At 71.9% G+C, this 57671-nt stretch carries 49 protein-coding genes and 1 pseudogene (2 of these 50 cut by a window edge); 40 read left to right on the top strand and 10 right to left on the bottom strand.

Going from position 1 to position 57671, the window contains the following annotated elements; translation table 11 throughout:
- On the bottom strand, nt 1–400 hold the 5' portion of the coding sequence (locus ACZ434_RS07130) for a rhomboid family intramembrane serine protease (RefSeq protein ID WP_468452656.1). 221 nt of this gene lie to the left of the window's left edge; the window shows 400 of its 621 coding nt (coding positions 1–400); the start codon lies at nt 398–400; its stop codon lies beyond the left edge, outside the window.
- 89 nt (nt 401–489) lie between these two features.
- Here ACZ434_RS07130 and ACZ434_RS07125 point away from each other — a divergent pair, with 89 nt between their 5' ends.
- The 10 genes from ACZ434_RS07125 (at nt 490) to ACZ434_RS07080 (ending at nt 10277) form a co-directional block, all read left to right on the top strand.
- Entirely contained in the window at nt 490–1173 is a 684-nt protein-coding gene (locus ACZ434_RS07125; protein ID WP_468452654.1) for a UbiX family flavin prenyltransferase, read from the top strand.
- Nucleotides 1174–1305: 132 nt separating this feature from the next.
- On the top strand, nt 1306–1764 hold the full coding sequence (locus ACZ434_RS07120; protein WP_468452652.1) for an Lrp/AsnC family transcriptional regulator: 459 nt from the start codon (nt 1306–1308) through the stop codon (nt 1762–1764).
- 93 nt (nt 1765–1857) lie between these two features.
- On the top strand, nt 1858–3021 hold the full coding sequence (mqnE, locus tag ACZ434_RS07115) for an aminofutalosine synthase MqnE (protein WP_468452650.1): 1164 nt from the start codon (nt 1858–1860) through the stop codon (nt 3019–3021).
- A 132-nt stretch (nt 3022–3153) separates the two neighbouring features.
- Nucleotides 3154–3792: a UdgX family uracil-DNA binding protein gene (locus ACZ434_RS07110; RefSeq protein ID WP_468452648.1), complete on the top strand. Its 639-nt coding sequence runs from the start codon at nt 3154–3156 to the stop codon at nt 3790–3792.
- Between the two features lie 16 nt (nt 3793–3808).
- Nucleotides 3809–4333: a GNAT family N-acetyltransferase gene (locus ACZ434_RS07105; protein ID WP_468452646.1), complete on the top strand. Its 525-nt coding sequence runs from the start codon at nt 3809–3811 to the stop codon at nt 4331–4333.
- Nucleotides 4334–4439: 106 nt separating this feature from the next.
- On the top strand, nt 4440–4751 hold the full coding sequence (locus ACZ434_RS07100; RefSeq protein WP_468452940.1) for a DUF4229 domain-containing protein: 312 nt from the start codon (nt 4440–4442) through the stop codon (nt 4749–4751).
- 308 nt (nt 4752–5059) lie between these two features.
- Nucleotides 5060–6391, top strand: a complete 1332-nt coding sequence (locus tag ACZ434_RS07095) for a dicarboxylate/amino acid:cation symporter (protein ID WP_468452644.1) — start codon at nt 5060–5062, stop codon at nt 6389–6391.
- A gap of 177 nt (nt 6392–6568) precedes the next feature.
- A complete protein-coding gene (locus tag ACZ434_RS07090; RefSeq protein ID WP_468452642.1) occupies nt 6569–8275 on the top strand; it encodes an SPFH domain-containing protein in 1707 nt (568 codons plus the stop codon).
- Nucleotides 8272–9597 carry an SPFH domain-containing protein gene (locus tag ACZ434_RS07085; protein WP_468452640.1) on the top strand — a complete coding sequence of 442 codons (1326 nt, stop codon included), beginning with the start codon at nt 8272–8274 and terminating at the stop codon, nt 9595–9597. The genes ACZ434_RS07090 and ACZ434_RS07085 overlap by 4 nt, the downstream gene beginning before the upstream one ends.
- A 23-nt stretch (nt 9598–9620) precedes the next feature.
- Nucleotides 9621–10277 carry a TetR/AcrR family transcriptional regulator gene (locus ACZ434_RS07080; protein WP_468452638.1) on the top strand — a complete coding sequence of 219 codons (657 nt, stop codon included), beginning with the start codon at nt 9621–9623 and terminating at the stop codon, nt 10275–10277.
- A gap of 5 nt (nt 10278–10282) precedes the next feature.
- Here the strand turns inward: ACZ434_RS07080 and ACZ434_RS07075 are convergent, their stop codons facing one another.
- Nucleotides 10283–11167, bottom strand: a complete 885-nt coding sequence (locus tag ACZ434_RS07075; protein ID WP_468452636.1) for a MaoC family dehydratase — start codon at nt 11165–11167, stop codon at nt 10283–10285.
- Between the two features lie 4 nt (nt 11168–11171).
- Nucleotides 11172–12479: a 3-oxoacyl-ACP reductase gene (locus tag ACZ434_RS07070; RefSeq protein WP_468452634.1), complete on the bottom strand. Its 1308-nt coding sequence runs from the start codon at nt 12477–12479 to the stop codon at nt 11172–11174.
- A gap of 87 nt (nt 12480–12566) precedes the next feature.
- Here ACZ434_RS07070 and ACZ434_RS07065 point away from each other — a divergent pair, with 87 nt between their 5' ends.
- The gene (locus ACZ434_RS07065) at nt 12567–13853 is read left to right on the top strand and encodes an acetyl-CoA C-acetyltransferase (RefSeq protein ID WP_468452632.1); all 1287 of its coding nucleotides are present in this window, start codon (nt 12567–12569) and stop codon (nt 13851–13853) included.
- Between the two features lie 207 nt (nt 13854–14060).
- A complete protein-coding gene (locus ACZ434_RS07060; RefSeq protein WP_468452630.1) occupies nt 14061–15983 on the top strand; it encodes an AMP-dependent synthetase/ligase in 1923 nt (640 codons plus the stop codon).
- Nucleotides 15984–16043: 60 nt separating this feature from the next.
- Here ACZ434_RS07060 and ACZ434_RS07055 read toward each other — a convergent pair.
- Together ACZ434_RS07055 and ACZ434_RS07050 are read right to left on the bottom strand one after the other, a co-directional pair.
- A pseudogene (locus ACZ434_RS07055) lies at nt 16044–16723 on the bottom strand (class I SAM-dependent DNA methyltransferase).
- 281 nt (nt 16724–17004) lie between these two features.
- Nucleotides 17005–17208, bottom strand: coding sequence for a cold-shock protein (locus ACZ434_RS07050; RefSeq protein ID WP_004984723.1), 204 nt, complete (start codon nt 17206–17208; stop codon nt 17005–17007).
- A 308-nt stretch (nt 17209–17516) separates the two neighbouring features.
- Between ACZ434_RS07050 and ACZ434_RS07045 the strand changes: the two genes are divergently transcribed.
- The 6 genes from ACZ434_RS07045 (at nt 17517) to ACZ434_RS07020 (ending at nt 23909) form a co-directional block, all read left to right on the top strand.
- Nucleotides 17517–18365 (top strand): menaquinone biosynthetic enzyme MqnA/MqnD family protein, encoded by an 849-nt coding sequence (locus tag ACZ434_RS07045; protein WP_468452628.1) that lies wholly within the window; start codon nt 17517–17519, stop codon nt 18363–18365.
- 72 nt (nt 18366–18437) lie between these two features.
- Nucleotides 18438–20213 (top strand): serine/threonine-protein kinase, encoded by a 1776-nt coding sequence (locus ACZ434_RS07040; protein WP_468452626.1) that lies wholly within the window; start codon nt 18438–18440, stop codon nt 20211–20213.
- Between the two features lie 342 nt (nt 20214–20555).
- A complete protein-coding gene (locus ACZ434_RS07035; RefSeq protein ID WP_468452625.1) occupies nt 20556–21290 on the top strand; it encodes a prepilin peptidase in 735 nt (244 codons plus the stop codon).
- Between the two features lie 68 nt (nt 21291–21358).
- Complete coding sequence (mqnC, locus tag ACZ434_RS07030; protein WP_468452624.1) at nt 21359–22558, top strand: cyclic dehypoxanthinyl futalosine synthase; 1200 nt, start codon at nt 21359–21361, stop codon at nt 22556–22558.
- 7 nt (nt 22559–22565) lie between these two features.
- Entirely contained in the window at nt 22566–23165 is a 600-nt protein-coding gene (locus tag ACZ434_RS07025; RefSeq protein ID WP_468452622.1) for an imidazolonepropionase-like domain-containing protein, read from the top strand.
- Nucleotides 23166–23213: 48 nt separating this feature from the next.
- The gene (locus tag ACZ434_RS07020) at nt 23214–23909 is read left to right on the top strand and encodes a demethylmenaquinone methyltransferase (protein ID WP_468452620.1); all 696 of its coding nucleotides are present in this window, start codon (nt 23214–23216) and stop codon (nt 23907–23909) included.
- A gap of 13 nt (nt 23910–23922) precedes the next feature.
- Here ACZ434_RS07020 and ACZ434_RS07015 read toward each other — a convergent pair whose 3' ends face one another.
- Together ACZ434_RS07015 and ACZ434_RS07010 are read right to left on the bottom strand one after the other, a co-directional pair.
- Nucleotides 23923–24276 (bottom strand): PASTA domain-containing protein, encoded by a 354-nt coding sequence (locus ACZ434_RS07015; protein WP_468452618.1) that lies wholly within the window; start codon nt 24274–24276, stop codon nt 23923–23925.
- A 112-nt stretch (nt 24277–24388) separates the two neighbouring features.
- Nucleotides 24389–24895 (bottom strand): GNAT family N-acetyltransferase, encoded by a 507-nt coding sequence (locus ACZ434_RS07010; RefSeq protein WP_468452616.1) that lies wholly within the window; start codon nt 24893–24895, stop codon nt 24389–24391.
- A 97-nt stretch (nt 24896–24992) separates the two neighbouring features.
- On the opposite strand from ACZ434_RS07010, the gene ACZ434_RS07005 reads away from it, so the two are divergent.
- Nucleotides 24993–26276, top strand: a complete 1284-nt coding sequence (locus ACZ434_RS07005) for a geranylgeranyl reductase family protein (protein ID WP_468452614.1) — start codon at nt 24993–24995, stop codon at nt 26274–26276.
- Nucleotides 26277–26448: 172 nt separating this feature from the next.
- Nucleotides 26449–28161 (top strand): hypothetical protein, encoded by a 1713-nt coding sequence (locus tag ACZ434_RS07000; RefSeq protein WP_468452613.1) that lies wholly within the window; start codon nt 26449–26451, stop codon nt 28159–28161.
- A 262-nt stretch (nt 28162–28423) separates the two neighbouring features.
- Here ACZ434_RS07000 and ACZ434_RS06995 read toward each other — a convergent pair whose 3' ends face one another.
- Entirely contained in the window at nt 28424–29257 is an 834-nt protein-coding gene (locus ACZ434_RS06995; protein WP_468452611.1) for a C40 family peptidase, read from the bottom strand.
- A 799-nt stretch (nt 29258–30056) separates the two neighbouring features.
- Between ACZ434_RS06995 and ACZ434_RS06990 the strand changes: the two genes are divergently transcribed.
- The 15 genes from ACZ434_RS06990 to recQ all read left to right on the top strand — a co-directional run bounded on the left by ACZ434_RS06990 (nt 30057) and on the right by recQ (nt 48230).
- Entirely contained in the window at nt 30057–30416 is a 360-nt protein-coding gene (locus tag ACZ434_RS06990; protein ID WP_468452609.1) for an NADH-quinone oxidoreductase subunit A, read from the top strand.
- A 13-nt stretch (nt 30417–30429) separates the two neighbouring features.
- Nucleotides 30430–30984 (top strand): NuoB/complex I 20 kDa subunit family protein, encoded by a 555-nt coding sequence (locus ACZ434_RS06985; RefSeq protein WP_468452607.1) that lies wholly within the window; start codon nt 30430–30432, stop codon nt 30982–30984.
- A complete protein-coding gene (locus ACZ434_RS06980; protein WP_468452605.1) occupies nt 30981–31730 on the top strand; it encodes an NADH-quinone oxidoreductase subunit C in 750 nt (249 codons plus the stop codon). The genes ACZ434_RS06985 and ACZ434_RS06980 overlap by 4 nt, the downstream gene beginning before the upstream one ends.
- Nucleotides 31727–33049, top strand: coding sequence for an NADH-quinone oxidoreductase subunit D (locus ACZ434_RS06975; RefSeq protein WP_468452603.1), 1323 nt, complete (start codon nt 31727–31729; stop codon nt 33047–33049). Before ACZ434_RS06980 ends, ACZ434_RS06975 begins: the two co-directional genes overlap by 4 nt.
- Nucleotides 33046–33915, top strand: coding sequence for an NADH-quinone oxidoreductase subunit NuoE (gene nuoE / locus ACZ434_RS06970; protein ID WP_468452601.1), 870 nt, complete (start codon nt 33046–33048; stop codon nt 33913–33915). Before ACZ434_RS06975 ends, nuoE begins: the two co-directional genes overlap by 4 nt.
- On the top strand, nt 33915–35261 hold the full coding sequence (nuoF, locus tag ACZ434_RS06965; RefSeq protein ID WP_468452598.1) for an NADH-quinone oxidoreductase subunit NuoF: 1347 nt from the start codon (nt 33915–33917) through the stop codon (nt 35259–35261). The genes nuoE and nuoF overlap by 1 nt, the downstream gene beginning before the upstream one ends.
- The gene (locus tag ACZ434_RS06960) at nt 35258–37762 is read left to right on the top strand and encodes an NADH-quinone oxidoreductase subunit G (RefSeq protein ID WP_468452596.1); all 2505 of its coding nucleotides are present in this window, start codon (nt 35258–35260) and stop codon (nt 37760–37762) included. Before nuoF ends, ACZ434_RS06960 begins: the two co-directional genes overlap by 4 nt.
- Nucleotides 37759–39132: an NADH-quinone oxidoreductase subunit NuoH gene (gene nuoH, locus ACZ434_RS06955; protein WP_468452594.1), complete on the top strand. Its 1374-nt coding sequence runs from the start codon at nt 37759–37761 to the stop codon at nt 39130–39132. The genes ACZ434_RS06960 and nuoH overlap by 4 nt, the downstream gene beginning before the upstream one ends.
- Nucleotides 39125–39766: an NADH-quinone oxidoreductase subunit NuoI gene (gene nuoI / locus ACZ434_RS06950; protein ID WP_468452592.1), complete on the top strand. Its 642-nt coding sequence runs from the start codon at nt 39125–39127 to the stop codon at nt 39764–39766. Before nuoH ends, nuoI begins: the two co-directional genes overlap by 8 nt.
- Nucleotides 39763–40605, top strand: coding sequence for an NADH-quinone oxidoreductase subunit J (locus ACZ434_RS06945; protein ID WP_468452590.1), 843 nt, complete (start codon nt 39763–39765; stop codon nt 40603–40605). The genes nuoI and ACZ434_RS06945 overlap by 4 nt, the downstream gene beginning before the upstream one ends.
- Nucleotides 40602–40901 carry an NADH-quinone oxidoreductase subunit NuoK gene (gene nuoK, locus ACZ434_RS06940; RefSeq protein WP_037929353.1) on the top strand — a complete coding sequence of 100 codons (300 nt, stop codon included), beginning with the start codon at nt 40602–40604 and terminating at the stop codon, nt 40899–40901. Before ACZ434_RS06945 ends, nuoK begins: the two co-directional genes overlap by 4 nt.
- Before the next feature lie 14 nt (nt 40902–40915).
- On the top strand, nt 40916–42880 hold the full coding sequence (gene nuoL / locus ACZ434_RS06935) for an NADH-quinone oxidoreductase subunit L (protein ID WP_468452588.1): 1965 nt from the start codon (nt 40916–40918) through the stop codon (nt 42878–42880).
- Between the two features lie 5 nt (nt 42881–42885).
- On the top strand, nt 42886–44457 hold the full coding sequence (locus tag ACZ434_RS06930; RefSeq protein ID WP_468452586.1) for an NADH-quinone oxidoreductase subunit M: 1572 nt from the start codon (nt 42886–42888) through the stop codon (nt 44455–44457).
- Nucleotides 44454–46115, top strand: a complete 1662-nt coding sequence (gene nuoN, locus ACZ434_RS06925) for an NADH-quinone oxidoreductase subunit NuoN (protein ID WP_468452584.1) — start codon at nt 44454–44456, stop codon at nt 46113–46115. Before ACZ434_RS06930 ends, nuoN begins: the two co-directional genes overlap by 4 nt.
- Nucleotides 46116–46271: 156 nt before the next feature.
- A complete protein-coding gene (gene recQ / locus ACZ434_RS06920; RefSeq protein WP_468452938.1) occupies nt 46272–48230 on the top strand; it encodes a DNA helicase RecQ in 1959 nt (652 codons plus the stop codon).
- Between the two features lie 120 nt (nt 48231–48350).
- On the opposite strand, the gene ACZ434_RS06915 is transcribed toward recQ, so the two are convergent.
- Both ACZ434_RS06915 and fahA read right to left on the bottom strand, forming a co-directional pair.
- Nucleotides 48351–49289: a M56 family metallopeptidase gene (locus ACZ434_RS06915; RefSeq protein WP_468452582.1), complete on the bottom strand. Its 939-nt coding sequence runs from the start codon at nt 49287–49289 to the stop codon at nt 48351–48353.
- A gap of 157 nt (nt 49290–49446) precedes the next feature.
- On the bottom strand, nt 49447–50661 hold the full coding sequence (gene fahA / locus ACZ434_RS06910) for a fumarylacetoacetase (RefSeq protein ID WP_468452580.1): 1215 nt from the start codon (nt 50659–50661) through the stop codon (nt 49447–49449).
- 372 nt (nt 50662–51033) lie between these two features.
- Here fahA and ACZ434_RS06905 point away from each other — a divergent pair, with 372 nt between their 5' ends.
- The 5 genes from ACZ434_RS06905 to ACZ434_RS06885 all read left to right on the top strand — a co-directional run.
- Nucleotides 51034–52224, top strand: a complete 1191-nt coding sequence (locus tag ACZ434_RS06905) for a DegT/DnrJ/EryC1/StrS family aminotransferase (protein ID WP_468452936.1) — start codon at nt 51034–51036, stop codon at nt 52222–52224.
- Nucleotides 52217–54862, top strand: coding sequence for a lipopolysaccharide biosynthesis protein (locus ACZ434_RS06900; protein WP_468452578.1), 2646 nt, complete (start codon nt 52217–52219; stop codon nt 54860–54862). Before ACZ434_RS06905 ends, ACZ434_RS06900 begins: the two co-directional genes overlap by 8 nt.
- Before the next feature lie 37 nt (nt 54863–54899).
- Complete coding sequence (locus ACZ434_RS06895; protein WP_468452576.1) at nt 54900–56864, top strand: glycosyltransferase; 1965 nt, start codon at nt 54900–54902, stop codon at nt 56862–56864.
- Nucleotides 56861–57301 (top strand): hypothetical protein, encoded by a 441-nt coding sequence (locus tag ACZ434_RS06890; RefSeq protein WP_468452574.1) that lies wholly within the window; start codon nt 56861–56863, stop codon nt 57299–57301. Before ACZ434_RS06895 ends, ACZ434_RS06890 begins: the two co-directional genes overlap by 4 nt.
- 89 nt (nt 57302–57390) lie before the next feature.
- Nucleotides 57391–57671: the 5' portion of a glycosyl hydrolase gene (locus ACZ434_RS06885; protein WP_468452572.1), read on the top strand. It continues 769 nt past the right edge of the window; the window shows 281 of its 1050 coding nt (coding positions 1–281); it begins with the start codon at nt 57391–57393; the stop codon falls past the right edge of the window.

Below are 57671 nucleotides of genomic sequence, written 5' to 3'. Positions count from 1 at the left end.
AGAGGCCGAAGATCAGGCCGGAGGCGCCCGCGGTGTTGGTGTGCGCCGGGGATATGAGCCACACCCCCAGACCGTCGGCCACGACGATCACGGCGCAGACGGCGAGGAACCGGCGTATCCCCCCGAGCGCCGCCAGGAAGCCCAGCACCAGCAGCGGCACGGTGTTGGCGGCCACATGGGCGAAGCCGAAGTGGAGGAAGGCGGCCGGGACGATGTCGACCAGCTCGGACGGGGTGCGCGGCACGATGCCGTAGTCGTCCAGGGCGTTCCCGGCGGCCGTGTCGATCACTTCGAGCAGCCACAGCAGCGCCACCCAGCCCACCATCAGCTTGGCCGCGGTCCTGACCCGGTCTCCCTGCGACCACTGCGAACCCGAACCCGAACCTGAACCCGACATCATCCACCCCCCGCCGTCGACCCGTTCTCTCTGAAGAACGCCCGGCCCCCTTGCCCGGTTCCCACCCTGTGACTCCCGATAGGCTCGGTGTCGTGAACCCAGTCAAGCCAGGAGAGACGCGGCGTACGCCTTGGATCGTAGGGGTCTCCGGTGCTTCCGGCACCCCGTATGCCGCCTCGGTGCTGCGCGCGCTGCTCGCCGCCGGTGAGAGCGTCGACCTCGTCGTCAGCCGGGCCTCGCGGCTCACCCTGCTCGACGAGACCGGCATCTCCTTCCGTGACGCCCACTGGCGCGACGACCTGCGGGAGTGGCTGTCGCGGGGCGCGGACGGAAAGCCGGAGGCGTTCACCGTCGACCTCGACGGCGTACGGCACTGGACCGCCGGTGACCTCGCGGCCGGGCCGTCCTCGGGGTCGTATCCGAGCAAGGGCATGCTGATCGTGCCCGCCTCCACGGCCTGTGTGGCCGGGGTGGCGCTCGGCCTGTCCAAGGACCTGTTGCAGCGGGCGGCGAGCGTGACCCTGAAAGAGGGACGCAAGCTGGTCGTGGCCGTGCGGGAGACCCCGCTGAACGGCCAGACCCTGCGGCACCTGGTGACGCTGGACGACGCGGGCGCCGCCGTGGTGCCCGCCTCGCCGGCCTTCTACGCGGGCGCGACGCACATCCAGGACCTGGTGGACTTCGTCGCCGGACGCGTACTGGACGCGGCGGGAGTGGAGCACCGGCTCTACCGCCGCTGGAAGGGCGAACTCGGCGGCGGATCCCGCACCGACTGAGCACGTCACCACGGCACAGCACGAGCACGACACGGCACGTGCCGCGAGCAGCACCCTTCTCAAGTACCACGCTTCTCAAGTACCACCCTTTTCAAGAACTTTCGTACCTCTTCAGTGGAAGGCTCGATTCGAATGGACGCGGTGGACAGGCAGCTCATCCAGGCCCTGAGGGAGAACGGCCGGGCCTCGTACGCGGAACTGGGGCGCCTCGTCGGCCTGTCGGGACCCAGCGTCACCGACCGCATCAACCGGCTGGAGGCGGCCGGTGTCATCACCGGCTACCGCGCCACCGTGGACGCCGCCTCGCTCGGCCTCGGCGTCGCCGCCCTGATCGGTGTCTCGCTCTCCGACGCCGCCGACCACGAGGACGTGGCCCAGCGGCTGAAGGAGCTGAGCGAGATCGAGGACTGCTGGTTCATCGCCGGTGACGACTCCTTCATGCTCAAGGTGCGCGCGAGCGACGTGGACGGCCTGGAGAAGATCATCCGTAGGCTGTCCGGCACCAAGGGCGTCTCCCGGACCCGTACGACGATCGTGCTCTCCACCAAGTGGGAGAACCGCGTCGGTGAGCTGCCGGAAGAGGTGCAGTAGGCGGGGCGCGGAGCGCCGTTCGGGGGTCCCCGCGCCCGGAAGGCGGGGGAGTACGGTTGACCGGGTCTGCCTGAAGAGAAAAGAGGGATCGGCATGGACGTCGGGCTCAAGCGCGAGCTGGAGCAGAAGGTCAGGGCGGGCGAACGCCTGACCCGTGAGGACGGCATCGCGCTGTACGAGTCGGACGACCTGGCCTGGCTGGGCGGGCTGGCCCACGAGGTGCGCACGCGGCTGAACGGCGACGTCGTGCACTTCAACGTCAACCGTCACCTCAACATGACCAATGTGTGCACCGCCTCCTGCGCCTACTGCTCCTTCCAGCGCAAGCCGGGGGAGAAGGACGCGTACACGATGCGCATCGAGGAGGCGGTGAAGCTCGCCAAGGAGATGGAGTCGGAGAACCTCACCGAGCTCCACATCGTCAACGGGCTGCACCCCAACCTGCCGTGGCGCTACTACCCGCGCTCGCTGCGGGAGCTGAAGGCCGCGCTGCCGGACGTCTCGCTCAAGGCGTTCACCGCCACCGAGATCCACCACTTCGAGACCATCTCCGGCATGTCCGCCTCCGAGATCCTCGACGAGCTGATCGACGCGGGTCTGGAGTCCCTCACCGGCGGCGGCGCGGAGATCTTCGACTGGGAGGTGCGGCAGCACATCGTCGACCACCGCACCCACTGGGAGGACTGGTCGCGCATCCACCGGCTGGCGCACGAGAAGGGGCTCAAGACCCCCTGCACCATGCTGTACGGGCACATCGAGGAGCCCCGCCACCGGGTGGACCACGTGCTGCGGCTGCGCGAGCTGCAGGACGAGACGGGCGGCTTCCAGGTCTTCATCCCGCTGCGCTACCAGCACGACTTCGTGGACATGAAGGACGGCAAGGTACGCAACCGGCTCCAGGCGCGGACGCAGATGGCGACCGGGGCGGAGGCGCTGAAGACGTTCGCGGTGTCGCGGCTGCTGTTCGACAACGTGCCGCACGTCAAGGTGTTCTGGGTGATGCACGGTGTGCAGACGGCGCAGCTCGCGCTGCAGCACGGTGCGGACGACATGGACGGGTCGGTCGTCGAGTACAAGATCACGCACGACGCGGACGATTTCGGTACGCCGAACAAGCTCACGCGTGAGGATCTGCTGGACCTGATCCGGGACGCCGGGTTCCGGCCGGTCGAGCGGAACACGCGGTACGAGGTGATCCGGGAGTACGACGGTGCCGACCCGGCGCGCCGGGAGTCGCCGCAGCCGATGCGGGTGTGAGGCGAAGGGGCGCCGCCCCTCCGACCGGGGTGCCTGGTCCCGCCTGTGAGGGGCGCGGGGAACTGCGCGACCGGCCCCCGCTCGGCCGCAGTGGACCTGGGTCCGAGGCTCGACGGCGGGTACCCGCCCCCCATGGCTTCCGAAGACGCCTACACGGCGGGACCCTTCGTTCCCGCGCGGGGCGGCCTCCCCGCCCTGCGCAAGGCGGCCGCCGGCTGCCGCGGCTGCCCCCTGCACCGCGACGCCACGCAGACCGTGTTCGGCGCCGGGGACGGCCACGCCCGCCTCATGCTCGTCGGGGAGCAGCCCGGTGACCAGGAGGACCGGCAGGGGAAGCCGTTCGTCGGGCCCGCGGGCAGGCTGCTGGACCGGGCGCTCGCCGAGGCCGGCATCGACCCGGCGGACGCCTATGTCACCAACGCGGTCAAGCACTTCAAGTTCACGCAGTCCGAACCCCGTAAGCGCCGTATCCACAAGGCGCCCACCCTGCGGGAGGCGGCCGCGTGCGGGCCGTGGCTCGCCGCCGAGCTCGCGGCCGTCGAGCCGGAGCTGATCGTCGTCCTCGGCGCGACCGCGGGGAAGGCGCTGCTCGGCTCCTCGTTCCGGGTCACGCAGGTGCGGGGCACGGTGCTGGAGGAGGAGGTCCACGGGCGCCTGGAGCGGCTGGTGCCCACGGTCCATCCGTCGGCGGTGCTGCGCGCGGAGGACCGTGACGCCGCGTACCGGGGGCTGCTGGCCGATCTCGAAGTGGCTGCGCACGCGCTGGGGTAATAGCTAGTATCCCCCCATGCCCCTTACCTTCACCTTCGATCCCGTCACCACCCCCGAGCTCCGCGACGGCATCCTCGACCTGTGGGCCGACGTCACCAACGCGGGCGGGGCGGTCGGCTTCGTACCGCCGGTGACGAAGGACGAGATCCGGCCCGGTCTGGTCCGGCAGCTCGTGTCCATGACCGAGGAGCGGTCCCGGCTGCTCGTCGGTCACGACGAGGACGGACGGGTGGCCGCCACGGCGTTCCTCACCTTCAACACCCACCGCCTGATGACCCACTGGATCTGGCTCTACACGGTGATGGTCCACCCCCGTCACCAGGGCCGGGGCTACGGCCGCGACCTGCTCGCCGCCGCCGAGCGGGCCGCCCGCACCCTCGACGGCGTCGAGGCGATACGGCTCGCCTGCCGCGGCGGCCTCGGACTGGAGCGCTTCTACGCCTCCTGCGGCTACAAGGAGGTCGGCCGGATCCCCGGCGCCATCCGCGTGGCCCCCGGCGACGACCGCGACGACATCGTCATGCTGCTGCCGCTCACCTGAGACGCGCCCCGGTCCGCACCCCGCTGAAAGATCCCCGGCCGCCCGTGCTTCACTGGACTCTGTCCCTTTGGGACGTTCTGACCGTACGCAGGGAAGAGTGGATGAGATGCTCCGCTACACGCTGATGCGCCTCGGGATCTTCGTGGGCTGCCTCGTGGTCGTCTGGGGCCTCGTCTACTCCGGCCTCGCCCCGCGCGGCCTCGGCGACTCCAACGGCCTGTGGATCATCCTGCTCGCGATGCTGATCTCCGCCCCCATCAGTCTCGTCGTTCTCCGCAAGGAGCGGGACCGGGCCTCGGAGCGCATCGTGCAGCGGGTGGACCGGGCCAAGGGCCGGCTGGAGGCCAACCGCAACATGGAGGACGCGGCCGACGACACCGCCCGCGCGCAGGGCCGGGCGCAGGAGCAGACCTCGTAACGTCCGTCACAGCCGCGCACCGCACCTCGGCACCCCGGGTTCCGGAATTCCCTGGAACCCGGGGTGCTTCGCGTTGTGCGGGTGCCTTCCCGGACCGCACCTGTCAAAGCAAGGCTTTGAGGATCTCAAAGCTCAGGTGTTACGGTCTTGGGGTGAAGTCAGCAGCCGTGTCCCCCTCGCCCCGGAGTGTTCCGCTCGTGGCGCGCCTGCACGTGGATCTCTGCCGGATCACTGCCGCGAACTGTCGCCCCTGACGTTCCGCCGCACCGCGTTCACGTCCCGTCCCTCACGCGTCCCCTCACCGGAGCATGTCCGTGTCCACGAACACGCAGTCCAAGCTGCCCATACGTATGCCCTTCTGGGCCCAGATACTCGCCGGTCTCGTCCTCGGCGTCCTGCTCGGCTGGCTCGCCCGCAGCCAGGACGTCTCCTGGCTGGTCACCACCCTGGAGAAGGTCGGCGGCACCTTCATCGGCCTGCTGAAGCTCGCCGTCGCCCCGCTGGTCTTCTTCGCGATCCTCGTCTCCATCACCAACCTGCGGAAGGTCAACAACGCGGCCCGGCTGGCTTCGCGGACCCTCCTGTGGTTCATGGTGACGTCGCTGATCGCGGTGGCGATCGGCCTGACCATCGGCCTGGTCACCAACCCGGGCGCCGGCACCGGCCTCACCCCGGCGGACGGCGCCGCGCCGGAGAAGGCCGGCTCCTGGATCGACTTCCTCACCGGCATCGTGCCGACCGACGTCATCACGCCGTTCACCGAGCTGAACGTCCTCCAGATCGTCTTCATGGCCGTCGTCGCCGGCATCGCCGCCCTCCAGCTCGGCGAGAAGGCCCAGCCGATCCTCACGCTGAGCGCGTCCGTCCTGGAACTCCTCCAGAAGGCCCTGTGGTGGGTCATCCGCCTCGCCCCGCTCGGCACCGTCGGCCTCATCGGCAACGCCATCGCCACCTACGGCTGGGACCTGATCGGCAAGTACGCCACCTTCACCGCCGACATCTACGTCGGCTGCCTCATCGTCCTCTTCGGCGTCTACCCGGCGCTGCTGGCGACCGTCGCCAAGGCCAGCCCCGTGCAGTTCTTCAAGGGCGCCTGGCCCGCGATCCAGCTGGCGTTCGTCTCCCGCTCCTCCGTCGGCACCATGCCGCTGACCCAGAAGGTCACCGAGCGCCTCGGCGTGCCGAAGGAGTACGCGAGCTTCGCCGTCCCGTTCGGCGCGACGACCAAGATGGACGGCTGCGCCGCGATCTACCCGGCCATCGCCGCGATCTTCGTCGCGCAGATCTTCGACATCCCGCTCGGCGTCGGCGACTACCTGCTGATCGCGTTCGTCTCGGTCGTGGGTTCCGCCGCCACCGCCGGCCTCACCGGCGCCACGGTCATGCTCACCCTCACCCTCTCCACCCTGGGCCTGCCCCTGGAGGGCGTGGGCCTGCTCCTGGCCATCGACCCGATCCTGGACATGATCCGCACCGCGACCAACGTCGCCGGCCAGGCACTCGTCCCGGTGATCGTCTCCGCCCGCGAGGGGCTGCTCGACCGCAAGGCGTACGACTCCGTGCACGCCTCCCCGGTCGACGAGACCCCCGCCGACGAGACCCCCGCCGACGAGCCGCAGCGGGTGCCCGCGGTGGCCTGACCGGTCCCCGACCCGGTGGAAAGGGGGCGCATTCCGGCAACGACCGACAGGTGACCGTTGCTGGGGCGCCCCCTTACCCCTGTTCTCCCCGTGGTGTGGAATCACACGGACCACGTGCAGCACCTGAACCTCAGGTTGATCCGGCAGGGATCAGCACCACACGCGAAGGGGGACCCCGTGGCACGTACGCGGGCGCAGAGCCTACGCAATGTCGCCGGAGCGGTCGCGTCCGGCACCGATCCGCGCGCGGCGGCCCAGGACGAACTCCGCCGCCGCGTCGGAGGCGGTGGCGGTACGGCGTCGCGGCGCTCCGGGGACGAACGGGGCGGGCCGCAGGACGGCGAGGGCGACGGGATGGACCCCGCCGACTTCCCGGCCGCCCGGGAACAGGACGGAGGCTCCGTCGACACCGTCATGCTGCAGAAGACGGTGCCGCTGGACGAGGCCGGGGAGGCGCTCGGCCGCAGCGAGCAGCTGCGCGAGGGCGGCGAGGTGGTGCACGCCATCTGCCCCATGGTGATGCCCAGGGGACGCTCCCTGCTGTCGATGCTGCCGGTGCTGTCACTGCTGGTGATCGGCGCCGTGGGCACCTCCGTGGTGTCGGCGACCGGGGGCGACGGGCTCACCCATCCGCTGTTCGGGCTGCACTACTGGGTCATCGCGCTGCTCGCCGTCGCGTTCGTGTGGTGGCGGCAGGGCCTGGTCATGGTGCCGGACGGCTGCCAGGCGATGATCACCCGGTTCGGGAAGCTGGAGAAGGTCGTCGGACCCGGCCGGGTCGTCCTGCTCAGCCCGTGGAAGCGGGTGTCGTACATCGTCAACACGACCCGCGAGTACCCGTTCAACGCGCCGGTGCGCGAGGCCCCGACCAAGGGCGGGGTGAAGGCGTCCATCGATCTGTTCATCCAGTTCCGGATCAGCGACCCGGTCGAGTTCGTGTACACGCTCGGCGCGGTGCGCGGGTTCGAGGAGAAGCTGGGCAACGCCGTCAGCGAGACCATCCGCAGCCTGATCTACGAGCAGGAGGCGGCCGGGATCTACGACATGGTCGGTGAGGACAGCGGCCGGCTGCTGGAGCAGCTCAACCAGCAGTTCCGTCCCGCGGTGGAGCTGACCAACGCCAACATCACCCACGCCGAGCCGTCCGACCGGCGCTACCGGATGGACCTGGCCGCGCCCGAGATGGTGCGCATGGCGAAGGAGGCGTACACCCACGAGTACGCGCTCCAGCTCCGCAAGGAGCAGGACGAGGGCGACCTGAGCCGGGAGCTGGCCTCCAGCCAGGAGACGCTCTCCGCGATCCAGGCGGACATCGCCCAGTACCAGGCGCAGATGGACACGGCCGTGGAGCGCGAGACCAACCGCGCGGAGGCGCTGGCCCGCCAGCGGTACGTGCAGGCCGAGTCGGAGGCCAAGGCGAACGCGGCGCTGCTGGAGGCGCAGGCGCTCGACATCCGCGCGGTGACCGCGGCACAGGCGCCGGAGATCCTGGAGTACCGCTACCAGCAGCAGGTGCTCGACACCCTGGAGCAGGTCGCCGACCACCTGCCCCGTCTGGTGCGCATTGGCGGCGCGGACGGCACCGGCGCGGCCGGGATCGACTTCCTCGAACTGGCCCGGGAGCTGGTCGGTGAGCGCGGTGCCGAACTGTTCACCGACGCGGACATGGAAGCCGTACGGGGCAGGCTGGCGGAGGTGTCCGAGCGGATCGCCGCCCGTGAGGAGGAGATCGGCGCGCTGCTGGCCGCCGAGCGGCCGACGGTCCCGCAGGTGCCGGAGGGCGCCGTGCCCGATGTCGCGTCCGAGTCCGCCGCGCCCGGCGCCGTTCCGGAGTCCGCCGCGCCCGGCGCCGTTCCCGAGTCCGCCGAGGAGGGAGAGCTGTGAGCTCCGCCCGTTTCCACCGCCGTTCGGTCATCTCCGAGGCCGTCGCCCCCTGGAGCGACATCGCCCGCCTGCTGCGCGGCGGTGAGGCCGACACCCTGATCCCCGTGATCATCCCCCGGCACCGTCAGCGGCTGTGGTGGATGCTGCCGCTGTGGCTCGGCGCGTACGCCGTGCTGACGGGCGTGATGCTGACGCTCCGGGAGGCCGATGCCGAGGGGGCCGCGGACTTCGCCTACGGCACGCTGGCCACCCTCTCCTACGTCGGCGGCGCGGTGCTGCTGCTGGTGGGCGTGCTGTGGTGGTGGCGCTCGTCGATCGTGGAGATCGAGCAGGGCACCCACGGTGTGCTGACCCGCTACGGCGCCGTCACCCGCACCCTCGACGCCGGCCGGCACTACCTGTGGCACCCCTGGTCGCGGGTGGACTTCGTGGTCGACACGGCCACCGAGATCCCGTACTCGGCGCCCGTCATGGCCTGCCCCACCCAGGAGAACGTGCCGCTGCGCTCGATCGAGTTCTTCCTGAAGTTCCGCATCACCGACGCCGTGCTGTTCGTGCGCACCATCGGCGCCGGCAACTTCGACCTGGTGCTCTCCAGTGCCGTGCAGGACGCGATCCGGCAGCGGGCCCGGCGGATGCGCACCGAGCATGCCTACGACCTGCGCGGCTCCGACGTGGCCGACATGCAGGAACTGCTCAACCGGCAGCTCTCCGGCTACGGCGTGCGGATCACCGGCTGCAACATCCCCGACGTGCAGCTGCCGGCGCAGTACCAGCAGCATCTGGCGACCCGGGAGCGGATCGCCAAGGAGCGCACCGCCTACGAGCAGGAGTGGGGGCTGACCCGCAAGCGGCGCATCGACAGCCTGGGCATGGACATCGAGCGGGCCAAGAAGGTGCGCGACGCCCGGATCGTCGAGGTGAAGGCGGCGCTGAACCGGGCCCGTGAGGAGGTCGCCCAGCTCCTGGAGCGGCAGGAGACCGAGGCGCAGCGGGTGCGGTTCGAGATCGAGACGCGTGGGCGCAGCGGGCTCATCGCCGCCGAGAACGAGGCGCGTGCCCAGCGGGCCCTGGCGAAGGCCTACCGGGACAACCGTGCGGTGCTCCAGTACGAACTGGCCCGCAGGCGCCTGGAGGTGGGCGCCGGGCTCGCGGGGAAGGCCCCGCAGCCGGTGGTGGTGCGCACCGACGGCGGTACCGACACCTCGGCGCTGTCCACGCTGTTCACCGCCCAGTTGCTGCCGCGGCTGACGGCGGGTGACCGTCCGGCCCCCGGTGACCGGATGGCGTGGGTGGACGACGGCGGCGACGACCGGCGGTAGCGGCGGACCGTACGCTGTGTCCCATGGGTGCCGTGAAGACGAAGAGGATGCCGCGTGCGGTCCGTGAACAGCAGATGCTGGACGCAGCGGTGCGGACCTTCGGACAGCGGGGGTACATGGCGGCGTCGATGGACGAGATCGCCGAACTGGCGGGCGTGTCCAAGCCGTTGGTGTACCTGTACCTGAACTCCAAGGAGGACCTGTTCACCGCCTGCATCCGGCGGGAGGCGCGGGCCCTCACCGAGGCGGTCCGCGCGGGGGCCCGGCCGGGGCTGCCGGCGGACCGGCAGCTCTGGTCGGGCCTGACGGCGTTCTTCACGCACACCGCCCGGCACCCCGACGGCTGGGCGGTGCTGCACCTCCAGGCGCGTACGCACGGTGAGGTGTTCGCCGCCGAAGTGGCCGCGATGCGCGCGGAGATCGTGGCGTTCGTGACCCAGCTCATCCTCGCCGCCGCCCGCGAGGCCCACCGGGACCCCGACTTCCCCGAGCGTGAGGTCTCCGGGCTCGCGGAGGCCCTGGTCGGTGCGGCCGAGTCGCTCGCCGACTGGGCCAACGCCACGTCCGGTGTCACGGCCCGGCAGTCGGCGGCGACCTTGATGAACTTCGCCTGGGCGGGGCTGGGCGACCTGATGACCGGCCGGCACTGGACCCCGCCCGACGACGACAACGATGCCTGAGCGGCTCAGGGGGCCGGGCGGACCTCCCCGGTGAGGTGGACGCGGTCGCCGGGGCCGAGCAGTGCGAAGCGTCCGTCGCGCGCCGCGTACGTCACCGTGCCCGGCAGCAGCACCGGCGCCCGGAAGTCCGCCCGGATCCGCGTGGCGTCCGGGGTGCCGTGCGCGGCGAGGCAGCGGGCGAGGGTCCACATGCCGTGCGCGATGGCGCGGGGGAAGCCGAAGAGGCGTGCGGTGAGCGGGTGCAGGTGGATCGGGTTGCGGTCGCCGGACGCGGCACCGTAGCGCCGGCCCAGGTCGGCGGGCAGCGGCCACCGCGCGAGGGCGGGCAGGGTCGCGGGGTCCTCGTTCGAAGGCATCGAAGGCGTCGAAGGCGTCGGGGGCCGCGGGTGGGCGGAGGTGGTGCGGTGCCGGGCCAGGTAGGTGCTCCGTGACTCCCACACGGTCTCCCCGCCGGTGCTCATCGCGGTGACCACGGTGGCCTCCGTGCCGCGCCGGTGCGGGGCCAGGCCGTCGACGTACACCGTCAGGTCGTACGCGCCGGCGGACGGTGTCGCGCGGTGCCGGGTGACGGCGGTCGACGTGTGGACGAGGCCCAGCAGCGGGAGGGGGAAGTCCCGTGCGCTCATCAGCCGCATGGCGAGCGGGAAGCCCAGCACGTGCGGATACGTTACCGGAAGCGTGTCGTCGCCGGCGGGGAAGCCGCACACCCGCCGGTAGGCGGCGAGCCGGGCGGGATCGGCGCGCAGGCCGGGCAGGACCAGCCGGGTGCGGGGGTGGCCGGCGTCGGGGCGCGGCCGTTTGAGGGGCGACAGCAGGGCGCCCCGGGTGAGGAGCGGCGCGAGCGCGGGGGGTGCGGAGAGTGCGAGCGTGGGCGCGGGGGCGGACGTCATGTGCTCACGCCCCCAGCAGGCTCTGGCCGCAGACCCGTACGACCTGCCCGTTCACGGCGCCGGAGGCGGGGTGGGCGAGCCAGGCGGTGGTCTCGGCGACGTCGGCCGGAAGGCCGCCCTGGGCGAGGGAGTTCATCCGCCGTCCCGCCTCCCGGATGAGCACCGGCACGGCGGCGGTCATCTTCGTCTCGATGAAGCCGGGCGCCACCGCGTTCACCGTCACCCCGTGCTCCGCGAGCGCGCGCGGGGCGAGGGAGCGGACCAGGCCGGTGATTCCGGCCTTGGAGGCACCGTAGTTGGTCTGTCCGGCGTTCCCGGCGATGCCCGCGATGGAGGCCGTCGCCACGATCCGGCCGTCCCGCTTCAGGGTTCCGGCGGCGAGCAGCGCGTCGGTCGTGCGCAGCACGCCGGCCAGGTTCACCTCCAGGACGGAACTCCACCGTTCGGCGGGCATGTTGACCAGGCGGCGGTCGCGGGTGACGCCCGCGTTGTGGACGAGTACGTCGATGCCGCCGGGGAGCGCCTCCGCGATCCGGGCGCCCGCGTCGGCGGCGGTGATGTCGAGGGGGAGCGCGGTGCCGCCGAGCCGTTCGGCGACGCGGCGGGCGTCCGCTTCGGCCCGGGGGACGTCGAGGACGACCACCTCGGCGCCGTCCCGGGCCAGTGTCTCGGCGACCGCCTCGCCGATGCCGCGCGCGGCGCCGGTGACCAGGGCGGTGCGGCCGGTGAGGGGGCGGTCGGTGTCGTGCGGGGCGGCGGGCCGGTGTCCGCCGGTCTCGATGACCTGGCCGCTGACGTAGGCGGACTTGGGGGAGAGCAGGAAGCGGAGCGTGGACTCGGCGGCGTCGGCGTCGGTGAGGCGGACCAGGTTCACGGTCCTGCCCCCGCCGGTCTCCTTGCCGAGGGAGCGGGTGAAGCCCTCCAACGCCTGCTGGGCGGCGGCCTGATGGTGGTCGGCGGGGTCGAGCGGGGCGCCGAGCACCACGATCCTGCCGCTCGGGGCGACCGACCGCAGGACGGGATGCAGCGCCGCGTGCACGTCGGCGAGCCCTTCGACGTCCCGCACCCCGCTGGCGTCCAGGACGACGGCGGCGGGCCGGCCGGTGGCGTCGTCGGTGCCGAGTCCGGTGCGGGCGAGCACGGGGGCGAGGCCGAGGCCGGACTTCCCGGCGGTGAGGTGGAGCAGGCCGCCGTCCAGGTCCGGCCGCTCGGGCGACCAGCGGCGCAGGGGCGCGGGCCGGGGGAGGCCCAGGCGGCGCGTCAGGAAGCGGCCGGGCGCGGTGCCGGTGAAGCTCAGATAGCGGTCGGCCATGGGGACTCCCGGTGTGCTCTCGCTGTGCTTACTCTGGAGTAAGGTTACCGGAGGTAATCCTATGTCACCGGTGAGGAGCAGGTCGAGATGAGCACCCCGAAGCGGACTGCCGTCCGGCGCGTCGCGGTCATCGGCGGCAGCCGTGTCCCGTTCGCCCGGTCCGACGGCCCCTACGCCACCGTCTCCAACCGGGAGATGCTCACCGCCGCCCTGAACGGCCTGGTCGAGCGGTACGCACTCCACGAGCCGGGCGCGGTGGGGGAGTTCGTCGCCGGAGCGGTCCTCAAGCACAGCCGTGACTTCAACCTCGCCCGGGAGACCGTCCTCGGTTCACGGCTCGACGCCCGCACCCCCGCCTACGACATCCAGCAGGCCTGCGGCACCGGACTCCAGGCCGTCGTCGCCGCCGCCAACAAGATCGCCCTCGGCCAGACCGAGGCGGCGATCGCGGGCGGTGCCGACACCGCGAGCGACGCGCCGCTCGGCGTCAACGACGCCCTGCGCAGGGTGCTGCTGGAGGCACGGCGGGCGACGTCGCTCGGCGCCCGGGTCAGGGCGCTGGCGAAGGTGCGCCCCGGGCATCTCGTCCCCGACATCCCGCGCAACGCCGAGCCGCGTACCGGCCTGTCCATGGGCGAGCACGCGGCGGTCACCGCCCGCGCCTGGGGCATCACCCGTGAGGCCCAGGACGAACTGGCGGCCGCCAGCCACCAGCGGCTGGCGGCGGCGTACGAACGCGGCCTGCTGGAGGACCTGGTGGTGCCGTTCCGGGGCCTGGCCCGCGACCAGAACCTGCGGCCCGGCTCGACGGTGGAGAAACTCGCCGCGCTGAAACCGGTGTTCGGCCTCGGCCACCCCGACGCCACGATGACGGCGGGCAATTCGACCCCGCTCACCGACGGCGCCGCGCTGGTGCTGCTGGCGAGCGAGGAGTGGGCGCGGGAGCGGGGCCTGGAACCGCTCGCGTACCTCACCGCGTACGAGACGGCCGCCGTGGACTTCGTGCACGGGGACGTCGCCGGCGGCCCGGACGGCCTGCTGATGGCGCCCGCGTACGCGGTCCCCCGCATGCTGGAGCGGGCCGGGCTGGACCTGACGGACTTCGACCTCGTCGAGGTGCACGAGGCGTTCGCCTCCCAGGTGCTGGCCACCCTGGCCGCCTGGGAGAAGCGGGGCCTGGCGCCCGTGGACCGCGCACGGCTGAACGCCGCCGGCTCCTCCCTGGCCACCGGCCACCCCTTCGCCGCCACGGGCGCCCGCATCGTGGCGACCCTGGCCGCCCTCCTCGCCGAGCGGGACGCCCCCGGCCGGGGCCTGATCTCGATCTGCGCGGCGGGCGGGCAGGGCGTGACGGCGATCCTGGAACGTCCCTGAGCCCGCGCCCCACAGGCCGACCCCCGACACTGCACACGCCCGTCCCGGGACCGCCCCCGGACCCGCACAGACCCCCCACGTCACCGCCGTACGATCCCGGCACCGACCGGTGCCGCCCCCTTCGCCGGGGCTCCGGTGAGCGCCTCGGCGTGCGGGGCACGTACGTCGTGGCACCAAGCAGTTCCGCCGCCGTCCCAGGAGCCGCCCGTGTCCGCCGCGCATTCCTCCACCGCTCTCGACGACGACGTCTACGGAGCGCCCGTCCTGGTCGAGCCCGAGATCCGGCGGCTGGACGGAGCCGTACGGGAAGCGTCCGTGCCGCCGTTCGCCAGGCCGGTGCGGCACGGATCGCTCGCCGACCTGCCCTTCGAGAACGCGAACACGGCACCCGACGCGGTGGTCCTCAGCCGGAGGACGGCCGACGGCGGCTGGCGGGACGTGACGGCGCGGGAGTTCGCCGCCGAGGTCCTGGCGGTGGCGAAGGGCCTGATCGCCGAGGGCCTGGCGCCGGGCGACCGGCTCGCCGTCATGGCCCGCACCGTCTACGAGTGGACGGTCCTCGACTTCGCCGCCTGGGCGGCCGGACTGGTCACCGTCCCCGTCTACCCCACCTCGTCCCTCTTCCAGACCCGCTGGATCCTGCACGACTCCGGCGCGGTCGCCCTGATCACGGAGACCGCTGCGCAGGCCGCCGCCCTCGCCCCGGAACTCCCGCACCTGCCCGACCTGCGCCGGGTGTGGACCATGGAGAAGGGACACGTCGACGCCCTGGCGGAGGCGGGCACCCACCTGCCGGACGCCGAGGTGGAGGTGCGCCGGGGCATGCTCGGCCCCGACACCCTCGCCACGATCGTCCACACCTCCGGCACGACCGGCCGCCCCAAGGGCTGCGCCCTCACCCACGGCAACTTCTTCGCCGAGGTCGACAACGCCATCGAGCTGCTCTACCCCGTCTTCCGCGCCCGGACCGGGGAAGAGGCGTCCGTGCTGCTCTTCCTGCCCATGTCCCACGTCTTCGGCCGGATGGTCGCCGTCGCCTGCGTACGGGCCCGGGTCCGCCTCGGACACGCGCCGAGCCTGGCCACCGAGGACCTGCTGCCGGACCTGGCGAGCTTCCGGCCCACCTGCCTGCTGACCATCCCGTACATGCTGGAGAAGGTCTTCAACGCCGCCCGCGCCAAGGCCGAGTCGGTCGGACGGGCCTCGACCTTCGACCGCGCGGAGTCGGTGGCCCGCCGCTACGGCGAGGCGCTGGAGGAGCGGCAGACCGGGGCGGGCCCCGGCCCCTCCCGCTCCCTGAAGGCCGCCCGCGCCCTCTACGACCCGCTCGTCTACCGCCGGATCCGGGGCGCCATGGGCGGCAGGGTCCGCTACGCCATCTGCGGCGGCTCCCCGCTCGGCCGCCGGCTCGGCGCCTTCTACGCCGGTGCCGGTATCGAGATCTTCGAGGGCTACGGCCTGACGGAGACCACCGGCGCCTCCACCGTGACACCCCCGCTGAAGCCCCGCCTGGGCACGGTGGGCTGGCCGCTGCCCGGCACCCGGATCCGCATCGCGGCGGACGGCGAGATCCTGCTGGGCGGCGAGCACGTCCTGCGCGGCTACTGGGACCCGCGGGCGGGCGGGGTCGTCCCCGCCGCCCCCGACGGCTGGCTCGCCACCGGCGACATCGGCGAACTGGACGACGAGGGCTACCTCACCATCACGGGCCGCAAGAAGGAGCTGATCATCACCGCCGGCGGCAAGAGCGTCGCTCCCGCCCCGCTGGAGAACTGGCTCCGCTCCCACCCGCTGATCTCCCAGGTCATGGTGGTGGGCGACAACCGCCCCTATGTCTCCGCGCTGGTCACCCTCGACCCCGACGGCATCACCCACTGGCGCCGCATGAACGGCAGGCACCCGGTCCCCGCGGAACTCCTCACCGACGACGCGGAACTGCTGGCGATCGTCCAGCGGGCCATCGACGAGGCCAACAAGATGCTCTCCCGCCCGGAGTCGATCCGCCGCTTCACCGTCCTCCCGGTGGACTTCACCGAGGAGTCGGGCCACCTCACCCCCTCGATGAAACTGCGCCGCGAGCGGATCCTGCGGGACTTCGCGGCGGAGGTGGAGGGGCTGTACGAGCGGTAGGGGCGCCGGCGCGGACACGGGGGCCCGGAACCGGGGCAGGGGTCCGTGGGGGAGCGTGGTTCAGGGGGCGGGGGTCCGTGGGGTGCGAGGGGTCCGTGGGGTGCGGGCGATCAGCAACGCCCGGGGTGTCGACTCGCCCTGGCCCGTGTCGGCGGCGCGGACCGTGTGCTGGACGAGGGTGAAACCGGCCTCCTCCAGGAGCGCGGCGACGCGTTCCGGCGCATGCGCCGGAAGTCGAGGGTGACCGCGTGGCCCCAGGGGTGCTCGTGGCGGCGGGGCTCGTCGCCGCACTGGAACGCGAGCAGCAGATGGCCCCCGGGTGCCAGGACCCGGCGGAACTCGGCGTAGACGGCGGGAAGTTCGTCCTGCGGGGTGTGGATGGTGGAGTACCAGGAGACCACGCCGTCGAGGGCGCCGCCGGGGAGGTCCAGGTTCCGCATCGACCCCTGCTCGAAGCGCAGGCCCGGATGGTCGCGGCGGGCGATCGCGAGCATCCCCTCCGACACGTCGAGGCCGGAGACGGAGAGGCCGAGGGAGGCGAGGTGCGCCGTCACCGTTCCGGGGCCGCACCCCAGGTCGGCCACCCGGCCACCCTCCCCGACCAGCTCGGCGAAGCCGGCCAGCAGCGCCCGGTCCAGCGGTCTCACCGCGAGCTGGTCACGGAACAGGGCGGCGTAGTCCTCGGCGACGGCGTCGTAGAAGGCGCGGGTCGCGGACACGTGATCGGCGGGGGAGGTCATGGCCGGGGACCCTACCCGCGCCCACCGACAATGCGGCCCCGCGCGGCCGGTACCTGAGCACCACCTGAAAGGACGAAGCCGAATGGGTGACCCGTGCCGTATCGCGGTGAGGGGCGGCAGGGGGACGAGGCGCCGCAGACCGGTATGAAAGTCGTGCCGGTTCTGTGGCACTCGGGCCGGGAATTCACCGGGAATTCAACGAGGCTCCGGAAAGGCAGGAGCCCCGTCGCCTGACGGCGCGGGGCTCCTTGGGTACTGCTAGTCGTTCCCGGATCGGAGGATCAGACCGGGGTGACGTTCTCCGCCTGCGGGCCCTTCGGACCCTGCGTGACGTCGAAGGACACCTGCTGGTTCTCCTCGAGGGACCGGAAGCCGGTCGCGTTGATCGCGGAGTAGTGGACGAAGACGTCGGGGCCGCCGCCTTCCTGGGCGATGAAACCAAAGCCCTTTTCGGCGTTGAACCACTTCACGGTTCCGGTAGCCATAAGCCCTCCTTGGGCTCAAAGGGTTGCCCTGCTCCAGAACCAGCAAGTGTGAAGACCAATTCCGCACAACTGCATCCGTCTGAGAACGACGAGAGCCCGCGGTCACATGCTCCGCAGGCTCTGTACTGCAAGGGAAACCAAACTGCAACTTGCGATGAGCCTAGCACGCGAGGGGCCCCGTGCAATAGAGGTCAAGATCACGTCACCCGAATGTTTGCAGATCCCGTCCGTCACACCCGTTAGATCGTTCAATGATGAACAAGGGGGTGGAGGTCCTTCCGCCCCGGGACGAGGGCTAGCCTCACGATGTGGACAATCCTCGCACCCGGCCGCGCGTCGGCCACATCCAGTTCCTGAACTGCCTGCCCCTGTACTGGGGGCTCGCGAGAACGGGCACGCTCCTCGACTTCGAGCTGACGAAGGACACCCCCGAGAAGCTCAGCGAGCAGCTGGTGCAGGGCGACCTCGACATCGGGCCCATCACCCTGGTCGAGTACCTCAAGCACGCGGACCGGCTCGTCGCCTTCCCCGACATCGCCGTGGGCTGCGACGGCCCCGTGATGTCCTGCGTGATCGTCTCGCAGGTCCCGCTGGACCGGCTGGACGGCGCCCGGGTCGCCCTCGGGTCGACCTCCCGCACCTCCGTGCGGCTCGCCCAGCTCCTCCTCGCCGAGCGGTACGGCGTACAGCCCGACTACTACACCTGCCCGCCCGATCTGAGCCTGATGATGCAGGAGGCCGAGGCGGCCGTCCTCATCGGGGACGCGGCCCTGCGCGCCAACATGGTCGACGGCCCCCGCTACGGCCTCGACGTGCACGACCTGGGCGCCCTGTGGAAGGAGTGGACGGGCCTGCCGTTCGTCTTCGCGGTCTGGGCGGCCCGGCGCGACTACGCGGAGCGCGAGCCGGTCATCACCCGCAAGGTGCACGAGGCCTTCCTCGCCTCCCGCAACGTCTCCCTGGAGGAGGTCGACAAGGTCGCCGAGCAGGCGGCCCGCTGGGAGGCCTTCGACGAGCGGACCCTGGCCCAGTACTTCACCACCCTCGACTTCAGCTTCGGCGCCCCGCAGCTGGCGGCCGTCGCGGAGTTCGCCCGCCGGGTGGGCCCGACCACCGGGTTCCCCGCGGACGTCACGGTGGATCTCCTGCAACCCTGAGGCCGACGCGGGCGGCGCACTACCCTGCTGGAAGGTTCCGGCGTACGGGCGTGACGGGGGAGGGGTGGCGCCATGCGGCCGCTCGATGTGGACGAACCCACGGCCGTGGGGCCCTACCGGCTGCTCGGCCGGCTCGGCTCCGGCGGCATGGGCCGGGTCTACCTGGGCCGCAGCGCCGGCGGCCGCACCGTCGCGGTGAAGATCGTGCACCCGCACTTCGCGCTGGACGAGGAGTTTCGCGCCCGGTTCCGCCGGGAGATCGACGCCGCCCGCCGGGTCGGCGGCGCCTGGACGGCATCCGTCCTCGACGCCGACCCCGAGGCCCGCGTCCCGTGGGTCGCCACCGCCTACGCGGCCGGCCCCTCCCTCGCCGCGGCGGTCACCGACGCCGGCCCGCTGCCCGCCCACACCGTACGGACCCTGGGCGCGGGGCTGGCCGAGGCCCTGACGGCCGTGCACGAGCTCGGCCTGGTGCACCGGGACGTGAAGCCGTCCAACGTCCTGCTCACCCTCGACGGCCCCCTGCTGATCGACTTCGGCATCACCCGCGCCCTTGGGGGCACCGCCTCCCTGACCTCCACCGGCGTCTCGATCGGTTCCCCCGGCTACATGTCCCCCGAGCAGATCCTCGGCAAGGGGGTCACCGGCGCGGCGGACGTCTTCTCGCTCGGCGCGGTCCTGGCGTACGCGGCGACCGGCCGGCCGCCCTTCCCCGGCGACTCCTCGGCGGCCCTGCTCTACAAGATCGTCCACGAGCCGCCGGAGCTGGGCGAGTTGCGGGGCGAGGTGCGCGAACTGGCCGAGGCCTGCCTGAACAAGGACCCCTCCGCACGCCCCGCCCCCGCCGAGGTGGCCCGGCGGCTCGCGCCCGAGGGCGGCGCGGCCCGCCTGGTGGCGGGCGGCTGGCTGCCCGGGCCCCTGGTGGAACAGGTCAGCCGGGCCGCGGTGCGGCTGCTGAACCTGGAGGCGACGGAGGGCGGGCCGGCATCGGGGCCGCTCGGATTCAGCAGGCCGTCGGTGGACGGCGCCCCGGACACCGGAAGCACCGGCCCCGGTGATCCGCCGGTCGGAGAGCTGCCGACGGTGGGGGCGGCGGGCGGGACCTTCGGGCCGCCGCCGGTGATGAGCGGGGCGGTGGTCCCCGAACCGCGCGAGGCCCCTGGCACCCGGGACGCCGGTTCCGGCGCGGGCAGCGGCCCCGACGCGAACCCGTACGCGGTCCCCCACCCCCCGACCCGGCCCGTGGGCGAAGGCTCCGGAGGTCCCCACCGCCCCGGCAGGGTCTCCGTCTCCGTGGCGGCCACGGCCGCACCCGGCACCGGCGGCCGGGGCCGGCGGGTGAGCTGCACGGTCGCCCTCGCCGTGGCGGGCGCGCTGGCCGCCGTGACCGTCGGATCCGTGGCCGTGCTCGACCTGCTGCCCGGCACGGGCAAGTCCCCCGGCGACAGCGCGGATTCGGGCGGCAGCACCCGGCCGCAGGAGCCCGCGCCCGGCACCGTCCCCGCCGCCTACCTCGGCACCTGGGAGGGACAGGCCACCTCCCGCGACACCCTCTCCATTCCGCTCGGCACGTTCCGGGTGACGCTCGGCGAGGCGAAGGTGGGCGAGCGGGTGGGCACCGTACGGCACACGGACATCTTCGGCGGCACCTGCGACGACGTACTCACCCTGAAACAGGTGACCGGGAAACGGCTCGTCACCACCTCCGCCGGAGCGAAGAACAACCGGAGCGTCTGCGACCAGGAACCCCACACGGTCCTCCTCACCCCGGTCGGCGACGACCTCGTGTACGAGTCGGACAGCACGGCCTCCGGACGTCCGAAGGCCCGGCTGTCGAAGATCGGCTAGCGGACGGGGCCGCCCTGTGCGGCCGTTCCACCCGGGTCCGGGGGGAGTGGTTCCGGAACCTGCCGCGGATCTGCACAGCCTCCACGGTCCGGCCGCCCCATCCCGCCCGTGCTTTCATCGGGTCTGCCGTCGCCGGCGGGCAGGCGGGCGCCGCCCTCGAACTCGGCGTCGGCCTCCACGCCGGGCCGGGCTCCCTCGGCGTCACCGCGGGCGCGGGCGTCTCGGCCGACGGCCACCTGCACGCCACGCCGTACTGACGGCACCGCTGCCCGCGCGGTACGAACAACCGGGCGCGCCGGGGACTATGACCGCGCGGTGACAGTCCCTAGGATCCCGGACGGAATGAACGACGGACTGTACGTCTCGCTGATCGCCGTCGCCGCGCTGTGGGGCGCGGCGGCCGGCGCGGTACTGCCCCGGGCCGCCTACCGGTTCGCCGTCCCGTCGGGGGAGGCCTGGCGGACGGCGTGCCCGGCGGGGCATCCGGTGGACGGCTGGCTCGGACCCGCCCGGTGCGGACCGTGCGCGGGACCGTCGTACGGGCCCGGCGCCGCCTCCGTCGTCGTCACCGCCCTGGTCTGCGCCGCCCTCGCCGCCGCCACCGGGACCCGGCCCGAGCTGGCGGTGTGGCTGCTGCTCGCGCCCGTCGCGGTGCTGCTCGCGGTCGTCGACTTCCGCGTGCAGCGGCTGCCCGACCCGCTCACCCTGCCGTTCGCCGCCGCCGCACTGGTCCTGCTGGGCCCGACCGCGCTGCTCCCGGAGCACGCCGGGGAGTGGACGACGGCCCTGCTGGGCGCCCTCGCCCTGGGCGCCGGCTACTTCGTGCTGTTCCTCATCAACCCGGGCGGCATGGGCTTCGGCGATGTGAAGCTCGCCCTCGGCGCGGGCGCCGTCCTCGGCTGGTACGGCTGGCCGACCGTGATGCTCGGCACCCTCGCCGGGTTCCTGTCCGGGGCGCTGTACGGAGGTGTTCTCGTCGTCGCCCGGAAGGCGGGACGCAAGACGGCCATCCCGTTCGGGCCGTTCCTGATCAGCGGCGCCTTCGTGGGGCTGCTGATGGGCGCGTACGCGGCCTGACGTCAGGCGGCGGACCCGGCTGACGTACGCTGATTCCGTCCGTCCACACCCTTATGAAAGGGACACCGGTGACCGAGAAGGCAGACCTTCAGCCCGTCCTCGACCGTGCCGCCGCCGGTGGGCGGATCACCCCCCAAGAGGCCCTCGACCTCTACCGCGACGCCCCGCTGCACGCGCTGGGCGCCGCCGCCGACGCCGTACGCAGGCGCCGGTACGCCGGTACGGAGCACATCGCGACGTACATCATCGAGCGGAACATCAACTACACCAACGTCTGCGTCACCGCCTGCCGGTTCTGCGCCTTCTACGCCGCGCCCAAGGACACCGCCAAGGGCTGGACCCGCGACCTCGACGACATCCTGCGGCGCTGCGCCGAGACCGTCGAACTCGGCGGCACGCAGATCATGTTCCAGGGCGGCCACCACCCGGACTACGGCGTCGAGTACTACGAGAAGCACTTCGCCGCCATCAAGAAGGAGTTCCCGCAGCTCGTCATCCACAGTCTGGGGGCGAGCGAGGTCGAGCACATGGCCCGGATCTCGAAGGTGTCGGTCGAGGAGGCCATCACCCGCATCCACGCGGCCGGGCTCGACTCCTTCGCCGGCGCCGGCGCCGAGCTGCTCCCGGAGCGTCCGCGCAAGGCCATCGCCCCGCTGAAGGAGTCCGGCGAGCGCTGGCTGGAGATCATGGAGATCGCGCACAACCTCGGCGTCGAGTCCACCTCCACCATGCTGATGGGCACCGGCGAGACCAACGCCGAGCGGATCGAGCACCTGCGGATGATCCGGGACGTACAGGACCGCACGGGCGGCTTCCGTGCGTTCATCCCGTACACCTACCAGCCCGAGAACAACCACCTGAAGGGCCGCACGCAGGCCACCCTCTTCGAGTACCTGCGGATGATCGCCATCGCGCGGCTGTTCATGGACAACGTCGCCCACATCCAGGGCTCCTGGCTGACCACCGGCAAGGAGGTCGGCCAGCTCTCGCTGCACTACGGCGCGGACGACCTCGGCTCGATCATGCTGGAGGAGAACGTGGTCTCCTCCGCCGGTGCCAAGCACCGCTCCAACCGGCTGGAGATCATCGACCTGATCCGCAGGGCGGGCCGGGTCCCGGCGCAGCGGTCCACGACGTACGAGCACCTCGTCGTCCACGACGACCCGGCGAACGACCCGGTCGACGACCGCGTGGTCTCCCACATCTCCTCCACCGCCATCGAGGGCGGCACGGCCCACCCGGAGCTGAAGCTCCTGGCCTCCAACTGACGCACCCGTGCTGACGATCCACACCGCCGACGCCTCGCCCGGGGCCGCCGTCCTGGTCGACGGCGCGCACATCGCCGCCCTCGGCCCGTACGAGGAGCTGGCCGCCGCTCATCCGGACGCCCGGGTGCGGCGGTGGCCCGGCATCCTGACACCCGGACTGCTCAACCCGTACGGCCCGGAACTGCTGGAGCAGGCGTACCACCCCGACCCGCGCGAGGCGGACCGGCTCGGCAGCGAGCCGGTGTTCGGCGGGCGCGCGCAGGCACTCCTCGGCGCCGACCCGTCCGCGCGGGGCGCCAGCGCACGGCGTGGAGTGCAGCGCATGCTGGCGCACGGAACGGTGGCGGTCGCCGGTGAACTGCGCAGCCGCGCGGCCCTGGACGCGGTGCGCAGGGCCGGGCTCGCCCTGGCGGGGCGCCCGGCCATGCTGCCCGGACCCGCGGCGCTCTCCCCGGTGCCGCTCGTGCTGCTGCCGGGCCTGGGCGCCGGGAAACCCGCGCGGTTCGCGGTGTTCGACGTGCCCGACCGGGACGCCCTCGTACGGGACGGCGCGTCCACGTGCGTGGTCACCGTCGTGGGCGGCCGGATGGTGTACCGGCGCGCGTAGCCGGTGCGGGCCGCGTAGCCGGTGCGGGCCGCCTGCCACAATGGCCCCGTGACCCGAGCCAGCCTGAGCAAGCAGCCGCACGAAGTCGCCTCGATGTTCGACGGAGTCGCGGAACGGTACGACCTGACCAACGACGTGCTGTCCCTCGGTCAGGACCGGCGATGGCGCAAGGAGGTCGCGCGGGCCGTCGACGCGCGGCCCGCGCAGAAGGTCCTGGACCTGGCGGCCGGCACCGGCACCTCGTCGATGCCCTTCGCCCGCACCGGCGCCTACGTCGTGCCCTGCGACTTCTCCCAGGGCATGCTGCGGGTCGGCAAGCGGAACAACGCCTGGCTGCCGTACACGGCCGGCGACGCGACCCGGCTGCCGTTCCGGGACGACGTCTTCGACGCCGTCACCATCTCCTTCGGGCTGCGCAACGTGCAGGACACGGACGCGGCGCTGCGCGAGATGCACCGGGTGACCCGGCCCGGCGGGCGGATCGTCATCTGCGAGTTCTCGCAGCCCACCTGGGCGCCGTTCCGCACCGTCTACACCGAGTACCTGATGCGCGCGCTGCCGCCGGTCGCCCGCTCGGTGTCGTCCAACCCGGACGCGTACGTCTACCTCGCCGAGTCCATCCGCGCCTGGCCCGACCAGCCCGCGCTGGCCGACCGGCTCAAGGGCGCCGGCTGGTCGCGGGTGGCGTGGCGCAACCTGACGGGCGGCGTGGTGGCGCTGCACCGGGGCTTCAAGGACGTCTGAGCGCACGCGCGTCTCAGGGGCGGCTGAGCGCCACGGCGTGGAGGCCGCCGCCGTGCGGTTCGTCCAGTTCCCGCTGGAGTCCGCCCGTGGGTGGCAGGGGTCCGCGCGGTTCGCGCACCCCGCCGCCCCCGCCGTCGCCCTCACCGAAGTCGAACCACACGTGCACCACCGAGTCCCGGGGCACCTCGGTGCCGGGCTGCGGATACTGGCGTACGACGTAGTCGACGACGGCGAGCCGGGAGTCCGGCCGGTCCGGGGCGCTCACGAACAGGCCCCGCGCGCGAGCCGATTCGCGCGCGTCCACGGCCATCAGGCCGACCAGGCGCGGCACGCGCACCTCGGGTGTCTCGGGTCCTTTGGGCGTCATACGCACGGACGTCACCCCCCAGCGGTACCGGCAGAGTAGACCGGTGCGACGCCCGCCGGAAGCATCAAGTGGCGTTCCGTGACAATCGACTACGGAGAGTGACAGGTGCGGGTCAGAGGTCCAGGCGGTAGCAGTGGACCTCGCGCCGTGAGCCGGGGGACATGAAGGTCTCGGCGAGGCGCATCCCCAGCCGTCGGGTGACCTCGGCCGAGCGGGTGTTGCGGACGTCCACCATCGCCACCACGTCCTGCACGCCCGCCGCACCCACCCGCTCCAGGGTCTCCCGGGCCGCGGCGGTGGCGTACCCCCTGCCCCAGTGCTCCCGCGCGAGCCGCCAGCCGATCTCGATCTCGCCCGTGGGACCCCAGTCGCGCTCCCACGGCTGGGCGCCGGTGAAGCCGATGACCTGCCCGGACGCGTCGAGCAGGGTCCACAGGCAGAAGCCGAGCTGGGCGTCGTGCCGACGCTGGCGGGCGGTGAGCTCCTCGTAGACCGACAGGTCCGCCGCCTTGCCGCCGAGGAACTCCATGACGTCCGGGTCGCCGAAGAGACGGTGCCAGGTGAAGGCGTCCTCATGGGTGGGAACTCGCAGCCGTACAGCGGGGAGAGCTCGGTTCACGGGGCAGCCCTTCAGCCGGGTGATCAATTCTGCTGAATAGACTGCCCCTGTCCAGTGCCGGTCGGCACGCAGATTTCGAACTTGGGGAGATCCCGCCGTGACCGAGCCCCTCTCCGACAACACCGCGGACGTCATTGTCGTAGGCGCGGGGCCGGCCGGCTCCACCACCGCCTACCACCTGGCCCGGTCCGGACTCGACGTGCTCCTGCTGGAGAAGACCGAGTTCCCGCGCGAGAAGGTGTGCGGCGACGGCCTCACACCGCGCGCCGTCAAGCAGCTGGTGTCGATGGGCATCGACATCTCCGAGGAGGCCGGCTGGCTGCGCAACAAGGGCCTGCGCATCATCGGCGGCGGCGTCCGCCTCCAGCTCGACTGGCCGGATCTCGCCTCCTTCCCCGACTACGGCCTGGTCCGCAAGCGCGACGACTTCGACGAGCAGCTCGCCCGGCAGGCCCAGAAGGCGGGCGCCCGGCTCTACGAGCGCTGCAACGTGGGCGCGCCGATCGTCGACGACCGCACCGGCCGCATCACGGGCGTGAAGGCGAAACTCGGCGAGGACAAGCGCGAAGTCACCTTCCACGCCCCGCTGGTGGTGGCCGCCGACGGCAACTCCACCCGGCTCTCCCTGGCGATGGGGCTGCACCGGCGCGAGGACCGGCCGATGGGCGTCGCGGTGCGCACGTACTTCACCTCGCCGCGCCACGACGACGACTACCTGGAGTCCTGGCTGGAGCTGTGGGACCGCCGCGGCCCGCAGGACCGGCTGCTGCCCGGCTACGGCTGGATCTTCGGCATGGGCGACGGGACCAGCAACGTCGGCCTCGGCGTGCTCAACACCTCCGACTCCTTCAAGGAGCTGGACTGGCGCGAGGTCCTCAAGGCCTGGTGCGCCTCGATGCCGGAGGACTGGGGGTACACCCCGGACAACATGACCGGCCCGATCCGCGGCGCCGCGCTCCCCATGGCCTTCAACCGCCAGCCGCACTACACGCGCGGGCTGCTGCTCGTCGGCGACGCGGGCGGCCTGGTCAACCCGTTCAACGGCGAGGGCATCGCCTACGCCATGGAGTCCGGGCAGATCGCCGCCGACGTGATCGTGCAGGCACACGCGCGGGCCACTCCGGCGCAGCGGGAGATCGCCCTCCAGCGCTATCCGCGCGTCCTGAAGGACACCTACGGCGGCTACTACACGCTCGGCCGCGCCTTCGTGAAGCTCATCGGCAACCCCAAGGTCATGCAGATCGCCGCCCAGCGCGGACTGACCCACCCGATGCTGATGCGGTTCACGCTGAAGCTGCTCGCCAACCTGACCGACCCCACGGGCGGCGACGCGATGGACCGCGTCATCAACGGCCTGAGCAGGGTGGCGCCGAAGGCGTGACGCCCCGGCGGGCGGGGTGGCCGGTGGCGTCCGGGATGCGACCGTCGTGACCGGTGAGGTATGCGTGACCGTGATCACCACGTGACGCTTTCGTGGACAACTGATCGACAACGATGGCCGTCGAACGGGACGTACCCAGTCGGGCACGTCCCGTTCGACGAAAGAGCCTTCCATGACACAGCAGGCACACCGGCGGCTCGGGCCGCTCAGAGCCCTGGGGCTGGCGGCCGCCACGAGTCTGATCGCGACCGGCGCGGCAGGCACCGCCCAGGCGGTCGACGCGCCCCTTCCCGTGAGCATCACCGGCGAGAACCGGGTCGACCTGTCGCTTCAGTCCGACAACGGAGACCCCACGGAACCGCAGGTCGACCTGCGGCTGAACGGCCCCGGCGAGCCGTTCGAGGGCGACGGCGTCATCCCGCCCGTGTTCACCGGCGACTACACGATCCGCATCGACGCGAGCGAGCTGGCCGGCGTCGCGAAGGTGAAGCTCCCGTGCGAGGCCGACGGCCTGGTCGCCGTCTGCACGGGCACCGAGCTGTACGCCGGCACGCAGTACAACAGGGTCGGCGGCATCCGGCTCGACATCGGCGACGACAGCGAGGCCGGCGACTTCGGCAGCATCACCGTCACCGGTGAGGGCGAGGGGCTGGAGTTCACCCCGCTCACCATCGACGTGCTCGTCGGCGGCCCCGAGTTCCTCAACCGCGAACTGCCGCCGCCGGGCGACCTGCGGGCGGGCGGCACCTACGAGGCGCCCGTGGGCCTGCGCAACGCCGGAAGCATGCCCGCCGAGGGCGCGGTGCTGCGGTTCCACGGCTCACGCGGGGTGTCCTTCCCCGACTCCTACGGCAACTGCTCCTACGCCGAGACCACCACCGGGCCCCTGCTGCGCCAGGGCACCGACGCCATCTGCACGTTCCCCGACCGCATCGAGGCGGGGACGGCCTACGCCCTGGCCGAGCCGCTGAAGGTGAAGACCGCCGCGTTCGCGCTGCACGACATCTTCACCTACTCCTTCACCGCGGTCGCCCCCGAGGAGGCGGCCGGGCTGCGCGCCGCCAAGGACTACCGGCCGGGCACCGGCGCCGACCTGAAGCTGACGAAGGTCTCCGGCGCGGACCCCGCGGACTACACCCGGTACGCCGACCTGGACCTGCCCACGAAGAACACCTACGACCTGGAGCTGACCGGGTCCGCGCAGGACGCCGAGGCCGGTGACACCGTCACGGCGCGGATCGGCTTCCGCAACAACGGTCCCGCGTGGATCAGCGCGCTGCGGTCCGGCGGCGAGCCCATCGGGTTCACGGTGGCCGTGCCCGAAGGGGCGACCGTCACCAAGGCCCCGGAGGGCTGCGGGAAGAACACCATCGCCGAGGGCGTCAAGGGCTACCTGTGCTGGGTGGACACCCCGCTGCTGGAGGACGCCGAGATCGACTTCCCGTTCGAACTGCGCGTCGACCGGGTCGTCGAGGGCGCCCGGGGCAAGGTCGCGCTGCCCGAGTGGGACAACCCCTTCGACTCCGACCACGGGAACAACTCCGCCTGGATCGTGCTCAACGGCCCCGACGGGTCGACGGACGGCGGCACGGGCGACGGGAGCGACGGCGGCACGGGCGACGGCGGTACGGGCGACGGCGGCACGTCGGGCGGCTCGACCCCGCCCGGGTCCGGGGACGGGGGCGACTCCGGCAACGGCTCTTCCGGTACGAACGGCACGTCCGGTGACGTCGCGGGCGACGACACCGACGGCGGCCTGGCACTCACCGGTGCCGGCGGGGTGGCGCTGATGGGCGGGGCGGCGCTGCTGGCGCTGGGCCTCGGCGCGGGCGTCGTCGTGCTGCTGCGCCGGCGCGCACGGCAGAGCGGCGGTGTCACCGCCTGACGCCGACGCCGTGAGCGGCGCTGTGGGCGGCCGGGGTCCGGGGTGCGGACTCCGGCCGTCGGCGTTCGCGCGGGGCGCCGGGAGGGCCCGTCACGGGGCTCCACGGGGCGCCCGTGAGGCATGGGGGTGCCGTCAACCCGTCGCGAGGGCGGGACGATCCGGGCAATCGGGCGATCCTGGCCCGGTGCAGTCCTGGCCCGGTGCACGGGGGAGGGCCGCTGCCCCCGAGCGGCAGCGGCCCTTCAGCCCGTGGGAGCGCGGCTCAGAGCACGCGCACGGCACCCGACGCGGGGTAGCCGGAGAGATCCTGGATGACGACGCCCTTGGACGGGTTGGCGGCGTCCAGGTACTGGCCGTTACCGATGTAGACACCCGTGTGGTACGCGGAGCCCTTGCCGCCCCAGTACAGGATGTCGCCGACCTGGACCTGCGACAGCGGGATGTCGGTGCCGACCGTCGACTGGTCCTGGGAGACGCGCGGCAGGTCCACGCCGACCTGCTTGAACGCGGCCTGCACCAGGCTCGAGCAGTCCCAGGCGTTGGGGCCGGTGGCGCCCATGACGTAGGCGTCGCCCACCTGGGCCTTGAGGAAGGCGATGACCGTCGCGACGCTGCCGCTGGCGGGCGCGGAGGCGGAGGCGGTCGACGCGGTGGTGGCCAGGGTGGTGCGCCCGGCGTCGCGCGACGCACGCTCGGCGGCGGCCTTGCGGGCCTCCTCCGCCGCCTTCTTCTTCGCCTCGGCCTTCTCCTTGGCCTCGGCGAGGTCCGCCTTGGCCTGCTTGGCGGCCTTGGCGGCGGCCGCGTCACGCTCGGCCTGCAGCTGGTAGTTCGCGGCGGCCTGCTGGGTGGCCTCCGCGGACTGGGCGACCTGGGCGGCCAGGTCGGCCGTCAGGGTGGGCAGTTCGAGGGTCTGCGTCACCGGCTCGGCGGCGTTGGCCGAACCCGACGCCCCGGCCACTGCCAGGGTGCTGAGGACGCCACCGGCAACTCCGGCCCGCATCGCCATCGTGGACGACGCGGTGCGGCGGGGTTTCCGGTGGCTGCGTATGGGAGCGGTGTGGGACATGGGAACAACCGGTACCAGGGGCTGCTTCATATCTTCAAGAAACGTGTGCTGCGCCACAGTTGTTCAATCGAGGGTCCGAATCCCGGGCGTGTCGCTCTTTATTGACGCCGTAACGGACATTGCGGGCGCCCGTGATCGGCCCGTGATCACGTACTTTCATCGTTACGCCCGAATTGCCCCGCGCTTACCACCGGTTGAACTGGTTGGCCAAGCCCTCCTCTCCTCGGGCTCTCATCGATGTGACGCACGTCACGCAACGGTGGCCGCCTTCACCGCGTCCGGCGGGTCGGCGGTCGCACCGGACGGCGGCGGACCGGGCCGTGCCGGAGGGTGACCGGATCGTGACCCCCCGACTTCGTGAACGCGTGCACACGTCCACACCTCGCACCGCGTCCCCTCCGAAGTGTGAACGCGGCTCCTACCAAGAGATCAAGTCCAGCGCCAATTTGCATGCACAAGAAGCATCTTGATATGGAGACGAGCCCTCTGAGCTGCGCTGACCAGTCAAAATGTCACGTTTGGTGATCGCGCGAACGCTTGGCGTGTGAAGATCACTGCTCATCCGACTTCATGATCGTTCGTCAGGTGGTGGAGATCACAAAGGTTGTGGAATACCCCGTGTCGCAGATCACAGACCCTCGGGCATAGGATGCGGAGCGGTTGGGCTTGTGACCTGCTTCACATGTTCTCGATCTTCGCCGGGGCGGGCGTGGTTCGTGGGGCTGTTGAGGCGGGGCCGGCCCGATGCGCGACCTCCCCGGGGGACCGGATTCGTCCGCCCCGCGGGGACCCCATAGCAGTCAGTGCCGACTGAGAGGAGCGAGGAGCGGTGAACGCGTATGCGCCCATCCTCGTACTGGGAGCCCTCGGGGCAGGCTTTGCGATCTTCTCCGTGGTCATGGCCACGCTGATCGGTCCGAAGCGGTACAACCGCGCGAGGCTCGAGGCCTACGAGTGCGGTATCGAACCGACCCCCACGCCGGCCGGCGGCGGGCGCTTCCCGATCAAGTACTACCTGACGGCGATGCTCTTCATCATCTTCGATATCGAGATCGTCTTCCTCTACCCCTGGGCCGTCAGCTTCGACGCCCTGGGGCTTTTCGGGCTCGTGGAGATGCTGCTCTTCGTGCTCACCGTCTTCGTCGCGTACGCGTACGTATGGCGGCGCGGCGGCCTGGAATGGGACTGAGGGGCCACTAGTCATGGGACTCGAAGAAAAGCTGCCGAGCGGATTCCTGCTGACCACCGTCGAGCAGGCCGCGGGATGGGTGCGCAAGTCGTCCGTCTTCCCCGCCACGTTCGGCCTCGCCTGCTGTGCCATCGAGATGATGACCACCGGCGCCGGCCGCTACGACCTGGCGCGCTTCGGCATGGAGGTCTTCCGCGGCTCACCGCGGCAGGCGGACCTCATGATCGTCGCCGGACGGGTCAGCCAGAAGATGGCGCCGGTGCTGCGGCAGGTCTACGACCAGATGCCGAACCCCAAGTGGGTGATCTCCATGGGGGTCTGCGCCTCCTCGGGCGGCATGTTCAACAACTACGCGATCGTCCAGGGCGTCGACCACGTCGTCCCGGTCGACATCTACCTGCCCGGCTGTCCGCCCCGCCCCGAGATGCTGCTGGACGCGATCCTCAAGCTCCACGAGAAGATCCGGACCTCCAAGCTCGGCGTGAACGCCGAGGAGGCGGCCCGCGAGGCGGAGGAGGCGGCGCTCAAGGCCCTGCCCACGATCGAGATGAAGGGGCTGCTGCGATGAGCGACGCGAACGGCACCGCGGGTGACGGCGTGAACCCCGAGAAGGACCTCTCCGCGGAGAACCTCCCCGGCCAGCGCGGCCGGGGCGGCGAGGAGATCCGCGTCCAGCGCGGGATGTTCGGCGCCGACAACGGCGGCGACACCTCCGGTTACGGCGGACTGGTCCGCTCGATCCGGCTGCCGGGACCGGCCGCCCGCCCCTACGGCGGCTGGTTCGACGAGGTCGCCGACGAGCTGGAGGGCGCGCTGGAGGAGCAGGACCTGCTCCCCGGCAACGCCATCGAGAAGACGGTCGTCGACCGCGGCGAACTCACCTTCCACATCGAGCGCGAGCACCTGGTCCGCGTGGCGAGGACCCTGCGCGACGACCCCGCCCTGCGCTTCGAACTGTGCACCGGCGTCAGCGGAGTGCACTACCCCAACGACAAGGGCCGCGAGCTGCACGCCGTGTACCACCTGCGCTCGATCACCCACAACCGGGTGATCCGCCTCGAGGTCAGCGCCCCCGACAGCGACCCGCACATCCCGTCGCTGTTCTCGGTCTATCCGACGAACGACTGGCACGAGCGCGAGACGTACGACTTCTTCGGCATCGTCTTCGACGGTCACCCGGCCCTGACGAGGATCATGATGCCGGACGACTGGCAGGGCTTTCCGCAGCGCAAGGACTACCCCCTCGGCGGCATCCCCGTCGAGTACAAGGGCGCCCAGATCCCGGCTCCGGACCAGCGGAGGTCGTACTCGTGAGCACGTCGCACGCATCCCCTCGGGAAACCACCGAGGGCACCGTCTACACCGTCACCGGCGGCGACTGGGACGAGGTCGTCCAGTCCGCGGCCCGCGCCGACGACGAGCGCATCGTCGTCAACATGGGTCCGCAGCACCCGTCCACCCACGGAGTGCTCCGGCTCATCCTGGAGATCGACGGCGAGACGGTCACCGAGGCCCGCTGCGGCATCGGCTACCTCCACACCGGCATCGAGAAGAACCTCGAATACCGGACGTGGACCCAGGGCACCACGTTCGTGACGCGCATGGACTACCTGACGCCGTTCTTCAACGAGACGGCGTACTGCCTCGCGGTCGAGAAACTCCTCGGCATCGAGGACCAGGTGCCCGACCGCGCCTCGGTCATCCGGGTGCTCCTGATGGAGCTGAACCGGCTCTCCTCCCACCTGGTGTGCATCGCCACCGGCGGCATGGAGCTCGGCGCCACCACGATCATGATCTACGGATTCCGTGACCGTGAACTCGTCCTCGACATCTTCGAGCTCATCACGGGCCTGCGGATGAACCACGCGTACATCCGCCCCGGCGGACTCGCCCAGGACCTGCCGCCCGGCGCGGTGGACCGGATCCGCGAGTTCGTGAAGAAGATGCGCAAGAACCTCCCGGAGTACGACAAGCTCGCCACCGGGAACCCCATCTTCCGGGCCCGCATGGAGGACGTCGGCTACCTGGACCTGGCCGGCTGCATGGCCCTCGGCGCCACCGGCCCGGTGCTGCGCTCCACCGGCCTGCCGCACGACCTGCGCAAGGCACAGCCGTACTGCGGATACGAGAACTACGACTTCGACATCCCGACCGCCGACACCTGTGACTCCTACGGCCGTTTCCTGATCCGGCTCGAGGAGATGCGCCAGTCGCTGCGTATCGTCGAGCAGTGCCTGGACCGGCTCCAGCCCGGGCCGGTCATGGTCGCCGACAAGAAGATCGCCTGGCCCGCCCAGCTCGCTCTGGGACCGGACGGACTGGGCAACTCCCTCGACCACATCAAGCAGATCATGGGCACCTCCATGGAGGCCCTGATCCACCACTTCAAGCTGGTCACCGAGGGATTCCGCGTCCCGCCGGGCCAGACGTACACGGCGGTCGAGTCGCCCAAGGGCGAACTCGGGGTGCATGTCGTCTCCGACGGCGGCACCCGCCCCTACCGGGTCCACTTCCGCGACCCGTCCTTCACCAACCTGCAGGCCATGGCGGCGATGTGCGAGGGCGGCCAGGTCGCCGACGTCATCGTCGCCGTCGCGTCCATCGACCCCGTGATGGGAGGCGTCGACCGGTGACCACCTCATCTTCCGAGCGGTCCGAGCGGGGCGTCAGCCTGGGCATGCCCGAACTGCCCGCACCCGCCTACCCGGACGACGTCCGGGCCCGGCTGGAGACCGACGCGCGCGAGGTCATCGCCCGCTACCCGGACTCCCGCTCCGCCCTGCTGCCGCTGCTGCACCTCGTGCAGTCGGAGGAGGGCCACGTCACGCGCACCGGGATGCAGTTCTGCGCGGACATGCTGGAGCTGACCACGGCCGAGGTGACCGCGGTCGCCACCTTCTACACCATGTACCGGCGCCGGCCGAGCGGCGACTACCAGGTCGGGGTGTGCACCAACACCCTGTGCGCCGTCATGGGCGGCGACGCGATCTTCGAGGAGCTCCAGGAGCACCTGGGCGTCGGCAACGGCGAGACCACCGACGACGGCAAGGTCACCCTGGAGCACATCGAGTGCAACGCGGCCTGCGACTTCGCGCCCGTGGTGATGGTGAACTGGGAGTTCTTCGACAACCAGACCCCCCAGAGCGCCAAGCGCATGGTCGACGACCTGCGCGCCGGCCGCCCGGTCGCGCCCACGCGCGGGGCGCCCCTGTGCACCTTCAAGGAGACCGCCCGCATCCTGGCCGGTTTCCCCGACGGGCGCGAGGGAGCCGTCGAGGCCACCGGCAGCGCCGGACCCGCCTCCCTGATCGGCCTGAAGCTGGCCAAGGGTGAGACCGCGCCCGCGCGTGTGGTGCACCCGCGCGGTGAGGCGCCCCGGGACACCCCGCCGCACGAGCCGTCGCCCGCCGAGCACCTTAGCTCGCACGACGCGCCGCAGGACACGTCGGCCTCCGACCCGGCGCACCCCGCCGGGCCCGCCGCCGAGGAGGGGGAGTGATGACCTTGGCACCCGAACTCAAGGACATGAGCCCGGAGAAGCTGCTCGCACCCGTGCTGTCGGCCTTCTGGGACGAGGACAGGTCCTGGACGCTGGACGTCTACAAGAGGCACGAGGGGTACGAGGGGCTCCGCAAGGCGCTCGCGATGTCACCGGACGACGTCATCGCGTACGTCAAGGAGTCCGGTCTGCGCGGCCGCGGCGGCGCCGGATTCCCGACGGGAATGAAATGGCAGTTCATTCCCCAGGGTGACGGCAAGCCTCACTATCTAGTTGTCAACGCCGACGAGTCGGAACCCGGAACGTGCAAGGACATTCCGCTCCTCTTCGCGAACCCGCATAGCCTCATCGAGGGCATTGTCATCGCCTGTCATGCCATCAGGTCGTCTCATGCCTTCATTTATCTGCGTGGTGAAGTCGTCCCCGTTCTGCGGCGGTTGCACGAGGCCGTGCGCGAGGCCCGTGAGGCCGGCTTCCTCGGCGAGAACATCCTGGGCAGCGGACTCGACCTCGAACTCACCGTGCACGCGGGTGCGGGCGCGTACATCTGCGGTGAGGAGACCGCACTGCTCGACTCGCTCGAAGGCCGCCGGGGTCAACCGCGGCTCCGTCCCCCCTTTCCTGCCGTCGCGGGCCTCTATGCGTGCCCGACTGTGGTGAATAACGTCGAGTCGATCGCATCGGTTCCCGCCATCATGAACCGGGGCAAGGAATGGTTCCGCTCGATGGGCAGCGAGAAGTCTCCCGGCTTCACGCTCTATTCCCTCAGCGGCCATGTCTCCAACCCCGGACAGTACGAGGCGCCCCTCGGCATCACGCTGCGCCAGCTGCTGGAGATGAGCGGCGGGATGCGTCCGGGCCACCGGCTGAAGTTCTGGACACCGGGCGGTTCCTCGACCCCGATGTTCACCGAAGAGCACCTCGACGTCCCTCTCGACTACGAAGGAGTGGGCGCCGCGGGTTCCATGCTCGGCACGAAAGCACTCCAGTGCTTCGACGAGACGACCTGCGTCGTGCGCGCCGTCACCCGCTGGACGGAGTTCTACGCCCACGAGTCCTGCGGCAAGTGCACCCCCTGCCGGGAGGGCACGTACTGGCTGGTCCAGCTGCTGCGGGACATCGAGGCCGGCAAGGGACAGATGGCCGACCTCGACAAGCTGAACGACATCGCCGACAACATCAACGGCAAGGCCTTCTGCGCCCTCGGCGACGGCGCGGCCTCGCCGATCTTCTCCTCGCTGAAGCACTTCCGCGAGGAGTACGAGCAGCACATCACGGGCCGTGGCTGCCCCTTCGACCCGGCCAAGTCGACGGCCTGGGCCGACCGTACGGAGGTGCACGCATGACTGTGACCACCAACGCTCCCTCCGGCGGGGGAGAGGCGGCGGTCCCGCCCGAGGACCTCGTCACGCTGACGATCGACGGCGCCGAGATCAGCGTGCCCAAGGGCACCCTGGTCATCCGGGCCGCGGAGGAACTCGGCATCGAGATCCCCCGGTTCTGCGACCACCCGCTCCTCGACCCGGCCGGCGCCTGCCGCCAGTGCATCGTCGAGGTCGAGGGCCAGCGCAAGCCGATGGCCTCCTGCACCATCACCTGCACCGACGGAATGGTGGTGAAGACGCACCTCACCTCGCCGGTCGCCGAGAAGGCCCAGAAGGGTGTGATGGAGCTCCTGCTCATCAACCACCCGCTGGACTGCCCGGTCTGCGACAAGGGCGGCGAGTGCCCGCTGCAGAACCAGGCGATGTCGCACGGCAACGCCGAGTCCCGCTTCGACGGCAAGAAGCGCACCTACGAGAAGCCCGTCGCGATCTCCACGCAGGTGCTCCTCGACCGCGAGCGGTGCGTGCTGTGCGCCCGCTGCACCCGGTTCTCCAACCAGATCGCGGGCGACCCGATGATCGAGCTGCTCGAGCGGGGCGCGCTCCAGCAGGTCGGCACCGGCGAGGGCGACCCCTTCGAGTCGTACTTCTCCGGCAACACCATCCAGATCTGCCCGGTCGGCGCCCTCACCTCGGCGGCCTACCGGTTCCGCTCCCGCCCCTTCGACCTGATCTCCTCGCCGTCGGTGTGCGAGCACTGCTCCGGCGGCTGCGCCACCCGCACCGACCACCGGCGCGGCAAGGTCATGCGGCGGCTCGCCGCGAACGACCCCGAGGTCAACGAGGAGTGGATCTGCGACAAGGGACGCTTCGCGTTCCGCTACGCGCAGCTGCGCGACCGCCTCGACACCCCGCTCGTGCGCAACGCCGAGGGTGAATTGCAGCCCGCCTCCTGGCCCGACGCGCTGCAGATCGCGGCCCAGGGGCTGCTGGCCTCGCGCGGCAGCACCGGAGTACTGACCGGTGGCCGGCTCACCGTCGAGGACGCCTACGCGTACAGCAAGTTCGCGCGCGTGGCGCTCGGCACCAACGACATCGACTTCCGCGCGCGCGTGCACAGCCCCGAGGAGGCCGACTTCCTCGCCGCGCGGGTCGCGGGACGGGGCCGCGATCTCGACCGTACGGGTGTCACGTACACCTCGCTGGAGAAGGCGCCCGCGGTGCTGCTGGTCGGGTTCGAGTCGGAGGAGGAGGCGCCCGGCGTCTTCCTGCGGCTGCGCAAGGCCTGGCGGGGACACGGGCAGCAGACCTTCGCCCTGGCCACGCACGCCACGCGCGGTCTGGAGAAGGCCGGCGGCACGCTGCTTCCGGCGGCCCCCGGCACCGAGACCGAGTGGCTGGACGCGCTGTCGAGCGGTGTCGGCCTGGAGGGCGACGGGGCCGCGGCCGCGGAGGCCCTGCGGGCCGACGGCGCGGTGATCGTCGTGGGCGAGCGGCTGGCGGCCGTACGGGGCGGGCTCACCGCGGCCGTCCGGTTCGCCACCGCGACCGGCGCCCGGCTGGTGTGGATCCCGCGCCGGGCCGGGGAGCGCGGCGCGGTGGAGGCGGGCGCGCTGCCTGCGCTGCTGCCGGGCGGCCGCCCGGCGACCGATCCGCGCGCGCGCGAGGAGATCGCCGCCGCGTGGGGCGTCGCGGAACTGCCGCACCGCTACGGCCGCGACACCGGTGAGATCGTCGACGCCGCGGCGCGCGGCGAGCTCCAGGCGCTGCTGGTCGCCGGTGTGGAGGTCGCCGACCTGCCCGATCCGGCACGCGCGCGTGCCGCGCTCGCCGAGGCCGGGTTCGTGGTGTCGCTGGAGCTGCGGCCCAGCGAGGTCACCGAACTCGCCGACGTGGTCCTGCCGGTCGCCGCGGTCGCCGAGAAGGCCGGCACGTTCCTCAACTGGGAAGGCAGGGTCCGTCTCTTCGAGGCGGCGCTCAAGCCCGACCAGATGACCAGGCGCGTCGCGCCCACCGACGCGCGGGTGCTGCAGATGCTGGCCGACGCCATGGACGTCCACCTGGGCCTGCCGGACCTGCGCACGATCCGCGCGGAGCTCGACCGGCTCGGCGCCTGGGACGGCCCCCGGGCCACCGACCCGCTGGAGACCGCGGGCGCCCTGCCCCGGCCGGCAGCCGGGGAGGCCGTGCTCGCCGGGCACCGGCTGCTGCTCGACCAGGGCCTGCTGCAACTCGGCGACGAGGCGCTGGCCGGCACCCGGCACGCGGCACACGCGCGCGTGTCGGCCGCCACGGCCGCCGAGGTCGGCGTCAAGGACGGCGACCTGCTGGCCGTGACCGGCACCGCCGGGACGGTGGAACTTCCGCTGGCCGTCACCGAGATGCCCGACCGGGTGGTCTGGCTGCCGCTGAACTCCGCCGGCGGCGGAGTCGCCTCCGGCACCGGGGCACTGCCCGGCTCCCTCGTCCGAATCGGTCCGGCGACGCTCGCCGGCGAGGCCCCCCAGGAGGTGGAGGCATGAGCCCGTACCTCGCCGCTGAAGACCTCTCGATGTTCGGCCGCGATCCCTGGTGGCTGATCGTCGTCAAGGCGGTGTTCTGCTTCGCCTTCCTGATGGTGACCGTGCTGCTCTCCATCGTCATGGAGCGCAAGATCGTCGCCTGGATGCAGCTGCGCGTCGGCCCGAACCGGCACGGCCCCTGGGGCATGCTCCAGTCGCTCGCCGACGGCGTGAAGCTGATGCTCAAGGAAGACGTCGTCGTCAAGCGCGCCGACAAGGCGGTGTACATCCTCGCGCCGATCGTCGCGGCCGTCCCCGCCTTCATGGCGTTCGCGGTGATCCCCTTCGGACCGGCCGGCAACGAGGTCTCGATCTTCGGCCAGCGCACCACGATGCAGCTCACCGACCTGCCGATCGCGGCGCTCTACATCCTCGCGGTCGCCTCGATCGGCATCTACGGCATCGTCCTGGCGGGCTGGAGCTCCGGCTCCACCTACCCGCTGCTGGGCGGCCTGCGCTCCTGCGCCCAGATGATCTCGTACGAGATCGCGATGGGCGCCGCGTTCGCCTCCGTGTTCCTCTACTCGGGGTCGATGTCGACGTCGACGATCGTCGAGCAGCAGGCCGACCGCTGGTACGTCCTGCTGCTGCCGGTCTCCTTCCTGATCTACATCGTGACGATGGTCGGGGAGGTCAACCGGGCCCCGTTCGACATGCCGGAGTCCGAGGGCGACCTGGTGGGCGGCTTCAACACCGAGTACTCGTCGATCAAGTTCGCGATGTTCATGCTCGCCGAGTACATCAACATGGTGACCGTCTCGGCCGTCGCCGTGACCCTCTTCCTGGGCGGCTGGCGGGCCCCGTGGCCGATCAGCACCTTCTGGGAGGGCGCGAACCACGGCTGGTGGCCGATGCTCTGGTTCACCGGCAAGCTGCTGAGCCTGCTGTTCTGCTTCGTCTGGCTGCGCGGCACGCTCCCGCGCGTGCGCTACGACCAGCTGATGAAGCTCGGCTGGAAGGTCCTCATCCCGGTCGCCCTGGTGTGGCTGATGGCGGTCGCCACCGTGCGGGCGCTGCGCAACGAGAACTACGACTTCGCCGACATCGCGCTCTACATCGCGGGCGGTGTCCTCACCCTGCTGCTGCTCTCCTTCGTCGCCGACATGTTCCGGTCGAAGGCGAAGGAGGCCGAACAGCCCGGGGAGCCGCCCGCCTTCGACCCCATGGCGGGCGGATTCCCCGTACCGCCGCTGCCCGGACAGGAGCTGCCGCCGGTGCCGCGCCGCCGCCCGAGCCGGGAGCGGGAGCTGATTGTCAGTGGCGGGCCCGATACTCAGAGTGACGGATCTCTGGGCGGATCTACGGATGGAAAGGAGGCGTCCGATGGCTGAGGAACCCAAGGACACCAAGCCCGGTTTCCTGAACCCCGTGGCCGGCTTCGGCGTGACCTTCAAGGCCATGTTCAAGAAGCGGCTCACCGAGCAGTACCCGGAGCAGCAGAAGACCACCGCTCCGCGCTTCCACGGACGGCACCAGCTCAACCGCCATCCGGACGGCCTGGAGAAGTGCGTCGGCTGCGAACTGTGCGCCTGGGCCTGCCCCGCCGACGCGATCTACGTCGAGGGCGCGGACAACACCGACGAGGAGCGCTACTCGCCCGGCGAGCGGTACGGGCGCGTCTACCAGATCAACTACGCCCGCTGCATCCTGTGCGGCCTGTGCATCGAGGCGTGCCCCACGCGCGCGCTGACGATGACCAACGAGTTCGAACTGGCCGACTCCAGCCGCGCCAACCTCATCTACACCAAGGAGCAGCTGCTCGCCGGTCTGGAGGAGGGCATGGTCGACTCCCCGCACGCGATGTACCCGGGCACCGACGAACAGGACTACTACCGGGGCCTGGTGACCGAGGCCGCGCCCGGTACGGAGCAGCAGGTCGCCCACTCCCGGGGTGAGGTGGTGCAGGAGGCCGCCTCGACCTTCGGCCCGGAGGAACCGGCGTCCGAAGAGGTGATCAAGCGATGACCGGACAGCTCGCCGCCTACTCCACCTCCACCGGAGAGGCCGTCCAGTTCTGGATCCTCGGCACGGTCGCCGTGATCGGCGCCCTGTGCACCGTCTTCATGCGGCGGGCCGTGCACAGCGCGCTCTGTCTCGCCGGCACCATGATCATCCTGGCGGTGTTCTACCTGGCCAACGGCGCCTACTTCCTGGGCGTCGTCCAGATCGTCGTCTACACCGGCGCGGTCATGATGCTGTTCCTGTTCGTGGTGATGCTGGTCGGCGTCACCGCGGCCGACTCCCTGAAGGAGACCATCAAGGGCCAGCGCTGGCTGGCCCTGCTGTGCGGTCTCGGCTTCGGCGTCCTGCTGGTCGGCGGGATCGGCAACGCCTCGCTCAACGAGTTCAACGGCATCGGCGAGGCGAACGCGGGCGGCAACGTGGAGGGCCTCGCGGCCCTGCTCTTCACCAAGTACGTCTTCGCCTTCGAGATCACCGGCGCCCTGCTCATCACGGCCGCCGTCGGCGCCATGGTGCTCACCCACCGGGAGCGCACCGAACGCGCCAGGACCCAGCGGGAGCTGGCCGAGCAGCGCGTGCGCGAGGGCACGTACCTGCCGCCCCTCCCGGCGCCCGGTGTCTACGCCCGGCACAACGCCGTGGACATCGCGGGCCTGCTGCCCGACGGCACCCCGTCGGACCTCACGGTCAGCAAGACCCTGCGGGACCGCGGCCAGATCCGTGACGTGTCGCAGGAGGCCATCAACGACCTGCGGGCGATGGAGCAGCGCGCGGAGGAACGCCTGGAGCGCAAGGCGATCGATCCGCCGACGTTCGAGCGGGCCGAGGAGGCGTCGAAGTGAACCCCGTCAACTATCTGTACCTGGCCGCGCTGCTGTTCACGATCGGCGCCACCGGTGTGCTGATCCGGCGCAACGCGATCGTCGTGTTCATGTGCGTGGAGCTCATGCTCAACGCCTGCAACCTCGCCTTCGTCGCCTTCTCCCGGATGCACGGCAACCTCGACGGCCAGGTCATCGCCTTCTTCACGATGGTCGTGGCCGCCGCGGAGGTCGTGGTCGGGCTGGCGATCATCGTGTCCCTGTTCCGTTCCCGCCACTCGGCCTCGGTCGACGACGCCAGCCTGATGAAGCTGTGAGGGGCTGCTGAATCGTGGAGAACCTGATTGCGCTGCTGGTGGCGGCGCCCCTGCTCGGAGCGGTGGTCCTGCTGTGCGGCGGACGCCGGCTGGACGCCGTCGGCCACTGGATCGGCACGCTGCTCGCGGCCGTCTCCTTCGCCCTCGGCCTGGTGCTCTTCACCGACCTGCTGGGCAAGGGCGCGGCCGAACGCACCGTCACACAGCACCTGTTCAGCTGGATCCCGGTGGAGGGCTTCCAGGCCGACATCGCCTTCCGGCTCGACCAGCTGTCGATGACGTTCGTCCTGCTGATCACCGGCGTCGGCTCGCTGATCCACCTGTACTCCATCGGGTACATGGAGCACGACGAGCGGCGCCGCCGCTTCTTCGGCTATCTGAACCTGTTCCTCGCGGCGATGCTGATCCTCGTCCTCGCCGACAACTACCTGCTGCTGTACCTCGGCTGGGAAGGCGTCGGTCTCGCCTCCTACCTGCTGATCGGCTTCTGGCAGCACAAGCCCACCGCGGCAACGGCCGCGAAGAAGGCCTTCCTCGTCAACCGCGTCGGCGACATGGGTCTGTCGATCGCGATCATGCTGATGTTCCTGTGGTTCGGCACCTTCGCCTTCGGGCCGGTGCTCGGCGGCCCCGGGGAGGCCGGTCTCGCCGGTGAGGCGAGCGAGGGCAAGCTCACCGCCATCGCCCTGATGCTGCTGCTCGCCGCCTGCGGCAAGTCCGCCCAGGTGCCGCTGCAGTCCTGGCTCGGGGATGCGATGGAGGGCCCGACCCCCGTCTCGGCCCTCATCCACGCCGCGACGATGGTCACGGCGGGCGTGTACCTGATCGTCCGCTCGGCGGCCGTCTTCAACGGCGCCCCCGACGCCCAGCTGGTCGTCACCATCGTCGGCGCGGTCACGCTGCTGTTCGGTGCGATCGTCGGTTGCGCCAAGGACGACATCAAGAAGGCGCTGGCCGGCTCGACCATGTCGCAGATCGGCTACATGGTGCTGGCCGCGGGCCTCGGCCCGATCGGCTACGTCTTCGCGATCATGCACCTGGTGACGCACGGCTTCTTCAAGGCCGGGCTGTTCCTCGGCGCCGGCTCGGTGATGCACGGCATGAACGACGAGGTCGACATGCGCCGCTACGGCGGCCTGCGTAAGTACATGCCGGTCACGTTCGTCACCTTCGGCCTCGGTTACCTCGCGATCATCGGCTTCCCGGGTCTGTCCGGCTTCTTCTCCAAGGACAAGATCATCGAGGCGGCGTTCGCCAAGGGCGGCACCGAGGGCTGGATCCTCGGCGCCTGCGCCCTGCTGGGCGCGGCCATCACCGCGTACTACATGACGCGCGTGATGCTGATGACGTTCTTCGGCGAGGAGCGCTGGCGCAACGCGCCGACGCCGTCCCCGGCCCAGCCGGACGTGGAGCCCGCCGCCGAGACACGCGGGGAGTACGCCCCGCCGCACCCGCACGAGTCGCCGAGGTCCATGACGATCCCGATGATCGTGCTGGCGGTGGGGTCGGTCGCGGGCGGTGCCTTCTTCAGCATCGGCGACCGCTTCGTGCACTGGCTGGAGCCCGTCACCGGGCACTCCCACGGCCACCCGCCGGTCAGCGCCCTGACGGTGACGCTCTCCACGGTCGCCGTGATGGTCATCGGCGTGGCCGTCGCCTGGGCGCAGTACGGGCGCCGTCCGGTTCCGGCCGTCGCCCCGCGCGGGTCGCTGCTCACCCGGGCCGCCCGGCGCGACCTGTTCCAGGACGACTTCAACCACGTCGTCCTGGTCCGCGGCGGTGAGCACCTCACCCGCTCGCTGGTGTACGTGGACCACACCCTGGTCGACGGGGTCGTCAACGGCACGGCTGCCTCCATGGGCGGTCTGTCCGGGCGGATGCGCAGGCTGCAGAACGGCTTCGCGCGGTCCTACGCGGTCTCCATGTTCGGCGGCGCGGCGGTCCTCGTCGCCGCGACCCTGCTGATGAGGGCGGTCTGATACCGATGTCCTTTCCTCTGCTGACAGCGACGGCGGCGCTCCCGGCCATCGGGGCGATCGCCACGGCCGCCGTACCGGCCGCGAGGCGCACGGCGGCCAAGTGGCTGGCCCTGCTGTTCTCGCTCGCCACGCTGGTCCTGGCGATCGTCGTCCTGGTGCGGTTCGACCCGGGCGGCGACCGCTACCAGCTCACCGAGTCGCACGCCTGGATCGCGGACTTCGGCGTCCGCTACGAACTGGGTGTGGACGGCATCGCGGTGGCGCTGATCGCGCTGACCGCCCTGCTGATCCCGTTCATCGTCCTGGCGGGCTGGCACGACGCCGACCCGCTGGAGACCGGGAACAAGAGGTGGCGGCCGACGCAGGGCTTCTTCGCCCTGATCCTGGCCGTCGAGGCGATGGTGATCCTCTCCTTCGAGGCCACCGACGTCTTCCTCTTCTACATCTTCTTCGAAGCCATGCTGATCCCGCTGTACTTCCTGATCGGCGGCTTCGGGGACCGTGCCCACGAGCACGGCGAGGAGAAGGCGGCGACCCAGCGGTCGTACGCGGCGGTGAAGTTCCTCCTCTACAACCTGGCCGGCGGTCTGATCATGCTGGCCGCGGTGATCGGGCTGTACGTGGTCGCCGGGAACTTTTCGCTCACCGAGATCGCCGAGGCCCGGGCGAGCGGCGAACTGACCATGTCGACCGGCACCGAGCGCTGGCTGTTCCTCGGCTTCTTCTTCGCCTTCGCGGTGAAGGCGCCGCTGTGGCCGCTGCACACCTGGCTGCCCAACGCCATGCAGGAGTCCACCGCGCCGGTGGCCGTGCTGATCACGGCGGTCGTCGACAAGGTGGGCACCTTCGCGATGCTCCGCTTCTGCCTCGGACTGTTCCCGGAGGCCAGCAAGTGGGCGACGCCGGTCGTGCTCGTCCTGGCCGTCGTCAGCATCATCTACGGCGCGCTGCTCGCGGTCGGCCAGCGCGACATCAAGCGGCTGATCGCGTACGCGTCGATCTCGCACTTCGGCTTCATCGTCATGGGCATCTTCGCCATGACCAGCCAGGGCCAGTCCGGAGCGACGCTGTACATGGTCAACCACGGCATCTCGACCGCCGTGCTGATGCTGATCGCCGGGTTCCTCATCTCGCGGCGCGGCTCCCGGCTCATCGCCGACTACGGCGGGGTGCAGAAGGTCGCACCGGTGCTGGCCGGCACGTTCCTGATCGGCGGCCTCGCGACCCTCTCGCTGCCGGGGCTCGCGCCCTTCGTCAGCGAGTTCCTGGTCCTGGTCGGCACGTTCACGCGCTATCCGGTGATCGGGATCATCGCCACCTTCGGCATCGTGCTCGCCGCGCTCTACGTCCTCGTCCTCTACCAGCGGACGATGACCGGCCCGGTGAAGCCCGAGGTGGCCGCCATGCCCGACCTGCGGGTGCGGGAGATCGCGGTGGTGGCACCGCTGGTCGTGCTGCTGGTCTTCCTGGGCGTCTACCCGAAGCCCGTCACGGACGTCGTGAACCCGGCGGTGAAACAGACCATGTCCGACGTGGAGAAGAAGGATCCCCGGCCCGAGGTGGAGGCGGCCAAGTGAGCGCAACAGCAGCCGTCCACAGCCTGTGGACAACGGCGGCGACCGCGGCCGAACCGATCTCGAAGATCGACGCGCCGAAGATCGAGTACGGGCAGCTCGCGCCCATGCTGATCATCGTCGGCGGGGCGATCCTCGGGATCCTCGCCGAGGCGTTCGTACCGCGGAAATCCCGCTACTACGCACAGATGTTCCTCTCCGTGGTGGCACTCGCCGCCGCGTTCGCCGCGGTCGTGGCCCTCGCCGCGAACGGCTACGCCACGACCAAGGCCGGCATCGCGGCGATGGGCGCCATCGCCGTCGACGGACCGGCCCTGTTCCTCCAGGGCACGATCCTGCTGACGGCCCTGGCCGGCCTGTTCACCTTCGCCGAGCGCCGGCTCGACCCGGAGGCGCACGGCAACCGGGTCGACTCCTTCGCCGCGCAGCCCGCTGCCGTACCGGGCAGCGACAGCGAGCAGAAGGCGGTCAAGGCGGGGTTCACCACCACCGAGGTGTTCCCGCTGCTGCTCTTCGCGGTCGCCGGCATGCTGGTCTTCCCGGCGGCCAACGACCTGCTGACGCTGTTCGTGGCGCTGGAGGTGCTGTCGCTCCCGCTGTACCTGATGTGCGCGCTGGCCCGCCGCAAGCGGCTGATGTCGCAGGAGGCGGCGGTCAAGTACTTCCTGCTCGGTGCGTTCGCCTCCGCGTTCATGCTGTTCGGCATCGCGCTGCTGTACGGCTACGCGGGCTCGATGTCGTACGCGACGATCGCGCAGGTCGTCGAGGGCACCGTCCCCGAGGTCACCCCGGCGCTCGCCGCCACCATGGGCAACGACGCGCTGCTGCTGGTCGGGGCGGCGCTGGTGGTCATGGGCCTGCTGTTCAAGGTCGGTGCCGTGCCCTTCCACATGTGGACGCCCGATGTGTACCAGGGCGCCCCGACACCGGTGACGGGCTTCATGGCGGCGGCCACCAAGGTGGCGGCGTTCGGAGCGCTGCTGCGGATCCTGTACGTCGTGCTGCCGGGCCTGCGCTGGGACTGGCGGCCGGTCATGTGGGGTGTCGCCATCGTCACCATGCTGGTCGGCGCCGTCGTGGCGATCACGCAGACCGACATCAAGCGGCTGCTGGCGTACTCGGCGATCTCGCACGCGGGCTTCATCCTCGCCGGCGTCATCGCGGCGACGCCGTCGGGCATCTCGTCCGTGCTCTTCTACCTGGCGGCGTACTCGTTCGTGACGGTCGGCGCGTTCGCGGTGGTCACGCTGGTTCGGGACGCCGGCGGCGAGGCGACGCACCTGTCCAAGTGGGCGGGGCTCGGCCGCCGCTCCCCGGTGGTGGCGGCGGTGTTCGCGGTGTTCCTGCTGGCCTTCGCGGGCATTCCGCTGACCTCCGGGTTCTCCGGGAAGTTCGCCGTGTTCAAGGCGGCGGCGGAGGGCGGAGCCGTCCCGCTGGTCGTGGTCGGTGTGATCGCCTCGGCCATCGCGGCGTTCTTCTACATCCGCGTCATCGTCCTGATGTTCTTCAGCGAGCCGCGCCCCGAGGGCCCGACCGTCGCGGTGCCGTCACCGCTGACGATGACGGCGATCGGGCTCGGCGTGGCGGTCACGGTGGTGCTCGGTGTGGCACCGCAGTACTTCCTTGAGCTGGCCGGGGACGCGGGAGTGTTCGTGCGCTGACACCCCCCCGGCGGACGAGGAAGCGGCCCGGCACCCCTGGGAGGGGGTGCCGGGCCGCCGCCGTTCCGGACGGGCCTGTGGATAACTCGGGGGCTGTCGGTGCGGGCGCCTATCGTGGAGGCAGTGGTCGAAGGACGACGTACGGGGGACGGGACGATGCAGGGGACGGGCGGTGTCGCCGAGATGGCAGTGACGGATGGTGAGGCGCTCGCTACGCTGCACCGGGTTTTCGGGTACGAGGCCTTCCGGGGCGAGCAGGAAGCGGTCGTCGACCATGTGATCGCGGGCGGCGACGCCGTCGTGCTCATGCCGACCGGCGGCGGCAAGTCGCTGTGCTACCAGATTCCGGCCCTGGTCAGACCGGGCACGGGAGTGGTCGTCTCCCCGCTGATCGCCCTGATGCAGGACCAGGTGGACGCGCTGCGGGCGCTGGGCGTGCGCGCCGGGTTCATGAACTCCACGCAGGACTTCGACGAGCGGCGGACCGTCGAGGCCGAGTTCCTCGCCGGCGAGCTGGACCTGCTCTATCTCGCGCCGGAGCGGCTGCGTCTGGACAGCAGCCTGGACCTGCTCTCCCGCGGCAAGATCTCCGTCTTCGCGATCGACGAGGCGCACTGTGTGTCCCAGTGGGGGCACGACTTCCGGCCGGACTACCTCACCCTGTCGCTGCTGGGCGAACGGTGGCCGGAGGTCCCCCGGATCGCGCTGACGGCGACGGCCACGCACGCCACGCACCGGGAGATCACCGACCGGCTGAGGATGCCGGACGCCCGCCACTTCGTGGCCAGCTTCGACCGGCCCAACATCCAGTACCGGATCGTGCCCAAGGCCGACCCCCGCAAGCAGCTGCTGAACTTCCTGCGCGAGGAGCACGCCGGGGACGCGGGCATCGTGTACTGCCTCTCGCGCAACTCCGTGGAGAAGACGGCCGAGTTCCTCGCGCGCCACGGGATCGAGGCGGTGCCGTACCACGCGGGGCTCGACGCGGGGACGCGCGCCGCGCACCAGGCGCGGTTCCTGCGGGAGGAGGGGCTGGTCGTCGTCGCGACGATCGCCTTCGGCATGGGCATCGACAAGCCGGACGTCCGGTTCGTCGCCCACCTCGACCTGCCCAAGTCGGTCGAGGGCTACTACCAGGAGACCGGTCGCGCGGGGCGTGACGGGCTGCCGTCCACGGCCTGGATGGCCTACGGGCTCAACGACGTCATACAGCAGCGCAAGCTCATCCAGTCCGGGGAGGGCGACGAGGCGTTCCGGCGGCGGGCGGGCCGGCACCTGGACTCGATGCTGGCGCTGTGCGAGACCGTACGGTGCCGCCGCGGTCAGCTCCTCGCCTACTTCGGCCAGGAACCCGGCGCGGAGGGCTGCGGCAACTGCGACACCTGCCTCACCCCGCCGGAGACGTGGGACGGGACCGTCGCGGCGCAGAAGGTGCTGTCGACGGTGGTGCGGCTGCAGCGCGAGCGCGGGCAGAAGTTCGGCGCGGTGCAGATCGTGGACATCCTGCTGGGGCGGCGCACGGCCAAGGTCATCCAGTTCGACCACGACCAGCTGTCGGTGTTCGGCATCGGTGAGGAGCTGAGCGAGGCCGAGTGGCGGGGCGTGGTACGGCAGTTGCTCGCCCAGGGACTGCTCGCCGTCGAGGGGGAGTACGGCACGCTGGTGCTGACCGAGACGAGCGGGGCGGTGCTGCGGCGGGAGCGGGAGGTGCCGCTGCGCAAGGAGCCGGAGAAGCCGGCGGCGGCCCGCGGCACGGGCGGCCGGGGCGAGCGCAAGGCCAAGGCCGCGGCGGTCGAGCTGCCCGGGGAACTCCAGCCCGCGTTCGAGGCGTTGCGGGCCTGGCGCGCGGAGCAGGCGCGGGAGCAGGGGGTTCCGGCGTACGTCATCTTCCACGACGCGACGCTGCGGGAGATCGCCACGGTGTGGCCCGCGTCGGTGGGTGAGCTCGGGGGGATCAGCGGGGTGGGCGAGAAGAAGCTGGCGACGTACGGGGAGGGGGTGGTGGCGGTGCTGGCGGGGCTGTCGCGGCCGGGGGACGGCGGTGCCGGGGCCGGGGATCCAGGTGGCCCCGACGAGTGGCCCGGGGAGGAGCCGGAGCCCGACGACTGGGCGTAGGCCGAACACAACCGCGGGCAGTCGTGCCGCTGGGGCGGCACGGGTGGGCGCGACGGCACCCCGCAGACGCGGGTTGCGGAACTTCCCCCCGCCCGGCCCAGCCCCGCCGCAGCGTGAGGGTCACGGCAGCGCCGTCAGGCCGGGGGCGAAGGTGATCAGCAGCGGTACCAGCGGGACCAGCGCCGCCGCCGCGGTCGTCAGGGCGCGGTGCCGGCGGCCGAGGCGGGGCGGGGGCTCCAGGAGACGGTCGACGCGCTCGCCGAGCAGCCGGTGGCTGGAGGAGCAGGACAGCACACCACGGTGCTGGTTCAGCTCGATCAGCGCCAGCGCCGTCGTCAGGTGGCCGCAGCGGCGGGAGGCCGTGTCGTCGGCGGACAGCTCGACCAGGCGATGGGTCTGGTCGCAGAAGTGGGCGAACAGCGGGATCCGGGGGAAGCCGGTGGCCAGGGCCGTGGAGAGATGGAGGAGCCAGTCGTGGCGGGCGCGGGCGTGGCCGCGCTCGTGGGTGAGGACGGCGTCGACCTGGTGGTCGGTGAGGCGCTGCAGGGCGCCGGTGGTGACGATCAGCTGGGGCGGGCTGCCGGGCATCCACCAGGCGTCGGGGTATTCGTCCTCCAGCACCAGCAGGGGGCCGCGGGCGGCGGGGAGTCCGGCGGGGAGGTCGGGGGCGCGCTCCCGCAGATGTGCCCGGGCCCGGGCGCGACGGCGGCGGGCCTCGACCAGCTCGCGCCCGAGCATGGCCGTCGTCCAGGCCGCCCCGCAGGCCAGGAGCACGGTGAGGGCGACCGTCCAGGACGAGGCGGCGGACAGGTCGTAGGCGGCGGTCACCGCGGGCGGGGCCGGGGCGAAGAGCTGGGCGCGGACGGTGCCGAAGACGGCCGCGGCGCCGAGCGCGAGCGCCGTCAGACAGCACAGCAGGACGGTGGCGACCAGGCACTGCCACACCCACAGGGCGACCACCGGTTCCCTTTCCGGCCACTTCGCCCTGGTCAGTGCCCGGGGGACGGGCACGGCGGCCGTCACGGCGACAACGCTCAGCAGGAGCAGGCAGACGGTCATGCCACGGGCTCCGGATCCTGTCGGAAGGGGCGGCTCGGGGGCGTGCGGGTGATGCGGAGGGCGCGGCGCCGATAGACACACACCGCCCGACGCCAAGTATGACGGCGAAGGGCGGTGTGAGTCAGGGGTCGTCGGAGATCGGCCAGGGCCGAAGGGGTCAGGGCGCGGGGACCACCCGTCCCGAGACCTCACCGAGGCCCACGCGCGCGCCGTCCGGTCCCGGCGCCCAGGCGGACAGCGTCACCACGTCGCCGTCCTCGAGGAACGTCCGCTTGCCGTCGGGGAGTTCGAGGGGGTCGCGGCCGTTCCAGGTCAGTTCCAGCAGCGAGCCGCGTTCCCGTTCGGTGGGGCCGCTCACCGTGCCGGAGCCGTACAGGTCACCGGTGCGCAGGGAGGCGCCGTTGACGGTCATGTGGGCGAGCTGCTGGGCGGCCGTCCAGTACATGGTGGAGAAGGGAGGTTCGGAGACGACATGGCCGTTGACGGTGACGGTGATGCGCAGGTCGTAGCCGCCGGGTTCCTCGCCGGCGTCGTCCAGGTAGGGCAGCAGCTCGTGGGTGCGCTCCGGCGGTGCCACGCGGGCCTCCTCCAGGGCGTCGAGAGGCGTGATCCAGGCCGACACCGAGGTGGTGAAGGACTTGCCGAGGAAGGGTCCGAGGGGGACGTACTCCCAGGCCTGGACGTCGCGGGCGGACCAGTCGTTGAGGAGGCAGAGGCCGAAGACGTGGTCGCGGTAGTCGCCGAGCGCCACCGGCCGGCCCCGCTCGGACGGAGCGCCGACCACGAAGCCCACCTCGGCCTCGATGTCCAGCCGGACGGACGGCCCGAAGACCGGGGCGGCGTCGGCGGGTGCCTTGCGCTGGCCGGAGGGGCGCACCACGTCGGTCCCGGACACCACGACCGTGCCGGCCCGGCCGTGGTAACCGATCGGCAGGTGCTTCCAGTTGGGGGTGAGGGACTCGGCGGCGTCGGGGCGGAAGATCTGGCCGACGTTCCGGGCGTGGTTCTCGGAGGCGTAGAAGTCGACGTAGTCGGCGACCTCGAAGGGGAGGTGCAGGGTCACCTCGGACAGCGGGTGGAACAGCGGCTCGACGGTCTCCCGGTGCGCGGGGACGGTCACCCAGGCCGTGAGCGCCCGCCGCACGTCCGACCAGGTGGTGCGGCCCGCCGCCAGCAGCGGGTTCAGGGTCGGGCGGGCGAGCAGGGAGGCGTAGGGGGAGCCCAGGGCGTGCGCCGCCGCGCCGGCGTCGAGGACGTGGTCGCCGAGCCGGACGCCGACGGTCCGCTCCGACGAGCCGGGGGGCGAGAACACGCCGTACGGCAGGTTGTGCGGGCCGAAGGGGTCGCCCTCGGGGACATCGAAGGGGGGCATCGGGTGCTGCCTCGCTTTCGTGTACGCAGGTGCTCGCGGGTGTTCCACGTGTTCGTGGCCGTGCCACACGTTACGGGCCGTACGGCGGTCTTGGGCAGAGCCGCAGTGGTGGCGCCGGGCGGAAGGGGCCCGTGGGCGGGAGGAGCGCGGGCGCAAGGGCGGCATGTACCGCTTCCCGTCGCGTACCGGAGGTTATCCACAGGACGGGAGGCAATCTTGACGCAGTGGTGCGAACGGGGCGACTCTGGGCGGGTGCCGGAAGGCCTCGGGGAGGGGGCGTTCCGACGGCACCCAGGGGGGCGGATGGCCATTGGGGAGGCCGGCCCGCGCTCGGCGCGCTCACGGTCGCGGCCGGAACGGCTGGAAGAGACCATGCGCGGCCGGCTCGGCCGGGAATGTGTGTACGTGCCGTCATGCAGGCTCGCGCTGTACGTGGCGCTGCGCCACTGGTGCCCGCAGGGCGGCAGGGTGCTGATGTCGCCGGTCGACGACGACGTCATCTTCTTCGTGGTGCTGGCCGCCGGACTGCGGCCGGTGCAGGCGCCGTTGAACCCGCTCGACGCGTCCATCGACCTCGACGCCGTGCCCGAGGAGACCTGGGGCACGCTGTCCGCCGTACTGACCACCAATCTGTACGGCAACCCGGACCCGGCGCCGGAACTGCGGGCGCGCTGCGACGCGTTGGGCATCCCGCTGTTCGAGGACGCGGCGCACGCGATCGGCAGCGAGGTGGGCGGTCGGCCGGTCGGGGCCTGGGGCGAGGCCTCCGTCTTCAGCCTCTCCAAGCATGCCGGCGCCCAGGCGGGCGGCATCCTGTCGCTCGCGGACCCGGGCCCGGGCGACGCCGTACGGCAGGCCTGCCGCGCACTGCTCACCCCGCGCCGGGCGACGTCGGAACTCGCCTACGCGGTACGGCCGTACGCGGAGGCGGCCGTGCGGGGGCTGGGGCTGCGGCGGGCCGCCTGGGCCACGCTCGGGCTGCTGGGGCTGGCGGAGCGCGAGGGGATCAGGATGCCGCTGCGCCCGGAGGCGCTGCACCGGGCCGTCGGCGCGGCCCCGGACCTCACCGCGTTCGACGCCTGGGCCCGCGTCGACATGCACACCTACCGCCAGGAGTCCGGCCCGCTGCGGCTGCGGCGCATCAGGCACAGGCTCGGACGGCTGGACGAGGTACTGGAGGCGTCCCGGGACGGCACCGAGCTGCTGCTGGCGACGCGCTGGGCCCGGCCGCGACCGGGAAGGGAGGCGCAACCGCTGTTCCGGGTGCCGCTGTTCGTGGCGGACCGGGACGCGGCGACGGCGGCGCTGGCCCGGCGCGGCATCGTCGTCGGCTACCTCTACGACCCGCCCCTCGACGACTACGCGGGGAAGGCCTTCACCGACCCCTCGCCCGCGCCCGGGGCGGCCCGCTGGTTCGCGCGGCACGCGCTGCCGGTCGATCCGCTGCGGGCACGGGAGGTGGTCGAGGTGCTGGAGCGTTCCGGCGTGCGGCCGGCCGGACCGCCGGAGCACCCGGCCCGGCCGGGGACGACGGCCGACGGGCTGGGGCCGTCCCGTGACTGACATCCAGGTGCACGAGCCGGCCGCGACGCGCGCCGAAGGGCGACCGCCGGCACCCGCCGGGAACCGGCCCGGTGCGGACTCCCTGTTCAAGAACGCCTACTTCCTGATGCTCAGCACGGGCGTGTCCGCCGTCCTCGGGCTGGGGTTCTGGTTCGTCGCCGCCCGCTACTACACCGAGGAAGCCGTCGGCCAGGGCTCCGCGGCGATCGCCGCGATGCGGCTGCTGGCCGGCATCACAGCGACCACGATGATCGGCGCGGTGGTCCGTTTCGTACCGCGCGCCGGCCGTGAGACGGGACGCCTGGTGTGGGGCGTGTACGGGGCGAGTTCGGTGGTCGTCGCCCTGGCCGCGGGTGTCTTCCTGCTCACGCTCGAACAGTGGGGTGCCTCCTACGAACCGCTCGGCACACCGCATGCCGGGGCGCTGTTCGTCGCGGCGTGCGTGGCGTGGGCGCTGCTCACCCTGCAGGACGGGGTGCTCACCGGGCTGCGCAAGGCCGAGTGGGTGCCGGCCGGGAACGCGGTGTTCTCCGTCGGAAAGCTGGTCCTGCTGGCCGTCTTCGCGAGCGCGCTGCCGGTCCTGGGCATCTTCGTGTCCTGGGCCGTGGCCATCGCGTTCTCCACCCTGCCGCTGGGCTGGCTGATCTTCCGCCGGCTCATTCCGCGTCAGGCCGCCGCCGACCGGGACGTGGAACCGCCCGGTCTGCGGAGCATGGGACGCTTCCTGGCCGGTGACTCGCTCGGCGCGCTGTTCAGCCTGGCGATGATCAACCTGCTGCCGGTGATGGTCGCGGTCCGCTTCAGCGCCGCGGAGAACGGCTACTTCTACGTGGCGTACACCGTCGGCGGCACGATGGAGTTCATGGCCATGAACATGGCCTCGTCGCTCACCGCGCACGCCTCGCACGATCCGCGTCAGCTCGCCGCCGGGGTGCGCGGGGCACTGCGCCGCATGGCGCTGCTGCTGGTGCCGGTGGTCCTGGTCCTGGTCGTCTTCGCCCCCTGGATCCTCACGCCGTTCAGCCCGGACTACGCCGAGCACGGCTCGACGGTGCTGCGGCTGCTCGCCCTCGGGGCGCTGCCCCGGGTGCTGGTGGAGCTCTACATCGGGGTACTGCGGGTGCAGGGACGCACCGGTGTGCTCGCCGCGCTCCAGGGGGCGATGTGCGTGCTGGTGCTGGGCAGCGCGGCCGTGCTGTTCACCCCGGCGGGGATCGCGGGGGCGGGGTGGGCGGTGCTGATCAGCATGACGCTGATCGCGGTCGTCTCGGTGTTCGGGCTGCGTTCGGCGCTGCGCGACCGGAGCGGTGGCTCCGCCGACCGGCCCGCCCCCGCTCCCGACTACGGCACCCGCTGGGCCCGGCTGAACGCCACGGCCGGATACGGCACCGGCTGGGCCCGCCGGGCGGCGTACGACGGTGGGGACGCCGGGAGGGCCGGCGAGGACACGGTCACGCTGTTCATCGGCCGCCCCGGGTACGAACGGGAGGTCCTGCAGGCGGACACGCTGGCGTTCATCGTACGGCCGCACGGTCCGGAAGCGGGCCGGGTTCCGGGGGCCGGGGGCGGCGGGGACGGCCCCGGTGAGCCGACGCGAACCGCTCCGGCCGAGGACGGCGACCGGGACACCGACACCGGACGGCACGACGAACCGGCGGCAGGAACCCGGAAGCCGGAACCGGCCGACGAGCCACGCGACACCGCTGATCCCGGCGACCGGGACGACCCCCGAGCCGCCGATGCGCCCGGCGCCCGGGATGAGCCGCACGCGCGCCACGATCCCGGCGCTCGCGGCGAGCCGCGCGGCCGCTGTGAGCCTCGGGACCGCCCCGAGCCGTACGCACCCGCAGACCCCGGCCACCGCGCCCGGCCCCGCCCCCCAGACGTACCACCACCGAGCCCCGCCCCCTGGGCGCACCGGCGAGGCTCCGAGGAGGCGTCGGCGTCACGTTCCGCCCCGCTGGGGTACGAGAGCCGCTGGGGCGACATCCTCTGGGTGCTGCTCGGGCTCGCCACCCTCGTGTTCTGGGTGTCGGTACGCGACCTGCCCTGGCTCGACGGCTCCCCGGCCGGCGAGTTCACCGGGCGCCTGCTGCTGGAGGGGCTGCCGCCGGCGGCGCTCGTGGCCGGCGGCACGCTGGTGCTCGTCTTCGTCGCCTCGGTGACCTTGTGCACCCGCCCCGACCCGTGGCTCCCGGGCACGGCCCTGGGGTCCGTCCTGGCCGCGCTGTACGTGGCGCCCGTAGCCCTCGGCTGGGAACCCCGGCCGGTGGACGGGGCGCTGTACGTGCGGGCGGCCGGTTTCCTCGCGGAGACGCTCGGCCTCGACGGGCCCGGTCCGCTGCTGCGCTGGGGGCCGCTCGTCTGTCAGTTGCTGTGCCTCGTACCCCTGTCGCTGCTGCTCGCGTTCGCGGGCGGACGGCTGTCGTGGCCGGGCCGCTGGGGGGCGCTGTATGTCGTCGCGGTGGGGGGCTGGGCCGGGCGGGACGCCCTCGCGCCGGTCGCGCCCGTGCTGCTCGTCCTGCTCGTCGTCCTCCACACAGTCGTCGTACTCGCCCTGCTCCTGCCGTCGCGCGGTGCGCCGCGGGCGCCGGTGTCGCTCCGCCGCAGACATCCGAACGGCCGATCCAAGGACTGATCACGCTTCAGAGCCGAACCGTCAGGGGGGAACCACCGTGCGTCCGCCAGCCACTCCACGAGAGAGATCCGCGCCCGAGCCGGACGAGGCGTGGGCCCCGTCCTCGTCGGAGTCGTCGAGTCCCGCCCACGAGCCGGTGACGGAGCTGTCCGCTCTTCCGCCCGCCCTGCCGGGCCGCCGCGGACCCGCCGCGGCCCGGCCCGCCGTGCCGCTGCTCGTCGCCCTCGCCCTGTGGGGGTACGCGGTCCGGCACACCGATGTGTCGCGGCTGGACGACTTCGGCCTGGTCACCGCCGTCCATCCGAGCTTCTGGGCGGGGCTGGCCGTGCTCACCGCCGGGTTCTGGTACACGGTCCGCGATCCGCGGCGGCCCGGCGGCTGGGCGGCGGCCTACGTGCTCGGACTGCTGGTGATGGAGCGGGCCACTCAGGCCGTGCTCTACCCGACCCCGCTGTACGCGTGGGCGTGGAAGCACGACGGTGTGGTCGACCACCTGCTGACGGCCGGCGGCCTGCAGACCGCCGACCAGGTCGGCGACATGGCCGTCTACGACCAGTGGCCCGGCTTCTTCGCCGCGCAGGCGGCGCTGGTGCGGCTGCTGGGCGTGGAGTCGGCGGCGATGTACATGGCCTGGTGGCCGCTGGTCTCCAGCCTGATGCTGCTGCTCCCGCTGCTGCTGATCTACCGCACCTTCACCGAGGACCGGCGGCTGATCTGGACCGGCGTCTGGCTGTTCTGCGTCGCCAACTGGGTGGGCCAGGACTACTTCTCCCCCCAGTCGGTGGCCTTCGCGCTGCACCTGGGCGTCCTGGCCGTCGTCCTGCGCCGGTACGGCCGGTCGGGCGGGGCGGGCGGCCGGCAGGGGCAGGCCGTCTGGACGGTCCTGCTCAGCGTGCTGGTGGTGACGATCGTCATCTCGCACCAGCTCACGCCCGGCATGCTGGCCGTCTCGCTGCTCGCGCTGTGCCTGGTCCGCCGCTACCGCGACTGGGTTCCGGCGGTCACCACGCTCGTGATCTTCCTGGCCTGGTGCCTGACGGCCGCGCTGCCGTTCCTGTCCGCCGCGCTGCCGGACATGATCCGTTCCGTGGGCGACGTCGGCGGCAACGTCGCCACCGGATACGGGGCCACCCCGACCGGGACCGGGGCGGTGGCGACCTCGTGGGCGGCCCGGCTGCTGTCCGGCACGGTGCTGCTGCTGGCGGTGGCCGGGGTGTGGCGGCAGCGGGTGCTGCGGCACCGGGCGATGCCGCTGCTGCTGATCGCGGCGGCCCCGCTGCCGATGTTCGCGGCGAGCGGCTACGGCAGCGAAATGATCTTCAGGGTGCTGATGTTCATGCTGCCCGGTGCCGCCTTCTTCGCCGCCGCCGCGCTGCTGCCCACGGTGCGCACCCTCGCCGCCGAGGCCGAATCGGGCGCCTGCACCGAAACCCCCGGGAAACCGGCGACGAGCGGCAGGTGGCGGCGCGGCATCGGCGCGGGGGGCCCGCTGCTGGTGCTCCTCGCCGCGACCCTGGCGTTCGTGCCGAGCTACTCGGGCAAGGACCGGATCAACTACTTCCCGCCGGGCGAGGTGGACCTGGTCCAGCGGCTCTTCGACGAGGCGCCCGAGGGCTCGACGGTCGTCGCCGCCAACCGCAACTACCCGCTGGCCTACGCGTCGTACGGAACCGTCGACCACTACTGGTTCCTGGAGGACGAACGGCGGCACGTCGACGAGATCGTGCGGAACCCGGCCGCCACCCTCGCCCGTGACATGGCCGGGGTCGACCGTCCGGGCCGGGCCTACTTCCTCCTCACCCAGGGCCAGTTCGCCCACTCCGAGATGAACGGGCAGCTCACCGAGGCCCAGTTGAACCGCATCCGGGAGTCCGTCGCCGACTCGCCCCGCTTCCGGCTCGTGGCGGAGAACGGCGCGGGCGTCGTCTACGAACTGCGACGCGAAGACGCGGAGGGAGCAGACGCAGAGGGAGCAGGCACGGAAGGGGAGACGGAGCGATGACACCGCAGGACCTCGTGATACGGATGCTCCCGCCGTTCGCCGGCTGGCTGGCCCTCGCCGCGCTCGCCCTGCCCGGCGGATCGCCGCTGCGCGGCACGGCGGTCGCCGTGTTCCTGGCGGCAGGCCCCGGTGCGGCACTGGTCGGCGTCCTCGGTCCGGCCCTGCGCGCCCGGCCCGTCCGGGGGCCCGTCGAGTCACGGGACCCCCGTTTCGCCCACCGCTCCGACCTGCTCGAACGGCTGACGCTGACGGTCCTCCTCAGCGTCGGCGCGGTCATGATCGTCGCGACGGCACTGATCGCCACCCACACCTTCAGCGCGCAGCGGGTCCTGCTCGCGCTGACCCTGCTGACTACGCTCGCCGCCTTCTGCCCGCGGCTGCGCGCCTCACCGCCCGCACCGAGGACCTCGACGACAGGGAAGGGTTCCGCTCCGTGACGTCCGACCGCCCCTTTCGCCGCGACAGCGGCCCGCCCACCCCCCGGGCCCGGCACCGCAGGCCCCGCGAGCCGCGGACGCGCCGCCCCGTGTCCCAGCGCCGCAGACTGCTGTTCACCTCCGCCACGGTGGTCGGCGCGGTGCTCGTCGCCGTACTCGCCCTGCGGGACGCCTCCGGGCCGCAGCCGTCCGCGGCGGACGGGAAGTGCGAGCCCACCGAGCTGCTCGAACCGCCCTGCGGCGCCTGGTTCGGGGCGTTCGTGCCGCACGACCGGGACGACCTGGAGGAGAGGGTCGAGGCCTACGAGGAACGCGTGGGCCGCGCACTCGACATCGTGTACACGTACCACGACATGTCGCTGCCCGAAGG

The organism is Streptomyces sp. NPDC030893, from assembly GCF_055571535.1.
The sequence above is the reverse complement of the archived record's forward strand: the minus strand, read 5'-3'. Positions and strand labels throughout refer to the sequence as shown.

Excerpts from the sequence above, each read along its gene's own strand:
- ACZ434_RS07120 (WP_468452652.1), top strand. The coding sequence starts at position 1,306 with ATGGACGCGGTGGACAGGCAGCTCATCCAGGCCCTGAGGGAGAACGGC.
- mqnE (WP_468452650.1), top strand. The coding sequence starts at position 1,858 with ATGGACGTCGGGCTCAAGCGCGAGCTGGAGCAGAAGGTCAGGGCGGGC.
- ACZ434_RS07110 (WP_468452648.1), top strand. The coding sequence starts at position 3,154 with ATGGCTTCCGAAGACGCCTACACGGCGGGACCCTTCGTTCCCGCGCGG.
- ACZ434_RS07105 (WP_468452646.1), top strand. The coding sequence starts at position 3,809 with ATGCCCCTTACCTTCACCTTCGATCCCGTCACCACCCCCGAGCTCCGC.
- ACZ434_RS07100 (WP_468452940.1), top strand. The coding sequence starts at position 4,440 with ATGCTCCGCTACACGCTGATGCGCCTCGGGATCTTCGTGGGCTGCCTC.
- ACZ434_RS07095 (WP_468452644.1), top strand. The coding sequence starts at position 5,060 with ATGTCCGTGTCCACGAACACGCAGTCCAAGCTGCCCATACGTATGCCC.
- ACZ434_RS07080 (WP_468452638.1), top strand. The coding sequence starts at position 9,621 with ATGGGTGCCGTGAAGACGAAGAGGATGCCGCGTGCGGTCCGTGAACAG.
- ACZ434_RS07075 (WP_468452636.1), bottom strand. The coding sequence starts at position 11,167 with ATGACGTCCGCCCCCGCGCCCACGCTCGCACTCTCCGCACCCCCCGCG.
- ACZ434_RS07070 (WP_468452634.1), bottom strand. The coding sequence starts at position 12,479 with ATGGCCGACCGCTATCTGAGCTTCACCGGCACCGCGCCCGGCCGCTTC.
- ACZ434_RS07065 (WP_468452632.1), top strand. The coding sequence starts at position 12,567 with ATGAGCACCCCGAAGCGGACTGCCGTCCGGCGCGTCGCGGTCATCGGC.
- ACZ434_RS07050 (WP_004984723.1), bottom strand. The coding sequence starts at position 17,208 with ATGGCTACCGGAACCGTGAAGTGGTTCAACGCCGAAAAGGGCTTTGGT.
- ACZ434_RS07040 (WP_468452626.1), top strand. The coding sequence starts at position 18,438 with ATGCGGCCGCTCGATGTGGACGAACCCACGGCCGTGGGGCCCTACCGG.
- ACZ434_RS07035 (WP_468452625.1), top strand. The coding sequence starts at position 20,556 with ATGAACGACGGACTGTACGTCTCGCTGATCGCCGTCGCCGCGCTGTGG.
- ACZ434_RS07015 (WP_468452618.1), bottom strand. The coding sequence starts at position 24,276 with ATGACGCCCAAAGGACCCGAGACACCCGAGGTGCGCGTGCCGCGCCTG.
- ACZ434_RS07000 (WP_468452613.1), top strand. The coding sequence starts at position 26,449 with ATGACACAGCAGGCACACCGGCGGCTCGGGCCGCTCAGAGCCCTGGGG.
- ACZ434_RS06995 (WP_468452611.1), bottom strand. The coding sequence starts at position 29,257 with ATGAAGCAGCCCCTGGTACCGGTTGTTCCCATGTCCCACACCGCTCCC.
- ACZ434_RS06985 (WP_468452607.1), top strand. The coding sequence starts at position 30,430 with ATGGGACTCGAAGAAAAGCTGCCGAGCGGATTCCTGCTGACCACCGTC.
- ACZ434_RS06980 (WP_468452605.1), top strand. The coding sequence starts at position 30,981 with ATGAGCGACGCGAACGGCACCGCGGGTGACGGCGTGAACCCCGAGAAG.
- nuoF (WP_468452598.1), top strand. The coding sequence starts at position 33,915 with ATGACCTTGGCACCCGAACTCAAGGACATGAGCCCGGAGAAGCTGCTC.
- ACZ434_RS06960 (WP_468452596.1), top strand. The coding sequence starts at position 35,258 with ATGACTGTGACCACCAACGCTCCCTCCGGCGGGGGAGAGGCGGCGGTC.
- nuoH (WP_468452594.1), top strand. The coding sequence starts at position 37,759 with ATGAGCCCGTACCTCGCCGCTGAAGACCTCTCGATGTTCGGCCGCGAT.
- nuoI (WP_468452592.1), top strand. The coding sequence starts at position 39,125 with ATGGCTGAGGAACCCAAGGACACCAAGCCCGGTTTCCTGAACCCCGTG.
- ACZ434_RS06945 (WP_468452590.1), top strand. The coding sequence starts at position 39,763 with ATGACCGGACAGCTCGCCGCCTACTCCACCTCCACCGGAGAGGCCGTC.
- ACZ434_RS06930 (WP_468452586.1), top strand. The coding sequence starts at position 42,886 with ATGTCCTTTCCTCTGCTGACAGCGACGGCGGCGCTCCCGGCCATCGGG.
- recQ (WP_468452938.1), top strand. The coding sequence starts at position 46,272 with ATGCAGGGGACGGGCGGTGTCGCCGAGATGGCAGTGACGGATGGTGAG.
- ACZ434_RS06915 (WP_468452582.1), bottom strand. The coding sequence starts at position 49,289 with ATGACCGTCTGCCTGCTCCTGCTGAGCGTTGTCGCCGTGACGGCCGCC.
- fahA (WP_468452580.1), bottom strand. The coding sequence starts at position 50,661 with ATGCCCCCCTTCGATGTCCCCGAGGGCGACCCCTTCGGCCCGCACAAC.
- ACZ434_RS06905 (WP_468452936.1), top strand. The coding sequence starts at position 51,034 with ATGCGCGGCCGGCTCGGCCGGGAATGTGTGTACGTGCCGTCATGCAGG.
- ACZ434_RS06890 (WP_468452574.1), top strand. The coding sequence starts at position 56,861 with ATGACACCGCAGGACCTCGTGATACGGATGCTCCCGCCGTTCGCCGGC.